48 protein-coding genes, 1 tRNA gene and 1 pseudogene (1 of these 50 running past the window's edge) are annotated in these 57,671 nt (G+C 50.5%); 36 read left to right on the top strand and 14 right to left on the bottom strand.

Annotation, left to right across the window (positions count from 1 at the left end; genetic code table 11):
* Together IAE48_RS07515 and IAE48_RS07510 are read left to right on the top strand one after the other, a co-directional pair.
* A protein-coding gene (locus IAE48_RS07515; protein ID WP_200133964.1) for an ABC transporter substrate-binding protein crosses the window boundary here: on the top strand, positions 1 to 1,177 show its 3' portion. The gene continues 452 nt to the left of window position 1, outside the view; only the last 1,177 of its 1,629 coding nucleotides appear in the window; the start codon falls outside the window, past its left edge; the stop codon is at positions 1,175 to 1,177.
* A gap of 140 nt (positions 1,178 to 1,317) precedes the next feature.
* Positions 1,318 to 1,405, top strand: a tRNA-Ser gene (locus tag IAE48_RS07510).
* Between the two features lie 128 nt (positions 1,406 to 1,533).
* Here IAE48_RS07510 and IAE48_RS24055 read toward each other — a convergent pair.
* The 7 genes from IAE48_RS24055 to IAE48_RS07480 all read right to left on the bottom strand — a co-directional run bounded on the left by IAE48_RS24055 (position 1,534) and on the right by IAE48_RS07480 (position 9,317).
* Positions 1,534 to 2,013: a hypothetical protein gene (locus IAE48_RS24055; RefSeq protein ID WP_054803150.1), complete on the bottom strand. Its 480-nt coding sequence runs from the start codon at positions 2,011 to 2,013 to the stop codon at positions 1,534 to 1,536.
* On the bottom strand, positions 2,006 to 2,872 hold the full coding sequence (locus IAE48_RS07505) for a transcriptional regulator (protein ID WP_200133963.1): 867 nt from the start codon (positions 2,870 to 2,872) through the stop codon (positions 2,006 to 2,008). Before IAE48_RS07505 ends, IAE48_RS24055 begins: the two co-directional genes overlap by 8 nt.
* 291 nt (positions 2,873 to 3,163) lie before the next feature.
* Entirely contained in the window at positions 3,164 to 3,841 is a 678-nt protein-coding gene (locus IAE48_RS07500) for a fimbria/pilus periplasmic chaperone (protein ID WP_200133962.1), read from the bottom strand.
* Complete coding sequence (locus IAE48_RS07495) at positions 3,831 to 5,474, bottom strand: hypothetical protein (protein WP_200133961.1); 1,644 nt, start codon at positions 5,472 to 5,474, stop codon at positions 3,831 to 3,833. The genes IAE48_RS07500 and IAE48_RS07495 overlap by 11 nt, the downstream gene beginning before the upstream one ends.
* Positions 5,464 to 7,995, bottom strand: coding sequence for a CS1-pili formation C-terminal domain-containing protein (locus IAE48_RS07490; RefSeq protein WP_370568975.1), 2,532 nt, complete (start codon positions 7,993 to 7,995; stop codon positions 5,464 to 5,466). The genes IAE48_RS07495 and IAE48_RS07490 overlap by 11 nt, the downstream gene beginning before the upstream one ends.
* A gap of 18 nt (positions 7,996 to 8,013) precedes the next feature.
* The gene (locus IAE48_RS07485; RefSeq protein ID WP_200133960.1) at positions 8,014 to 8,682 is read right to left on the bottom strand and encodes a hypothetical protein; all 669 of its coding nucleotides are present in this window, start codon (positions 8,680 to 8,682) and stop codon (positions 8,014 to 8,016) included.
* A 53-nt stretch (positions 8,683 to 8,735) separates the two neighbouring features.
* Complete coding sequence (locus IAE48_RS07480; RefSeq protein WP_076769653.1) at positions 8,736 to 9,317, bottom strand: common pilus major fimbrillin subunit EcpA; 582 nt, start codon at positions 9,315 to 9,317, stop codon at positions 8,736 to 8,738.
* A gap of 1,085 nt (positions 9,318 to 10,402) precedes the next feature.
* Between IAE48_RS07480 and IAE48_RS07475 the strand changes: the two genes are divergently transcribed.
* The 17 genes from IAE48_RS07475 to IAE48_RS07395 all read left to right on the top strand — a co-directional run bounded on the left by IAE48_RS07475 (position 10,403) and on the right by IAE48_RS07395 (position 29,700).
* Positions 10,403 to 13,141: a filamentous hemagglutinin N-terminal domain-containing protein gene (locus IAE48_RS07475; protein ID WP_200133959.1), complete on the top strand. Its 2,739-nt coding sequence runs from the start codon at positions 10,403 to 10,405 to the stop codon at positions 13,139 to 13,141.
* Positions 13,142 to 13,206: 65 nt separating this feature from the next.
* Positions 13,207 to 14,847, top strand: coding sequence for a ShlB/FhaC/HecB family hemolysin secretion/activation protein (locus IAE48_RS07470; RefSeq protein ID WP_232045010.1), 1,641 nt, complete (start codon positions 13,207 to 13,209; stop codon positions 14,845 to 14,847).
* Positions 14,848 to 14,852: 5 nt separating this feature from the next.
* Entirely contained in the window at positions 14,853 to 15,236 is a 384-nt protein-coding gene (gene acpS / locus IAE48_RS07465; RefSeq protein WP_042713458.1) for a holo-ACP synthase, read from the top strand.
* A gap of 19 nt (positions 15,237 to 15,255) precedes the next feature.
* Positions 15,256 to 16,011 carry an SDR family NAD(P)-dependent oxidoreductase gene (locus IAE48_RS07460; RefSeq protein ID WP_200133958.1) on the top strand — a complete coding sequence of 252 codons (756 nt, stop codon included), beginning with the start codon at positions 15,256 to 15,258 and terminating at the stop codon, positions 16,009 to 16,011.
* A 3-nt stretch (positions 16,012 to 16,014) separates the two neighbouring features.
* On the top strand, positions 16,015 to 16,563 hold the full coding sequence (locus IAE48_RS07455; protein WP_200133957.1) for a 3-hydroxyacyl-ACP dehydratase FabZ family protein: 549 nt from the start codon (positions 16,015 to 16,017) through the stop codon (positions 16,561 to 16,563).
* 14 nt (positions 16,564 to 16,577) lie between these two features.
* Positions 16,578 to 16,859 carry an acyl carrier protein gene (locus IAE48_RS07450; protein WP_200133956.1) on the top strand — a complete coding sequence of 94 codons (282 nt, stop codon included), beginning with the start codon at positions 16,578 to 16,580 and terminating at the stop codon, positions 16,857 to 16,859.
* Between the two features lie 30 nt (positions 16,860 to 16,889).
* A complete protein-coding gene (locus IAE48_RS07445; RefSeq protein WP_200133955.1) occupies positions 16,890 to 18,047 on the top strand; it encodes an aminomethyltransferase family protein in 1,158 nt (385 codons plus the stop codon).
* A 98-nt stretch (positions 18,048 to 18,145) separates the two neighbouring features.
* On the top strand, positions 18,146 to 20,704 hold the full coding sequence (locus IAE48_RS07440) for a beta-ketoacyl-[acyl-carrier-protein] synthase family protein (protein ID WP_200133954.1): 2,559 nt from the start codon (positions 18,146 to 18,148) through the stop codon (positions 20,702 to 20,704).
* 4 nt (positions 20,705 to 20,708) lie between these two features.
* The gene (locus IAE48_RS07435) at positions 20,709 to 21,935 is read left to right on the top strand and encodes a beta-ketoacyl synthase N-terminal-like domain-containing protein (RefSeq protein WP_200133953.1); all 1,227 of its coding nucleotides are present in this window, start codon (positions 20,709 to 20,711) and stop codon (positions 21,933 to 21,935) included.
* Positions 21,932 to 22,924, top strand: coding sequence for an ATP-binding protein (locus IAE48_RS07430; protein WP_232045009.1), 993 nt, complete (start codon positions 21,932 to 21,934; stop codon positions 22,922 to 22,924). The genes IAE48_RS07435 and IAE48_RS07430 overlap by 4 nt, the downstream gene beginning before the upstream one ends.
* Positions 22,921 to 23,628 carry an ABC transporter ATP-binding protein gene (locus IAE48_RS07425; protein WP_200133952.1) on the top strand — a complete coding sequence of 236 codons (708 nt, stop codon included), beginning with the start codon at positions 22,921 to 22,923 and terminating at the stop codon, positions 23,626 to 23,628. Before IAE48_RS07430 ends, IAE48_RS07425 begins: the two co-directional genes overlap by 4 nt.
* A 49-nt stretch (positions 23,629 to 23,677) precedes the next feature.
* Positions 23,678 to 24,268 (top strand): hypothetical protein, encoded by a 591-nt coding sequence (locus IAE48_RS07420; RefSeq protein WP_233631480.1) that lies wholly within the window; start codon positions 23,678 to 23,680, stop codon positions 24,266 to 24,268.
* Positions 24,269 to 24,279: 11 nt separating this feature from the next.
* Positions 24,280 to 25,578, top strand: coding sequence for an ABC transporter permease (locus tag IAE48_RS07415; RefSeq protein WP_200133950.1), 1,299 nt, complete (start codon positions 24,280 to 24,282; stop codon positions 25,576 to 25,578).
* A 49-nt stretch (positions 25,579 to 25,627) separates the two neighbouring features.
* Complete coding sequence (locus IAE48_RS07410; protein WP_233631487.1) at positions 25,628 to 26,359, top strand: outer membrane lipoprotein-sorting protein; 732 nt, start codon at positions 25,628 to 25,630, stop codon at positions 26,357 to 26,359.
* Entirely contained in the window at positions 26,356 to 27,744 is a 1,389-nt protein-coding gene (locus IAE48_RS07405; RefSeq protein WP_370568974.1) for a hypothetical protein, read from the top strand. The genes IAE48_RS07410 and IAE48_RS07405 overlap by 4 nt, the downstream gene beginning before the upstream one ends.
* Before the next feature lie 11 nt (positions 27,745 to 27,755).
* Positions 27,756 to 28,688, top strand: a complete 933-nt coding sequence (locus IAE48_RS07400; RefSeq protein ID WP_200133948.1) for an ACP S-malonyltransferase — start codon at positions 27,756 to 27,758, stop codon at positions 28,686 to 28,688.
* Positions 28,689 to 28,698: 10 nt separating this feature from the next.
* Positions 28,699 to 29,700, top strand: coding sequence for a hypothetical protein (locus IAE48_RS07395; protein WP_200133947.1), 1,002 nt, complete (start codon positions 28,699 to 28,701; stop codon positions 29,698 to 29,700).
* A gap of 48 nt (positions 29,701 to 29,748) precedes the next feature.
* On the opposite strand, the gene IAE48_RS07390 is transcribed toward IAE48_RS07395, so the two are convergent.
* Positions 29,749 to 30,318, bottom strand: a complete 570-nt coding sequence (locus IAE48_RS07390; protein ID WP_200133946.1) for a LuxR C-terminal-related transcriptional regulator — start codon at positions 30,316 to 30,318, stop codon at positions 29,749 to 29,751.
* A gap of 381 nt (positions 30,319 to 30,699) precedes the next feature.
* On the opposite strand from IAE48_RS07390, the gene IAE48_RS07385 reads away from it, so the two are divergent.
* A complete protein-coding gene (locus IAE48_RS07385; protein ID WP_200134051.1) occupies positions 30,700 to 32,082 on the top strand; it encodes a diguanylate cyclase in 1,383 nt (460 codons plus the stop codon).
* Here the strand turns inward: IAE48_RS07385 and IAE48_RS07380 are convergent, their stop codons facing one another.
* Positions 32,083 to 32,964 (bottom strand): AraC family transcriptional regulator, encoded by an 882-nt coding sequence (locus IAE48_RS07380; protein WP_200134050.1) that lies wholly within the window; start codon positions 32,962 to 32,964, stop codon positions 32,083 to 32,085. It lies immediately after the preceding gene.
* A gap of 174 nt (positions 32,965 to 33,138) precedes the next feature.
* On the opposite strand from IAE48_RS07380, the gene IAE48_RS07375 reads away from it, so the two are divergent.
* Together IAE48_RS07375 and agp are read left to right on the top strand one after the other, a co-directional pair.
* Entirely contained in the window at positions 33,139 to 33,855 is a 717-nt protein-coding gene (locus IAE48_RS07375) for an SDR family oxidoreductase (RefSeq protein ID WP_042713490.1), read from the top strand.
* 145 nt (positions 33,856 to 34,000) lie between these two features.
* On the top strand, positions 34,001 to 35,248 hold the full coding sequence (gene agp, locus IAE48_RS07370; protein WP_200133945.1) for a bifunctional glucose-1-phosphatase/inositol phosphatase: 1,248 nt from the start codon (positions 34,001 to 34,003) through the stop codon (positions 35,246 to 35,248).
* A gap of 40 nt (positions 35,249 to 35,288) precedes the next feature.
* Here the strand turns inward: agp and IAE48_RS07365 are convergent, their stop codons facing one another.
* Positions 35,289 to 35,516 (bottom strand): YccJ family protein, encoded by a 228-nt coding sequence (locus tag IAE48_RS07365; RefSeq protein ID WP_023481800.1) that lies wholly within the window; start codon positions 35,514 to 35,516, stop codon positions 35,289 to 35,291.
* Between the two features lie 42 nt (positions 35,517 to 35,558).
* Positions 35,559 to 35,722 (bottom strand): annotated as a pseudogene (locus IAE48_RS24050) (NAD(P)H:quinone oxidoreductase); the annotation flags it as partial.
* A 400-nt stretch (positions 35,723 to 36,122) separates the two neighbouring features.
* Between IAE48_RS24050 and IAE48_RS07360 the strand changes: the two are divergent.
* Together IAE48_RS07360 and rutR are read left to right on the top strand one after the other, a co-directional pair.
* Positions 36,123 to 36,308 carry a general stress protein gene (locus tag IAE48_RS07360; RefSeq protein ID WP_023481335.1) on the top strand — a complete coding sequence of 62 codons (186 nt, stop codon included), beginning with the start codon at positions 36,123 to 36,125 and terminating at the stop codon, positions 36,306 to 36,308.
* A 150-nt stretch (positions 36,309 to 36,458) separates the two neighbouring features.
* Positions 36,459 to 37,118 carry an HTH-type transcriptional regulator RutR gene (gene rutR, locus IAE48_RS07355; RefSeq protein ID WP_370568973.1) on the top strand — a complete coding sequence of 220 codons (660 nt, stop codon included), beginning with the start codon at positions 36,459 to 36,461 and terminating at the stop codon, positions 37,116 to 37,118.
* On the opposite strand, the gene IAE48_RS07350 is transcribed toward rutR, so the two are convergent.
* On the bottom strand, positions 37,115 to 37,510 hold the full coding sequence (locus tag IAE48_RS07350) for a lysozyme inhibitor LprI family protein (protein ID WP_200133943.1): 396 nt from the start codon (positions 37,508 to 37,510) through the stop codon (positions 37,115 to 37,117). The genes rutR and IAE48_RS07350 overlap by 4 nt on opposite strands.
* A 406-nt stretch (positions 37,511 to 37,916) precedes the next feature.
* Between IAE48_RS07350 and IAE48_RS07345 the strand changes: the two genes are divergently transcribed.
* The 6 genes from IAE48_RS07345 (at position 37,917) to IAE48_RS07320 (ending at position 44,694) form a co-directional block, all read left to right on the top strand.
* Complete coding sequence (locus IAE48_RS07345) at positions 37,917 to 38,900, top strand: autoinducer 2 ABC transporter substrate-binding protein (RefSeq protein WP_023481662.1); 984 nt, start codon at positions 37,917 to 37,919, stop codon at positions 38,898 to 38,900.
* A 107-nt stretch (positions 38,901 to 39,007) separates the two neighbouring features.
* Positions 39,008 to 40,507, top strand: a complete 1,500-nt coding sequence (locus IAE48_RS07340; RefSeq protein WP_042713500.1) for a sugar ABC transporter ATP-binding protein — start codon at positions 39,008 to 39,010, stop codon at positions 40,505 to 40,507.
* A complete protein-coding gene (locus tag IAE48_RS07335) occupies positions 40,500 to 41,486 on the top strand; it encodes an ABC transporter permease (RefSeq protein ID WP_200133942.1) in 987 nt (328 codons plus the stop codon). The genes IAE48_RS07340 and IAE48_RS07335 overlap by 8 nt, the downstream gene beginning before the upstream one ends.
* Position 41,487: 1 nt before the next feature.
* Positions 41,488 to 42,441, top strand: coding sequence for an ABC transporter permease (locus IAE48_RS07330; RefSeq protein WP_200133941.1), 954 nt, complete (start codon positions 41,488 to 41,490; stop codon positions 42,439 to 42,441).
* A gap of 16 nt (positions 42,442 to 42,457) precedes the next feature.
* Positions 42,458 to 44,095 (top strand): FGGY-family carbohydrate kinase, encoded by a 1,638-nt coding sequence (locus IAE48_RS07325; protein WP_042713503.1) that lies wholly within the window; start codon positions 42,458 to 42,460, stop codon positions 44,093 to 44,095.
* 50 nt (positions 44,096 to 44,145) lie between these two features.
* A complete protein-coding gene (locus tag IAE48_RS07320) occupies positions 44,146 to 44,694 on the top strand; it encodes an SIS domain-containing protein (RefSeq protein ID WP_370568985.1) in 549 nt (182 codons plus the stop codon).
* A gap of 137 nt (positions 44,695 to 44,831) precedes the next feature.
* On the opposite strand, the gene putA is transcribed toward IAE48_RS07320, so the two are convergent.
* Positions 44,832 to 48,794, bottom strand: coding sequence for a trifunctional transcriptional regulator/proline dehydrogenase/L-glutamate gamma-semialdehyde dehydrogenase (putA, locus tag IAE48_RS07315; protein ID WP_200133939.1), 3,963 nt, complete (start codon positions 48,792 to 48,794; stop codon positions 44,832 to 44,834).
* Between the two features lie 417 nt (positions 48,795 to 49,211).
* On the opposite strand from putA, the gene putP reads away from it, so the two are divergent.
* Complete coding sequence (gene putP / locus IAE48_RS07310; RefSeq protein ID WP_094420265.1) at positions 49,212 to 50,720, top strand: sodium/proline symporter PutP; 1,509 nt, start codon at positions 49,212 to 49,214, stop codon at positions 50,718 to 50,720.
* Positions 50,721 to 50,819: 99 nt separating this feature from the next.
* Entirely contained in the window at positions 50,820 to 51,248 is a 429-nt protein-coding gene (locus IAE48_RS07305) for a DUF3574 domain-containing protein (protein WP_042713518.1), read from the top strand.
* A 39-nt stretch (positions 51,249 to 51,287) separates the two neighbouring features.
* On the opposite strand, the gene IAE48_RS07300 is transcribed toward IAE48_RS07305, so the two are convergent.
* Positions 51,288 to 52,472 carry a NupC/NupG family nucleoside CNT transporter gene (locus IAE48_RS07300; RefSeq protein WP_200133938.1) on the bottom strand — a complete coding sequence of 395 codons (1,185 nt, stop codon included), beginning with the start codon at positions 52,470 to 52,472 and terminating at the stop codon, positions 51,288 to 51,290.
* Between the two features lie 281 nt (positions 52,473 to 52,753).
* Between IAE48_RS07300 and efeU the strand changes: the two genes are divergently transcribed.
* The 4 genes from efeU to phoH all read left to right on the top strand — a co-directional run bounded on the left by efeU (position 52,754) and on the right by phoH (position 57,373).
* Positions 52,754 to 53,587 (top strand): iron uptake transporter permease EfeU, encoded by an 834-nt coding sequence (efeU, locus tag IAE48_RS07295; RefSeq protein ID WP_023481492.1) that lies wholly within the window; start codon positions 52,754 to 52,756, stop codon positions 53,585 to 53,587.
* Positions 53,588 to 53,636: 49 nt separating this feature from the next.
* Positions 53,637 to 54,764, top strand: a complete 1,128-nt coding sequence (efeO, locus tag IAE48_RS07290; RefSeq protein WP_200133937.1) for an iron uptake system protein EfeO — start codon at positions 53,637 to 53,639, stop codon at positions 54,762 to 54,764.
* 2 nt (positions 54,765 to 54,766) lie between these two features.
* A complete protein-coding gene (efeB, locus tag IAE48_RS07285; RefSeq protein ID WP_200133936.1) occupies positions 54,767 to 56,050 on the top strand; it encodes an iron uptake transporter deferrochelatase/peroxidase subunit in 1,284 nt (427 codons plus the stop codon).
* 534 nt (positions 56,051 to 56,584) lie between these two features.
* Complete coding sequence (phoH, locus tag IAE48_RS07280; RefSeq protein WP_023481530.1) at positions 56,585 to 57,373, top strand: phosphate starvation-inducible protein PhoH; 789 nt, start codon at positions 56,585 to 56,587, stop codon at positions 57,371 to 57,373.
* Positions 57,374 to 57,671: the final 298 nt, after the last annotated feature.

Below are 57,671 nucleotides of genomic sequence, written 5' to 3'. Positions count from 1 at the left end.
CGCACAAGGTAAAAAACCAGTTGATTCGCTGGGTGTAAAAGCAGTGGATGACTCGACTCTTGAGGTTACCCTGACTCAACCGACAGCCTCTTTTTTATCTATGTTGGCTCACCCCTCAATGGTTCCGATCGATCCAGTGCTGGTTAACCGCTTCGGTGATAAATGGACAAAACCGGAACATATCGTCACCAGCGGAGCGTATAAAGTGACTGATTGGGTGGTCAACGAGCGCATCGTGGCGGAACGTAACACGCGCTACTGGAACAATAAGGCGACAGTGATCAATAAAGTCACCTATCTACCTATCAGCGCGGAAACTGCAGATGTAAACCGCTTTAAGGCCGGGGAAATTGATATTACCTACACAATTCCTGTGAATCAGTTTGCCCAGCTACGTAAAACATTTGGCGAGCAGGTCAGCGTTGAGCCTCAACTGGCGACCTATTATTACGAGTTCAATACCACTAAACCCCCCTTCAACGATCCACGTCTGCGCCGCGCGCTCAATATGGGGTTAGATAAAGATATTATTGCTGACAAAGTGATGGCGCAGGGTCAAAGGCCGGCATGGGTCATCAGCCAGCCAGAAATCGGCGGAGTGAAGTTATCTCCGCCAGATTATTCCACATGGCCGCGTGAAAAACGCCTTGCAGAGGCGAAGAAATTGTTAAACGAGGCGGGCTTCAATGAAGCGCACCCTCTAAGTTTTAACCTTCTCTACAACACGATGGAGACGCATCAACGGATTGCCATTGCTGCGAGTTCAATGTGGAAAAAAAATCTTGGCGTAGAGGCAAAGCTGCAGAATCAGGAGTGGAAAACAATGCTGGATACGATGCATACCGGCAATTTTGACGCAGTGCGCTATGCATGGATTGCGGATTACGATGATGCGGCGACCTTCCTGAACAACTTCCGTACCGGAAGTAGTGAGAATACCAGTAAGTACAGCAATTCAGCCTATGACGAGGCGCTGGATAATGCAGCGAAGGCGAAAGATGTTGCTGAGCGAGGAAAATATTATCAGCAAGCAGAAGATCTTCTGGCGCGTGATGTACCGGCAATCCCTGTTTATCACTATGTCCGTACGCATTTGGTGAAACCATGGGTGGGCGGTTTCAATCCCGATCCGCTGGGTTACTATCTCACGCAAGATATGTACATCAAAAAACATTAAAACGCTGTCCTTATCCGCTTCTTTATTGAGCACTGTGTTGATGTTTAAAGCGATCAACCTGTTTTTGGTTGTTTTTCACGCAAACGAACATTGTCACGCTTTACATGAGGGGCAGGGATGTTTATAGTGCGCCTCACACCGGAAGTGTGGCCGAGCGGTTGAAGGCACCGGTCTTGAAAACCGGCGACCCGAAAGGGTTCCAGAGTTCGAATCTCTGCGCTTCCGCCATATCTGATAAGGGGTTACCGAAAGGTAACCCCTTGTTTTTTTTGCTTAGCAAGTAACCCCCCTTTTATACGCCGCTAAAAACTATCAAATAGCCAACTTACGTCTCTGCTGCCTTTCATGTACGTTGATCACCTGGTACAGACAAACAATGGGCGTTTACCAACACTGAACAGAAAGCTGCTACTACCTTGCGGTTGAATTGCATAATTCACCCGTCTGTTAGGGTAAACGTAGAATGCCGGCAGGACAGTAGCGATGACATCCTCAGGTAAACTTTCAACATTATCGACCTTATTAATATTGGTTGATAAAAGGTGAAAAGTATTTTTGTTCTCAACCCACGTATAAGCGACATCCCTCCTTATTGTACCCTCCGTATGGTTGGGATCACGGTAACGCCCGCTAACAGAGACGATACCGCTCAGGGTTCGTCTGTTGTACATAAAGTCGAGTGTCAAATTAGCTTGCGCGTCCTTGTTAAACACAACAACAACCGCCGTGCAGGTTTCTGCAGCGCGGAAGTGTGTCGTTACCATAAGGTACAAATAGCCGAATCCGAGACCTGCTAACAGACAAATTATTAATAAGCTAACCCTCTTTTTAGTCATCTCGGTTGATTCCGGTAATATGAAGAGAGATACATCCTGGCGAAGATTCCGTTGTATATTTATTTTTACAAGCTAACGCAGTCAAAGTAGGGGAGGTAACGGAAAGAGGGAAATAGACCCAGGGATAACTTTTGCAACTTAAGCCCGTATCCAGAATTAAGGACTTATATTTTGAATAGGGATTATTGTTATCATGAATGTCATTTATGGTGTGAAGATGACAACCGTTGTCAGTTTCTATAAGCGTATAAGTGTTGAAGAAGGCAGGTTCAACATGTCTGTACCAAATGAAGCTCGTGACAATAAAGCCAGTAATAAAAGAGATAAGAATGAGCAGGAGAGGCAAAAGTAAGTTCTTAATTCTATTCTCATCTTCACCAGGTAATGGTTGGGAAGTCGGTGTTAATACAGGCTCGGGTGAAGCATCCTCATCCTCTGAAACTGCGATCTTTTCAGGCTCATCTGAGCTCGGGACGTCAATAGCAGGAAGCTCAATCGTATTATCTGCCTTTACAATATCCTCTTGTTTAAGGATCCTGACGCCATCATCAATTTGAAAGCCTTTACGAGGGATGGTAGCGATGAGCTTTTGATCTGTATCGCCCACTGCACGCAAGCCGCGGCGGACAATAGAAATGTTCTGATAGAGAGTATTAGCAGGAACCAACATACCTTCCTCTTCCCATACTTTCTTGAAAAAATCTTGCTGTAAGACGATATCGGGAGAGGCTTCAAGTAATAACAGAAGACACCGACTTGCTGGTGTGGTTAAGATCACACTTACTTCAGGGTTTTTAAGGGAGGTCAATTTCTTTAAAACGGGCCTGAATTCAATATATTCGTTTATAATCCAGTGCATATGCCTATCAACGCAGCGAAAGCTGAGTTCCTTATCAACATTCCATATTTAAGACAGCCATTACTCCATCCGGTAATTTCAACATGATGGGGGCGCAATTTCCATGATTTTTTATGACTTAAATGAATATTGATTAGGCGGCTTTAAGATCTCAAATCATCAATTTTCTTATATAAGAGTTTAACGTGACTAATACTGAAGTGAAATCGTAGTTAAACTTACCAGCAATCCGATTATATCGGTATGGTTGTACAGATAATGATTCCATGAAATATAAAAATCAGTTATGCGTTAGGTGCAATCATCATGAATTTTTATAAAAGCATCGTTATAAAGTATGAAAATTTCACCTGCCTTTTTTACATGACCACTGTGGAGTGATTCACCGGGCCGAAGATACCATGTCGTACTGGCATCTTCGTTTGCTCCACATCCGGGTTTTAATAGCGCCTTAAACCATGTATTTCCATTATTCGCAACCTCTCCTTTGGAGTGGTCCAGAGACCATTTGAAATTTATCTTACGAGGTCTCACTACAAGAATGGTGTCCATCACGATGACCGGGACCATACTTATAATGCTGTCATTAGCATTTTTTGATGTTCTGTTCTGAGGTGGTATCTCTTCGAATGCAACGCGGTAGTAACGTTCTTTATCATCTGCAGGGCCATGGTAATAAAACTTGAAAAAATCGCTTTCTCCTGATTGCAGCATCATTTGTCGAGGTGCGAACAATAGCTCCCCGTCAGCAGGTTGAGAATAAACTTCGGATATACCTGGGCTGTCGATTGCCCTGATAGTTATACGATAGAGACGAGCGGATTTATTATTATTCATCACCAATTTTGCGAACATATTGCTTTCAGCATCAATCGAAAAGGTTTGATTGCCAACATATATAGCATTCGCAAAAAAAGGAGCAAGCAAAAAAAGCAAGCAGGTGTAATTTATAACTTTTTTAATTAACATTCCGCCAGGTCGCCTTAATTCTAATTTCTCCCGATGCGCTAACATCCCCGAACCATGTTGATTGATTTAATGTATACAAAGAGCGTTCATCGTTCATAGGAATGGAAAAGCGGACGTTTGATTTGTTCATCAATCCCATAGCCCCATTTGAGCTAAACCAGGGTGTTGTTAACCAAAAGGCATCTGTCATATCACGCCATAGCCCATCGCAGCCGACATCATAGGTTTTATTAACCCCATTTCTGGTTTTATAAGTTAATGACGCTGGAAAAGGAACCTGAGTTAAGCTATCTAAAGATTTAAATATACACCATGAACGCCCGTAAATTTTTTGTGTAGGTCCTGTTACGCTGATTAGTACTTCATCAGCCGAGGTCTTGCCATTTGTCGTTACGATATAATCAAAATCAAGTGAAGGACTATTTCTACCGATTTTCCCTGTACGAGAGGGATTTTGGACATAATCTTTAGAAATTATGCTCACACTAAAATCCCTTGGTTTAATAATAAGCTGGTTGGATGTAGAAAATTCATACCAACCGGATTCAGGTGCAAGGGCATTATGCATTCTGAAATTAAAAAGGTCGTTTGTATTGCTGTCGCTGATACCTAATTTAACCATTTGCTTGAAAAAATTTTGTGAAAGAAAAATATAAACACTTCTTTTTCCTTTGAGTTCATTAAAAGTAAAGTAGTGACTCGTTTTGCTTACTGTTTTCCAGGTGTTGCTATCGAGACTAAATTGCATATCTTCAGCATTTATCACTGATTCGAGAGCGGGTTTGTTTATTGATGGGAAAACTTTTATTGTTGAATTACTCATCCCATTATCACGCAGGGAATAGGTAAGCATTTTACAGGCCAGGCCAGAGGTTTTTCCGATAACCAGGGGGTAACAGCTTGAGTTTCCTTCGCCGAGCGTCGGAACTCCATCGCTATTAATGAAAACTTCCGTAATCCCGTTAGTATTTTCAAACTTGAGATGAGCACCTTTTGTATAAGAGACTTTACGAACGTACCAGTTACCTGAGGTCATATTGCGACAGCGTTGACCAAAATGAGCGCTGTAACTTTCTGCAGTCGTACAAGTATTAATGGTCATGGTGAAGTTACTCCCTACGGAGGCGTTATTAAGATAATGATAGAATTGATCGCTCATCATTCCATGCATCCATTTAGCACCACCTGACGGGACAGAGACACCATAAAATCCTGCTGCATCTGTAGCTTCTGGCAGAATCAAGCTTGTCGCCATATCGCAGCCTTTATACCAATTAATGCAGCGTAACCCAGTAATTAAATGTGATGTCGGCGCGTTTTCAAGCCACATATCGAAACGACGGTTGCTCAATAAAAGCGTATTATAGCCGTTGTCAATATAGCCAAGGCTCTGCTGGTAAATGGTTCCGGAACCATTGTATTTTAGGCCCGTCCAACGGTTAGAGCCTGTCATCCGTGGATCGAGGGCACCAGTAGGAGTAACGAAAAAATTATCGTTGTTATTATTTTCTACGAAAATATATTCACGAGTAGGAGCATCGGAAAAGACGGTTTTGTTCATGGCAGCTTCAACAATATTAACTGTTAAGAGGAGCGAAACAAAAGCTAAAAGCCAATATAAATTAACCTTCATTTATCTCTCCATCAACCATAGCGCTGGCGAACGTTTTTAACCCCTGGCAAATAATATCACCTACCCAAACAGCCCCACGCGCATTACTTATATCCAGATTTGCCTCGCAAAGTTTATTATCATCGTAATTGAAATCAACGGTAGGAAATTTCTTATCAATATCCATCACGAACTCGCCATTGCTATCCGTGCGTGTTCTTCCAATATGGTTGTTGATGTGAGCATTGGCAAGTAATGTTCCGTCCTCAGCGCGTATCCGGCCCGAAACGGTTACCATCTGTTTAATTTCGGGCACCATGGTTACAACGTTGCCCGGATAGAGTGTAAATTGCCCTTTTCTGCCATTTGCGATGTTATAGCTATCGATAGATTTTTTACTATTAAGAATCTCAATTTCATAACGCGAGTAAGGATCCAGAGGAAGATAGTTACGTTTTCCTAATAATGGGAAAAGGCGACCATTGACTCTTGCAGTGAGTTGGCCATCATGTTCAATGTCAGTACGTAATATCACGCCAGCGTTACCCTCTGTGCTGCCGCTCATACCTATCTCACTTCCTTGCCAGCCGAGACTACCATTAGCCGTAAAATTTGTGCTTAAGTATCCATCAAGGCTGCTATTGACACTTAATGTACCGGTTGAAAAGCGACTCTCATATTTTGTCCATGCCGTGGCGCTCAAGTTTTTATTATTACTATTTTTTCTAGAAATGCCTCTGGAAATATCGGCACCGATAGCTTGGATAGTGTCACCCTCGTCGAACTGCTTCTGAGCTGATATGTTTGCCATAGCATAGCCATTCTGCTGCGTTATTCCGGCTCGAAAAGCGCTTCCGAGCGGGAGCAGAAAATCAAAAGCAACATATTTTTGCATACGGGTTGTTTGCCGACTATTGCTGTGCTGATAACGTTGTAATCCTGCTCGTAAACCTAAGGAACCGAACTGCCCGTTATAGAGGGTCTGCGTATAATCAGCCGTATAATAATGACTGTTATGTTGGCGATCTTTGTTATAGCTTACGCTGAAGGAACCTAGTCGGGTCCAAAGCGTATTAAGATTTAATGATGCGCCAATTGCAATATTGGTAGCATCGCTACGCCGAAGGGTATTGCCAATAGACGTTTTTTCCTGGCTTAACCAGACAGAACTAAATTTTCCGGGCAAAGTTGCATTTAGACTGCTAATGGAACTCCATGATCCATCGGTAGCTAACATATTTTGCATGCTGATTTGTAAAGCTTCGGTAATAGGCCATGAGAGCTGAAGCTCTCCGACAGTGACAGAGTCATAGTTATATGCTGAAGCCATCCAGGCTAACGCATTAAGCCCGCCGGAAGTGGACAATCCGACAAGGAGACTATTTTTAGCTTTCTGGATTTCCCTTTCGCCACTCTCCCATCGATCCATATGTATATTACCTCCCCAAAATTGCCAACGGAATGGCATTCCTGCTGATTTACCCCGCGCAAAAAGTTTGTTAACTCGTTGAATATTTTGGCTTATATATTGCCCATTAACGATCACATCGACTTTGATATCGTAAATGCCATAGGGGAGTCCGCTGGTGTCAACTTCATGACTGCCCATGCTGAAGTTCTGCACGCTGAGAAGTTTACCATCCCGAGAAAGGTGAACTTCGCCAGCAGAGGGCAGGAAAACAATGACGGGGATAACGGAGTGCGAATCATTGAAGACCGTTGACTGCGCGTGGTTGCCCCAGGAGAAACCATAAATTTTTCCAGAAGGTAGCGCAGTGACCGACCCAAGAGATTGTAAGTTCCAGGAGTCCAGCATGCCACCGGCGAGCCTGAAGCCTGAAAAGTCACGTTCGTACATGGCACGGTAGATCTGAGCCTGTTGGGAGTTCGATCCCAGGCCATACACAGTGCCATTCATCATTAAATGGTGCTCTTTTAGGGCTGTAACTGAATCAAATGAAAGGTAATTTGAAGTACTACTATCTCCGCCCTTCATTTTATTGTTATAGATGCCAAAGTTATAACCAATTGTACTACTAAGATCATCTGCACTTGATTCACCGATATCCTCCATTTTAGGGCGGAAAAGGGTTTTAAGTGCTTGCTGAGTGACGATTACTTGCAATGTAAGTTGTTGGAAGTTTAGGTATAACCAGGCATTATCGGTAATGGGTATTTTAGACTCTTCATTAAACGGAATATCTTTTAGACTATTAATTTTTGACCGTGTGTGATCATTCAAAGACGCATTGCCATTCTGATCTTCAAGCTCAATTAAGCGTACTTTCACCATATTATCATCGAGCCAAATGGAAGCTGTGCCGATACGCTGATCATCTTGCGTACCAGAAACTCCATTCAGATGGATGAATAAAGGGATACTCATACCATCTTGTAATGCTTTCCTAAAAGCATCAGGAACCATAATGCCGGCAACATGTAAACTCTGAAGAGGAGATGAGTAAACTTCACTCATGCCAGCAAAGAAAATGGCGGTATAAGTTACGCAAGCTTGGAAGGTTTTATTCTCGACAATGCGCACAGACAACATCTCCCAAAACTATTTAACTGAAACGAAATGATTCTCTTGCCAGAAAGCTACACGGCCATTCTTATCTGCAACATTGACTCGGGTGAATGTTCGCGACTTACCAGGCATAAGATAGTAATTTTCTTTGCAAGACTCCCCATCAGTCGGTTTCAAACATGGGCCATAGGCGATAATACGTAATGTCGCATTTCCAGGGTTGGTGATTTTTCCTGTGGAATATTTGTATTCATAATTAGCCTTACGAGGAGCAACAACTAATATTGAACTAATAAGCGCTGATGCTGTGGCAACAGCATGGCGCTTGGCGTTGCTTCTTTTACCTTCGCTTAACGATTGATCGGACCAAAGAATTCGGTAGTAACGTTCTTTTTCGTCAGTGGGTCCATTGTAAAAAAAACGAATGGTCTCATTACTATTAGCGGGTAGCAATAAACTCCCTGGCGTCAAAAGAAGTTCGTTTTTACTCTCCATGGGAATGATTCTACCTCCTTCTAGAGGGTTTGTTATTCTTTCAACTCTGATATTGATAAGACGACCTGTATTTGTAGAGTTCTTTATCTCCTTACTGATAACGGAACTATCGCTATACATAAAAGAAGATATATCTCCAATATCTAATGCATATGCGGGCATCATGACAGTTAAAGATAAATTCAACGCAAAAATAATTTTTTTCATAATTTCTTATCCTAAAAAAAAGGAGCGGTCCCTCGCTCCTTAATTAATTAAAGTTAGCTAGTCCATGTTGCATCAAACTGGACGCTAACATCGCCACTCCAAATACCTTCTGGCAATACACTTAAATCAGTTGCAGGTGTTGTGCCATCAGTAGTTGCACTTGCGATCGAGAATGTAAATGCATCCTGACCAGCAAAACGACCCGCTTGATTATAATTAGAAGCAATATTGCTCAGACCACCACTTTTGCCTGTAAGGGTGTCAACAAGAACTGTATCTGACGTTTTGTCGACCGCATTACCAAAGTAATTAACTCCAACATTCAGCGTTGATCCTGATCCATCAAGCTGTGTTAGCGTGTTACTTACTAATCGTGAGGTTAGTTTAAATGCCGTTGCGCTTGAATCTCCTTCAACTGCAACGTCAAAAAGACCTTTTTGAGTATTGAACCCTTTAACGCCCTCTGCGTACTGGAACGAAAGACTTCCCAGAGGAGTAACCACTAATTTACTAGTGGTATCTTTTTTTGCTGTTGCGGACCATGTCGCCACAGCTTGTGCTGTAGTATCAGCTGCTTGAACTGCACCCATGCTAAAAGAAGACAATAATGCAAGCGCTAAAATTTTACGTTTCATAAATGCACCTTACTCTTGATGGTTTTAACCTTGAAGGTTCCTTGTATTAACAAGGCTTTTTTCAACTCGGATCTCATTAATCGCTAATCCAATTGAGAGAAGCTAAAGGATATAACTTGATTAAGTGTGCTAATAACAAGTCAATATTGTACATTCACGTTTGATAGCGAACATAAGCTTACTCGAATGAACCGCGATCTCACGCAAAGCCACTGCTTCCGACAAAAATAATAACCTTGACGTAAAAAGATTGGATAGCAATAAAGTGTTAATTCGCTAATAAATAATATGTGTTAAATTATTGATCTCTTTTTACATGTGAAAACGCGGTTTCCAGCCCTTCTGATAACATATCAGTAACGTATTTATGTTGTATTGATGAGATCTCTTATTCGTTTTTAAGAAGAACATAAGCATTGCTTAAATGGTAATTTCATTATTTAAGAACGATGTGGTTCGATTTTGTACAATATTTTATGTGCGGCTATTTTTCTCATTTAATAATATGAATATATCCTCACTATTACTTAGGGGAGCTTTTGTGCTCCCATTGACTCTTTGATAAGTGTATTGGCTGAAGAAAGGCAAGTACTACCTGATGCGACCTATGTGAATTTTTAATACAGAGTTATTTTGATGTGCTGAATATTGGTAGTAGTTATATGAAATAATCTTAAATTCATGAGTGGTATAGGTTGTTTTTATAACGGTTTGAATTGAAAGGTAAAATCATAATTCATCTTAATTTTGCTTGGTAAGCACTTGGCTTTTTTTTAAGGACAATTCACTTGTTTTAATGCGCTCTTTAGTAATAATTAAAAAATTCCTATTAGCTCTTCATAGTTAGAAGGGCGTGAAATAAAAGCATGTTTGATTTTAACTAAGTTTAGGGTATGTGTTTTTGGTAAGTGTATTGCCAATCTGTATGCCGAAATTAGGGTTAAGACAAATAGCGGAGCTCCAATGTTAGCGTGGTTTCAACCTGCATAACGAGTTTAGATGCCTACATAAAGTACTTCAAAAGTCGATTTTGTAAGCGGCTAAACTCACCTTAATAAGTTGCATAAATTACAGGTAGGAAATAAATGAAAGGTAAAAGAAAAACAGGGAGTTTGATGAGATTCAATCCAGTAGCGGCTTCTATTCTGCTCTCTCTACCGGTTCTAGCTCAAGCAGGCGATCTAAATATCAAAAATGGCACCATTACCAGTTCAAATGGCGTACCCGTAATCAATATTGCCAATCCCAATGATAATGGCCTCTCTCACAACGTTTATGATGATTTTAATGTTGGTAAGAACGGGGTTATTTTCAATAACAGCTCTTCTGGCACAAATACCGTAATTGGGGGAGTCATAGCGGGTAACAGCAATCTTACCTCTGGTAGCGCCAAAGTCATCCTTAATGAAGTCACTTCGAATAAAACCAGCATGCTTGAAGGCCTGATGGAGGTTGCAGGAGACAAAGCTCATCTGGTCATTGCCAACCCGAATGGTATCTCTACTAGCCTGGGCAGTGGTTTTATCAATACCAGTAAAGCCACTATTACGACCGCTAAACCAGATATTCAAAACGGCGTGTTAAGAGGTTATTCAGTTGGAGGTGGTGTTATTACTGTCAAAGGATTGATGAGCTCTTCGCCAACAGAAATTCTTGCTCGCTCCGTTGCAGTACAAGGGCAAATAGTGACGGATGAACTTACTGTCATCGCAGGTAATAATTATGTTAATAAAAATGCTGAGGTCTTAGGGCATGTAACAGCCAGCGGTATCAGAAATACATATGCGGTTGATGTGTCTGATCTTGGCGGGATGTACGCAAATCATATTAATTTAATCAGTACTGAAAGTGGAGTTGGCGTCAGAAATATAGGGGTTATTGCCGGTGGCGCTGATGATATCCATATTAATGTAAATGGTAAATTTATTAACACTGGCGGTGAGGTTCAATCAGTTGGCTCTACCAACATCACAACTAATGGTGCGCTGGAAAATATCGGTGGAGATATATCCGGTAAGGGCCAGATATTTATTAATACCACAAAGAATTCAATAAATAACACTAGCGCTGGTAGTATCGCTTCAGAGTCCGATATCTATATAGATAGCGGCGAGTTTAATAACAAAAACGGGAAAATTGCTTCTGGCGGGATTTTAGGCGTCAATACTAATGGCAAAACGTTAATTAATAGTGGCAAAGGTAGTTCTGCAGGTCTGGAAGCCGCTGTTGTCGCCCTGAAAACAGGTAAGTTAGATAACCGGACTGGGCAGATCAGGGGAGGTTATGTTGCTTTTGAAACTTCAGAGATAACTAATGTAGGAGGTGAAGTTCAATCTACCGGAAAAATTGATATGATCAGTTCCGGAAATATTGATAACACCAAAGGCCTTATTAGGTCGCAAGCAGGTGGCATTCAGATCGAGACGGCGAAGTATTTTATCAATAAAGATAATATCACTGCTGATGCTACCAGTAACGATTCCTTAGGATTGATTGCAGGTGACGATGGAATTAAGTTAAAAGCTGGCACGATTAATAATTCGACTGGTGGAATCAGTTCATCAGGTACGATCTCTCTGGAAAGTAGTAGTACGATCAACAATCGTAATGGGAAGATAGCCGCTGATAAAGCCGTGTCACTCTCTGCGATTGGCAATATCGACAACTCTAGTGGAAGGCTTCTGTCGAAAGACACCGTTTCGGTCATCGGTTCCACAATGGATAATAGTCTTTATGTCGGTCAAATTATGGGGGATCGTGGAGTTAACATAGATTTAACAGGGTATTTTAACAACCATATTGGTTTAGTAAGTTCACAGTTTGGTAATGTTGATATTAAAGCTAAAAATGTCAAGAACGTAGGTGGGGTGATTCTTGGTAAAGATATTTCAATCCAAACAGAAGCAGATGTTGATAACTATCATGGATTGATGGTTGCAAATAATCTGCTCAAGATTGATGCTAAAACCAGCGTTAATAACACCTATGGTGAAGATTTCGGATCGTGGTATGGTAATTACTTCGGAATACCTGGTCAGATTGGCGGGCTGATTGGGACTAATGGTGTGACAATCAACGCTAAGTCTATTAATAATACGCACAGTCGCATTATTGCTGAACACGGCCCGTTAACTTTGAATGTTGCAGAAACGCTCGATAATTATCGCGGCTTGCTAGTAAGTGGAGGTGATGCAAATATTAAGGCCAAACGTTTAGTTAACAATTATGCCACTCTCCATAGTGCTGGCGATCTAAATATTGATGTTGACTCTCTGTCAAATTACAGTTCAGGAACAATTGAAAACAATGACGCAACTGGAATAATTTCAGCTGACCGCCATCTCTCGCTAGTTGTCGGCAGCGATTTTAACAATTATGGGTGGATTAGTAGTAAGCAGAACTCAGTAGTACGCGTTGCGGGGGCATTGCATAACTACAATACTATTTCGGCTGATAATACACTGGAAGTTGATACAACTGGCACTCTTACTAATGAAAAGGATATTGCTGCAGGTACGGTGCTTTATGTTGAATCAGATGGTAATGTTGTTAATAGCAGTAAGGGCAACCTGGTTGGTAGTTCAGCATTCATCAAATCGGCACTTGATGTGACTAACTATGGTAATGTGGTTGCCTGGGATTATCTCGATGTCAACGCTGGTCGTACGATTTACAATTACAAAAATATCTATACTGAAGGCAACGCAGTAATTACTTCGAAATTAATCCACAACTCTGGTGCTAATGCTGTTTTAGGTGGTGAAAGGGGACTTGTACTTAACACCGCACAGTTAACCGGCACAGGCACTATCGTTGGTTTATGATTTAAAAACATTATAAAAGCAGCAGCGCCGCTGCTGCTTTTAATTCAATCCGAGTGACCTAAATAGTGCAACTCTATAAAATACATTTTCTTATTTGTTTCTTTTGCTTTCATGTAACCGCAGCCGACAATCTTGACCAGTTTGCGAGGGAACAGCAGCGCAACGACGCAAATCTATTGCGTGAGAACAAAATTGAGAAGAAAGATGTTTTCTCTGATAAAAGAGAGTTGATTATTAATAATATCAAGATTCCTGAGGAGAAAGTATGCTATCCCATAACCAGGTTTACTCTTAGTAATGATTTTATAAACGATAAAAATATTAAGGGTATTAAAAATAAATTCACTGGGGAGTGTCTCGGTGTCAATGGTATTCGCAGTCTGGCTAAAATTATTCAAGACTACTTTATTAATGCCGGCTTTGTAACAACGCGCATTGACATTCCCAGTCAAGATTTAACTACAGGCACGCTTGTTATAACGGTCACACCGGGTCGGATAGAGCGCATTTTAATTGAAAGTGGTGACGTTAACACTCACATCCTGCCTTTTAAAGAGGGCGATATTCTTAATCTAAGGGATATAGAGCAGGGGCTTGAGAATTTGCAAAGAACGCCCGCAGTTGATGTTAAGATAAATGTCGCACCCGGAAATCAAAACGGTTATAGCAATATCATTATAAATACCCACCGTACAAAAAAATGGAGTGCAAAAGCAAACTATAGTAATTGGGGCGATAAAAGCACTGGGCAACATATAACGAGTGGTGCATTTTATCTCTTCAATATCGCTGGAATAAGCGACATGGGTTATCTTTCCGGTGCGAGTAGTACAACTGGAGGCTACAAAAATATAACCGCTTTGTACTCTTTCCCATATGGTTTTTGGGACTATGAATTTATCTATAGCACTAGCGTCTCAAATCAAAATATACCCATTGTTGGCTGGGATTATGATTATATTGGCAGGAATAAATATTACAGTTTTAAAACTTCGCGCCTGCTTTTTCGCGATATGTCAAAAAAACTTTCTGCAAGCCTGGAAATTTTCAAGAGAAAAGCTGATTATGAGTTTGGCGGTGTCAAACTGGCAATGCAGAAACGCGATATGAGCAACGTAAAACTGGCCTTCAATTATATTCAGGGGTTTGATGGTGCTTCATTAGATTCAACAATAAGTTGGCAGCGGTTTACTAAATGGCTAGCCGGAAAAGAAACGCCAGATATGTCATCTGGCGACGTGGACCGCGCCAGTCATATCTTTAATTTAAATGTGAAATATTTAAAGGCACTGGAGTTGTCATCTCTGCCTGCCTGGTATGAGATGTCCATCGGTGCGCAATACAGCCCCGCAGCACTAACGATTCAGGATCAGTTTAATATTGGTAATCGTTGGAGTGTTCGAGGGTTTGAAAACAGTTCTGGTGTTGATGCAATAAATGGTTTCTACATACAAAATACTCTTAATGTTAACACTGGCTTTAACGGGGTCACCCCTTTCTTCGGGGCTGATTATGGGCAAGTAGGTGGGAGCAAGTCTACGCTGCAAATGTATGGTGGCAACAAACTCGTGGGGGTTACGGGAGGAGTCAAAGGGAATGTCCAGTCTTTAGGATATGAACTATCTTTGTCGCTTCCTTTGCTCTCTCCCTCAAAGATGATCGTCGATGATTTTACGGCGAAATTTAACATCAGTTATCAGCTTTAATAACTATGGCTAAAAAGCGCTTTTACCTTGGTACGGACATTGTTGAAGTAAGCAAGATTACACGAGCAATAAATAATGGTGGGGATGTTTTTCTCCATCGTGTCTTTACTCTTTCAGAGAGAGATAAATTTATCGCAGAGTGTCTGGATTATGAGAGAGCATCAGGTTTTTGGGCTGCAAAAGAGTCTCTTGTGAAAGCGTTAGGTTTGGGGTTCCGTGAGGGGATAACTTTTCAGGATATGGAGGTCCAGCATGACTGTTTCGGATGTCCCTATTTTTCTCTTTCCGGTCGGATAGCTCAGATAATTAAAGAGAGAGATATCGAACATATCTCACTGAGCATATCCCATTGTCGAACACACGCTATTGCAGTGACAATTATCTCCTGAGCGAGGATAAAGGAATAGAATGTATACATATAAGGATTTGAATACGAAAAACGTGCTTGTCTCAGGCGCAAGCGGCGATATAGGACTAGCGGTATGCGAGAAATACCTGGATCAGGGCTGTAACGTCTATGCAATATTCAAAAGCAATGCCGAACCTCTTCGTTTATTAAGCGAGCGTCACGGCAATGGCCACCGTTTAACAATTTTGCAGTGCGATCTTGCTAATCCCGCGAGTGTGAGTGATCTGGTTATCCATCTTAGTTCAGCTATCGAGCGGCTTGACGTTCTCGTTAACAATGCGGGTATCGTTAAAGATAATCTTTTTTCCTCAATGAGTTTCGAGGATTTCAATACCGTGATTGAAACCAACGTGTTAAGCACCTTTCATCTTACGAAAGATGTGTTGAAGCTCTTACGGAGCGCGGAAGGCGCGACGATTATTAATGTAGCGTCTATCGCAGGAATTATTTCCAGTGTTGGGCAAGCAAATTATAGCGCTTCTAAGGGGGCTTTACTCGGTTTTACCCGGACTCTGGCTGCTGAACTTGCTCCACGTGGAATCCGTGTCAACGCCGTGGCGCCGGGTATGATTGCCTCAAAGATGGTTAAAAAAGTTTCAAGGACCGTCGTTCGTGATGTGACCAACTCTATTCCCCTCAAGCGGCTAGGAGACTGTAATGAAGTCGCGAATACCATCGTTTGGTTATCTTCCTCAGCATCCAGCTATATCGTCGGGCAGACCATCGTTATTGATGGTGGGCTGGTCATGCGGTGATTTATGTCAAAATACGCTATTCCCCCAAAGCTCTTTCTTGAGATGGGCGCCTGGCGCCAGCCTCTTATAATGGTCGATCGTATAGAAGAGTATAAATATGGTGAAAATGGTTATATCCGGGTAATCAAACATGTTACCTATAACGACCCTTATCTGACCGGGCATTTTCCCGAAAATCCTATTATGCCGGGTGTGATTGTTGCGGAGATATTTGGTCAGGCGAGTGAGTATTTCTCTTTTATTAGCGATGTTTGCGACGCCTGTGCCGAACGTTTTGGTATGTCACTAACCACTTTACGCGATATTCATAATGTTATTCACAGGCCGGAATTAATCGCAATTATTCGCGAGCGCCGGGCGCAAGTCCGTGGCGTTCTGGCATCTCAGAACTTGAAATTCAAGGATATTGCTTATCCGGGAGATACCATCGAAGTGATAAGCAGGCCTTCTTTTACTGACCCCGCTGGTTTCAAACACTACTCCGTTACGGCAAATGTCGGTAAGAAAAAGATAAGCGATGGCACCATCATCAATTTTCGTGAAACTAAATAACAGGGATGAAAAGCATGACAATAATGCAAAGTAAAATCGAAGAGCGTAAAGAGGTTCTGTTTACCATCAAAACAGAGATCGTCCAGCGTTTAAACATCTCTCGCGAGCCGTCACAAATTGACGACGATACCCCCTTATTTGGCAATGGGCTGAAATTAGATTCCGTTGACGCCACCGAGATTATCGTAATGCTGGATAAGACTTTTGATATTGAAGTAAGTGAAAGCGATAACCCTTCTTATATGCGCAGCATTAACAGCCTTGCTTCTTTTGTGATAACGAAACGTCAGGCTTAATTTCGCTTAACTACTTTAATAAGGACTTCTATGAAATCGCTGCATGACTTGCATCTGGCCGGCAAGGCTAAAATGGGTATTTTCAATAATCATCTACTCCCAGCTGCTTATCACGAGCCTGCTATCGAATATAAAGCGGTAAGAGAGAATGCCCTGCTGGTTGATTACTCTCACATGTCTATAGTAAGCGTTATGGGGGATGATGCATGGGCTTTAGTCAATCATCTTGCTTCGGCTGATGTTTCCATTATTCGCGATGAGCAGGGGCTTTATTCCTTGGTGCTTAATGAGGATGGCACCATTAGAGGTGATGCCTATATTTTATGTACGCCGGACGGTTACTATATTTTGTCAGAAAACATTTCCGCGTCCGATATAATCAACTCTCTTAATAACCTTCTCCAGCATCCTGAAGAGCTGGAGATCGCAGAGCTACCTGCTATTAAATCGATGACGGAGGAGGCGTGGGGGGCGCTTATGGTTGAGGGCCCTTACTCCTGGGAGTTACTCGCGGAAGTTTATGGCTTCGATATTATCGGCTTACCCTATCATGAATATATTAATCAGGACGGAGAACTGATCCTCTTTCGCTGCGGCAAACACGGGGAGTTTGCTTATCTGCTAATTGGCCCACAGCCAACGCTCGTTGATACATGGTCAATGCTTGTTGAAAAAGGTGAAAAATATCAATTAAAAACCGGCGGTCTTGATTACCAACGCACCGTGCGCATCGAGAATATGTGCTGGGATGAAAGTATCTATGCCGATTTCAGCCGTCACCCGGTTGAGCTGCAAATGCAGTGGGCAGTGCAATACGATAAAGAGGGATTTATCGGTAAAGACGCGGCTATTGAGCGTTCCCTCGCGCCTGCAAAACGTAAAATTATCGGTATTTCTCCACTGACGGATAGCGCCGTTATTGCTTCCAATGACAAAGTGCTGGTCGATGATCGGCAGGTTGGCGTCATCATTAAATCCGCCTGGTCTCCTGCACTGGGCGCACCCATTGCCCTCGCGCTGCTCGATCATGATTACGCCTGGTCAGATATTTCAGGCTTCACTATCGAAACCGCGACCGCGAAGATCCCGGCGAAAACACAAAATCTTCCCTTCCTTTATAACTTGAGTTTGTTAGTCAGCCCGACGGAGCACAGTTATATCGACGCTATGAAAGCACGACACGCGTAATCATCCATAACGCCAGCTTTATGCAAATGCGCCGACTGGCGTTGTTATCCGCCTCGATCCGGGCGGTCTGTTTATCATTACCGCTGCAGGGAAGAATAATGAAGAGTAGTAGAAAAAGAGTCGTTATAACCGGGATGGGCATACTCTCGTCTCTGGCTGAAAATCTTGAGGATTTTAAATCCGCACTTCTTAATAAGAGATGTGGCGTAACGGATAGCCAACGTTTTGCTAAATGGTTCGAAAATGCCCGTGCCGCGGAGGTGTTGCACGACATTCAGTTCCCTGAGTTAGCTGATGAGATTGTGCAGTCATTGGATAACGCTGCGCTCTGGGCTTATAAAGTGGGTAAGGATGCGTTAAACCAGGCGGGGCTTCTCACAAACTCTCCTGTACTGGAAGAGACGGGGTTAATTGTTGGCGTCTCCTCTGCGGGTACCGAAGCCTTTCTGCCACTCTTTGAACAGCGCATCGAAGACTTTTCCCTGCGTAAGGCTGTTTATGCCGGCGGATTCGCCTCATGCTGTTCAAGTGTATCAACGCTGCTTGGTCTGAAAGGCGGGGTTGAACTGGTAGCGACCGCCTGTACGGCCAGCCCAAACGCCATTGGCATGGCGTTCGACTATCTGCAAAACGGCAAAAGCAAAACCATGCTTGCCGTGGGAACGGAACCGATCTATTTGCCGACCTTTGCCGGTTTCTACGCCCTTAACGTTATGCATCCGGATGCCTGTACCCCTTTCTCTGGCCAGCCCGGCATGTCAATCGGTGAAGGTGCAGGGGCGCTGGTACTGGAAGAGTATGAGCATGCCATAGCACGCGGGGCCACTATCTATGGCGAAATCATCTCCTATGCCACATCCTGCGACGCTTACCACGAGACCGGACCCGATCCGCGTGCTAATGGGGCGGTGCAGGTGATGCTCAAGGCGATGGAGAACGCGGGCGTCACCCCTGACCAGATTGACTACGTCAATGCGCACGGCACCGGAACGGAAGCCAACGACCGGATAGAGACCATGGCGATGAATAAAGTCTTCGCCCACCGCAAGGATTTGCTTGTCAGCTCAACAAAGTCCTATTTTGGTCACAACATCGGCGCAGCCGGCATCGTTGAGTTAATCGCCTGTCTGGTCACGCTACCTGACAATATCGTTTTGCCTACGCTCAACTTCTCTGTCCCGCGTCCCAATTGCGATCTGGATTACGTGGCAAATGAGTTCAGAGAGAAACAAGTTAATCTCTTTTTGAAAAACAACTATGCCTTTGGCGGTAATAACTGCTGCATGGTTATCAGCACCCGACCCGGAACCGTACCTGTAACACACTATTCCCCGAAACGCGTTGCAATAACCGGCGCTGGCGCCGTAACGGCTATTGGTCACACGGTAGGCGACATCTTGCATAACATCTGGCAGCGCAGCGCTACCGGAACCCTGGGCAGCGTGATGTTCCCGCAGGATACCCTCACCGAGGCGCGTGAGCTGTTAGCGGTTCTGGAGAAAACCAACCAACTGAGCGACATCTTAGGCAGTGAGCACGCCGTGCGGGCGGGAAGGCTGCCGGAAGAGGAGACGTGTTTTAAAACTTTTCAGGTGAACAATCTGGAACCCCGCAAATATCTGCGCCGCTTTGATTCACGTAAAGCCACTCGCGGGGGAACATTTGCACTGGTCGCGCTCTCAGAGGCGTTAAACAGCGCTAAGCGCAAAATTAAGCGCGACGGTGAAAACCTTGGCATGGTGATGGGCATGTCACGCGGTCCGCAGGAGACAACCTATAAATATTTGCAAAGCCTGAAACCCGATCCGCGCAAAGTTCGCACTTCGGAATTTCCCGGCTCGCTAATGAACGCTATTGCCACTTTTTGCGGTATTTCTGAAGGGATCAAAGGCTATACCACGACGCTTGCAACCGGTGAAAACGCTGCGCTCGGCGCACTGACCTATGGTTACGAACTTGTGCGGCAGAATCTGCAGCCGCAGGTCATTGTCGGCGGCGCAGATGAGTATTTTCCCTCCATGGCGCTCTATATGGATGCCGTTACGCAGAAAATCGCCATGATCGCCGATGCGGCCGATTATCAAATTTATAGCGAGAAGGCAAAAGGGTATGTACCGGGCGAAGGCGCCTGCATGCTGTTGCTTGAGGATCCGCAGGCTGCTCGCGAGCGCGGAGTTGAGGTACTGGCCGAAATCATTGGCTACGGCAAATCCTGTGATAACAGCTGGTTTGATCCTGCCCAGTCAGGCGATAAATCGGCTGCCCTGGTGCTGGCTATTCAACGTGCGCTTGCCGATGCCGGGTTGGGTGCCCACGAGATCGATCTGGTGTGCGGCAGCAGCCATGGCGGGCCAGCGCATTCGCAGGTTGAGATCGACGCCTTACACGCGGTTTTCCATCAGTCGCACCCGCAGGTGCCGGTTGTTAACTACAACGCTTACTTCGGTTTTGTCGCATCGGCGGCTGGTCTGTTGAACCTGCTGGTGCTTACCGAGTGCATGAAAACGCAAACTGTACCGGCGATTACTGGCACCGACTCCTTCTTTGATAAGCGAATGAATTTTGTGCGCCAACCACTCAAGCTTGCTGTTCGCCATGCGCTGCTGGTCGGCGCCACTGAGGGCGGCAACTACTACGCGATGGTTATAAAAGGATAACGCCGTGGAAAATGCAGCTTTGATTTCCGGCTACAGCCTTGCATTACCTTATGCAAATCATCCTGAGCAGCTGATGAACAATCTGCGGCAGGGTATGTGCGTTAACACCGCGCCCTGGTTTGCCAGCGAAGAGGAAGCTATCAAATGTGGGTTTAAGCGTAATGTCAGCGTGGCCAGGCTTAATGCGACAAAGGAGTCTGATCTTGACCTGATCTACCGCTTAATCGAAGAGGCAATGGCGCAGGCAGGTTTGACCTCTGCCGCGTTGGCAGGGGAGTCTGCGCGGGTCTATCTGACCGGTCTCGGACCGCGCATCGATGCGATGGATTACAAATCCTTTTACGACAAAAACGATATTGAAGACGTTGCGCTCTCTGCCTCGATAAAAAATCTGCATGTCAGAAATATGTCCCAGGATTATCTGGCTTTTAAACTGGCAGAAAAATACCGCCTGCAAATCCTGCCTGCTGCGATGCATTGCACCAGTAATTCCGCGTTGACGGCCATCCATTTGGGTTGTCAGGCAATTGAGCGCGGCGGCCTTGATCTGGTTTGTATTATTAATTGTTCAAAAATTAACACTCAGGATATCTGGTTCCTCGAAAATCAGTCGATGCTGGCAAGCAAGGTCGTACAGCCGTTTGGTAAAAACAGCCAGGCAGTCTTATTTGCAGAAGGTTGTTCGGTGATGTTACTGGAGCGCGATGGATATCGTGGCAGTCAGGAGAGGAACACCACTGTCCGCCTGAAATCAAATTACATCCAGACCAGTGCTGGGCGTAGCCACGATACCGGCTGGCTCAGCTCTAATCTCTTAAAAGTGATGCGCAGCGTACTGAGTGAAGCCGCGGTGACGCCAGAACAGCTCTGCGCCATTATTCCGCACGGCAATGGCTCTTCAACCAGCGACAAATCGGAAGCAAAAGCGATTTCAATGCTGGTGGGCGAGCAGAAGATACCGCTACTGGCCTATAAAGGCATGATGGGTTATACCGCGACCGGCTCCGGCCTTATCGATCTCATTATTGGTGCAGAGGCGTTGCGAAAGGGAGAGTTAATTCCGGCAGTGGCGAACGATGAAATAAGTGATGAAATATCTCATCAGCTATTGGTTAATCAGCCGATCATGCCCCATCAAAAGCTACACCTGTTAAAAACCGGTCTCGGCGTGGATGGCTCAATTATCGGCGTCGTCATCTCTCTCTTCGCGAAAGAGGAGACCAGTCGATGAACGATGCAATGTATCTTAATGCCTTTGCGATGACTGAGCCGGAAGATGATTTTTATATTTACTCCCCTGGATGGCTAAATGTCTGGGAATCGCATCTCTATAACCAGGCGCTGAAAGCAACGGCTAAACGTGGCTGGGGCTTTAAGCGCTTCGGAACCAGCAAAGCGGTCTATGCGGGAGAGATGGTGCGTAAACCGGACTATATCCACTATATCGAGGCGCTTGAGCAGGCAGCGGAAAGGGCATTACAGAGCCTGGGCGCAAAAGAACGGATGCTGTTATTAAAATCGCGCACCGCATTTATCTACGTTGATGCGTGGGGCGAGAGTGCCATTTTTGAAAATATCAGCAGCGCATTGCACACCTCAACTATCGATACTTTGCCGAAAAATCTCCTGAAGAAATTCGCCATCAAAGATGTCAGCTGCAAAATGCGCGGCGAGAAATTATCACTTATCGCCGCGATGCGCAGCGCGCAGGATTATCTTTGCTGGAATACATTTGATTTTGTGGTGGTGTGCGCCGCCTGGCGCGCGATACCGCTGCTGCTCTTCTCCGAAGCGGCATTAGCGGGCGAGGCCGGGAACAGAAGGGCGCAGCAAGTAAGCGGTATTCACTTAAGCGTTGAACGTGCCGGCTGCTTTATTTTTAGCCGCCGCGCAGGTGGCATCAGTGTTCGCTGCGGAAATTACCATAGCTGGCAGGATGGCGCGCAAACTCAGCGTGAACGCTATAAGAATGCGAGCGATATCGTCCTGTTTGCGCATACCGGACCGACCACACACCCCATTGAGCCTGAACAGGCGGTGAACATGCTCGATCTCAGCGCCATTTTTGGTTCCAGCGGCTGTTTAACCCCCGCCCTGAGCTGGGAGTACCTGCAACAGCACGTTCCTCGCGGGACAAAAATACGCACTATCGTAAAAGACAGTTTCGGCGGTAGCACCTGGTTCGACAGCTGGATCGACATGGAAAAGGAAGGCGCATGAAAAACAGCGTAAACGCTCTACCAGCCATTGTTCTCAGCGATATCTCAAAACAGTTCGGCACAGGTGAAAGCCAGGTTAGCGCATTAAAAGGGGTGAACCTTGAGATTGCGAAAGGGGAGTTTATCGCGCTGTGCGGACCCTCCGGCAGCGGCAAAAGTACGCTGCTTAATATCCTTTCCGGAATTGATCGGCCGAGCACCGGACAGGTTATTTTTTTAAATCATCTGCTCAACGCTCTTCCCGAAAAGGAGATGGCCGCGATTCGTGGTCAACATCTCGGCTTTATCTTCCAGTTCTTCAATCTGATCCCGGTGCTGAACGTGCTGGATAATATTTTTTATCCGCTGGTTCTCAACGGCTATTGCGATAAAAAAGAGGCGAAAGCGCGTGCATTACATGCGCTCGATAGCGTCGGCCTCGCGCAGCTTGCCCGGCGAAAACCGGGCCAATTATCCGGTGGTCAGCAGCAACGTGTGGCGATTGCCCGCGCGCTTGCGCATCAGCCTGGCGTTGTTGTCGCCGATGAACCGACGGGCAATCTGGATTTAGCCACCGGCCAGGCGATCATGGATTTGCTGTTAAAAATTAATCAGCAAACACAAACCACCTTTATCGTTTCCACGCATTCCACCCAGCTCAAGGATCGGGCAAAGCGGGTTATTGAAATCACGGATGGAGAATTAACTTATGATTCGGCCCGGTAAACGGTATCCACTTCGGAGTGTAATCACTGGTTTATCGCTGGTGGTCAATATGGCCTTTGCCGCGCCAGCGTCTGAAGTTGAGAAAATAATAGCGCAGGGTTTTCCAGCACAACAAAACGCGCTGATCGAAACCACCTCCGCATTATGGAATGAGTATCGCCGTGAACACCATGTCGCCTCGCTGATCTTTTACGCCTACGGTCTGTTACAACAGGCCAAACATTATGCGGCGATAAATGACTTTATCCACGCCGCAGAGTATGCAAAAACTGGTTTTTTCTATCTCGATGAGGCGGTTGAGTCAAACGACGATAATCTGCGATTACACTATTTACGTGCGCGTATTGATGCTTACTTACCTGCAAAAAGCGGTCGGTGCATCATCGCTCTGCATGATACCGAACGGCTGATAAACGCAACGGACTTATTCTATGAGAATATGCTCATCCCCATTCGTTATATGCGCTACCGCGCACTCATTGATTGCGGGCTGTCGCACGACGCCGGGCAACTGTTAAACGAATTAAGGCAAGCGGGAACGCGCGCGGAGAAATATACCCTTCTGCCGCCTGGCACCGCACCAGAGTGGGATCTGCAAGAGATGACGCAGATAGTTATGCCACTATTAAAAGAGAAGTAAGGGAATGCACCATGTTATTCGTTAATCTGGCGATGAGCGCTATCCTGCTTTTTATTCTTTTCTGTTTATTATTTCGATTCAGAGATGCGCAGTTTGCTTTATTGAATATTTTTCGCCATCGGCGGCGCACTTTATCCACACTGGCCGCAATAATGCTTGGCGGTGTCGCCATTTTTCTGTATGGCGGTTTTATTCAATACTCCTTCTGGATTTTGAAAGAGCAAACCATTCGTACCAATATTGGACATGTGCAAATTTATAATCCGGCCTATTTTGAGGGGGCAAAGAAAAATCAGAGCTTAATTGAAGATTATGCGGCGTTGAAGCAGACCATTCTTGCACAGCCGGATTTATCGGCTGATATTTCAACGATTTCAGGTCAGCTTGAGTTTACTGGCGTGGCCTCACACTATGAAAACGAAACCACCACTTATTTTTCCGGCCTCGGCGTCGAACCCTTAGCCGCATTAAAACTTGGCTCATTCGATAAGCTGATTGTTGGAAGCGACTTATCACGCGTAAAAACGGAGGAAGTGACCACAGGAAGCGGGCTGGCCAAATCACTTAACGCTAAGTATGGAAACTGGCTAGATATTATGGTGGTCAATGCCCAGGGGGGCCAGGGCGCTATCTCGTTAAAGGTACGCGGAATTTTTACCTCCGGCATTAAAGACTACGATGATACGGCAATGAAGATGCCGTTAACGACTGCGCAGCGTCTGATGGGAACTGAGGGTGTCAGCAAAGTGTTGATTCTGCTTAATACGGAAAACGTCTCAGGCTTTGCGGCTAAACTTCGACACTTTATTGCCCAACATCACTTACCGTTAATCGTAAAAGAGTGGAATAGTGTCTCGCCGTTTTACCAGCAGGTTGAAGATCTTCTCTCCGGGATTTACTTCTTTATAAAACTTCTTGTCGCGGTGATCGTTATTTTTATGATCGGCAACTCGCTCACCATGAATATCATTGAGCGTACCCGCGAAATTACCACCCTGCGCGCTATCGGACTTCGGCCATGGCATGTCACACGGCTATTTATTCTGGAAGGGATCTTTATTGGCATTATCGGTGCGGCAGGCAGTCTGGCAATAGGTTTCGCTCTTGCCTGGCTTATTAATTTTAAAGGCATTGTGATGCCGCCCTCGCCGGGACAGTCACAGGGTTACACCGCATTTATTAAAACCACGGATATAGATACGGTCTGGTTTACCTTTTTCTTACCGATTATTACCGCGGCTTTCGCTTCGCTGCGTCCTTCATTACGCGCAGCAAAACTGAATCTGGCCGATGCTTTTAAATTTTCATAAAACAGGACAGCTTATGAATATTTTCTCTCTATGTTTTATCGCGCTGGCGATGATCCCTGCGGTCTGTAATGCGACGCCAGCGCAGGATATTATCCGCCGCGCAGATGAAATACGCTCTCCGAATCAACCGTTTCGCTATACCGTCACGGTGCGTGAATATAAAGAAAAAACTGGTGAGGCGGTCAATACACAGATTTTCGATGTTTCGATGCGCTTTATGAAGCCCGAAAATGGCCAGCCTGCGGATGCAAGATCCCTTGTGCGCTTTATCTATCCTGCCAGAGATAAAGGCAAAATTATGCTCTCGGATTGGTATGACTTATGGTTCTACTCGCCGGAGTTACGTCGTCCAATGCCTGTTTCGCCTGAGCAGCGCTTAGTCGGACAGATCGCGAATAGCGATGTCATTGTTACCAATTTCGATTACGCCTATAACGCTCAACTCACTGGCGAAGTAGCCTGTGGAGAGAGCCTCTGTTATCGACTCTCCCTTGAACGGAAAACCCCTGCGGCAACCTATCCCAAAATTGTCTATCTGGTCGAGAAAGGGAGTTTTCGCCCTTATAGCGCCTCCTTTTATTCACAGGATGAGAAATTACTTAAGGAGGTGAGTTATCTGGATTACCAGCGCGTGCTCGGAGAAGCACGGCCAATGAAAATCGTGGTGCATGATGCACGCCACCAGAAGGGATTTACCGTTATGGAATACAGCGACGTCAGACTCGAATCTTTGCCCGAATTTTACTTTACCAGGGAAGCTATTCAGCGGGGTGTGAAGTGAAATCGCTCATTAATACTCTGCTTATTCCTCTCTCATTGCTTGCCTCTTTCTCGCAGGCGTCCTGCCTCTCCGGTGATGAGGTGGCCGCAAATAGCGAAACCGCGCTGATGCTGCAAACCTCCTATATGACGCGAACAGCTTCGCCGTGGAGAACCGCCGGAGAAAGTGCTTATACCCCGACAAATGCTTTTCAGGATGCCGGGATAAAATTCAGCAGCAAATGTGCGGTCATTGAAAATCGTCTGGATATCGATTTTTCCCTCTACGGTCTCGCTTATTACGCATGGCATCTGCCCGGCTCGTTTGAAGAGGATCAGCAGCGCTCGCGCGTGCTGCTAAACAGGTTACAACTTAGCTACACCCTTTCAGACCAGCTTCGCCTGGAGGCCGGGAAGTTAACGGCAACGCCGGGGCTCTTTTTTCTTAAATCGCCCGCTGCGCTGATGAGCAACTATTATGCGGGCTTTAAAAGCACGCGCATTTACGATCCCGCCATGCGGTCAAGCTATAGCGAATCATCATGGGGGGCGCGATTAGTCGATAACCATCGCGACTACAGTCTCGCCTTTACGGTTGCGCCGCAGCTGGCAACCATTAACCAGCGGTATGAAACATCCAGCCACTGGTCAGCAAACCGGCGCGGCAATGCGCAGGCGCGGTATCTCTTAAGTTATACCGACTACCGTCTGGTAAACCATACGCCTGCTCTGAGCCTGCTGCTGGGTGATAAACGATCTCTTGCGCTCTCGGACAGCTTCAGCTACACGCCAGCGCTCACTTTTAACGGCGAAGTGGCGTTGCACAACGCTCAGCAATGGCGCCTTTTTTCGCCTGAACGTGGCGCAGAGGTCGTGGATTATCAGTTTCCCTCTTCGCTTTATCGCGCAGACCGCAAACCGGGAGTAGAAGTGGCGTTAGGTGCGCAGTACACCACCCGCGACTTCGCTGTGCTGGGGCTTGAATACTACTTCCAGAGTGAAGGCTATTCAGACAGTGAATGGCAACAGCAGGCGCAACTTTCACGTTACCTGAACAGAGCATCGCAGTCGGCGTTATTAGATCAGATCTTTGACGCTTACAAATATCTGATGGGCGCCGAAATCGGTAATGTCGCCAACAAAGGGCAACTGCAGGGAAAACACTATTTGAGCGCCTATGGCAGTTTTCGCAGTGAGAAGGGGGCAACGCTTCAGCCCTATATCACGATGAATATGCGTGATAACAGCGCTCTGTTAGGCCTACACCTTTCGACGCCCTTAGCCTCCTTTGACGACAGCCTGAATGTCTATGCCGGCGGCTGGGCCGGGCTCGGCAAACAGGATACGGAATTCGCTTTTTTTGGCAAAACCGTCGGCTTTTATCTGGGGCTTAACTATCTCTTATAAGGACATGACAGATGAGTGAACAAAAAACAGAAAAAGCGGTTGTATTACTGTTCGCCGGACAGGGGAACCCGACCATCGGCATGGGGGCCGACTTATGGGATCTCACTGTGGCAACCAAACACATTTGGGATTGTGCCAGCGATGTTTCGGGGATTGATATTCGGCGCCTCTGCCTGAAAGGCCCGATGAACCGGTTGATTCAGACGACAGTGCAGCAACTGGCGGTGACGGCCATTAATGTCACGCTTTATACCCTCTGCCAGCAAAAAATGGATCCCTGTGCGATTGTCGGTTCCTGCGGGCACAGCGTCGGCGAATATAGCGCCCTGTATGCCGCAGGTGCGCTCTCTCTGGAGACGCTGTTTGAGGCGATCCACTTTCGCGCGAAGGTTATGCATGAGATCAGCCGTCTGCACAAAGGCGAGATGGCGGCGGTGAAAGGTATCGATGCTCTGCGCCTGCGCGAACTGATCGACCATGCCGGGTTACTTGTCGATATTAGCTGTGATAACAGCCCTAAGCAGCAGGTCATTGGCGGGGCGAGCGCGCCGCTACGTGATTTTTCTCGTCTGTTGCTGGAGAAGGGATTAGAACCGGTCAAACTCGGCGTTAGCGGCGCGTGGCATACACGTTTGATGACCGAGGGCGTTGCCTTGATGCGGGACTATCTTGCCGGAGTGGACGTTACGCCACCGCGCCATGCGGTGGTCATGAATGTTTCCGGCAAGGCGGAGTATCACCCTGAGCAGATCAAAGAAAATCTCGCGCGCCATTTGACTCACACCGTTAAATGGCGTGACTCAATCGATGGGTGGCTTATTCATCAGCCGGACGTGCAGTTTGTCGAGATCAGCAATAAAGCCTACCTTGCACCGATGCTCACTGACTTTATCGGGTTTACGCCCGCGATGTCCCGGCACTGCAAAACGCTTTTATCAGCGTGAGGGCACCATCGTGATACCTGATTACCTGACTTTTATCCGCCACCAGGACAGAAAAATCCTGCTGCTGCTCTGCGTCATTATCTATTTGCTGCTGGGGCTATATTGGAAAAACGCGGCGTTTAACCTGACATCACAGGACGCAATGATCACCAGCGCGATCCTCGCGCTGGTGATGTTTCATTTTATCTGGGAGCTAAAAGCCTACTGGGCGTATAAATGTGTGATTAAAAATATCGATCTCTCATTCTTTATTGGCAAAAAAGCGGGTCGGCTGGAAAGGGCGCTGTCGCGACCGGCAATCGCCAGCCTGCTGAGCGGAACGCTCTTTTGGCTTACCACCCAGGCGGCGCTGTTATTTTTTACACCACAGCGGGTGCTGCCATTTCTGACTGCGCTGTCGCCGCTCTTTCTCTTAGGTATGTTTCGTTGTATCAGAAGCAGTTACATCAAGCTGATCGGCCAGGAGGCGAATGAAACAGTGCGGTTTAAGCATCTTCACCGTTATGTTGCCCGCTACCTGTTGATCAGCCTCGGCGTAAGCCTGTTAACCATTGTGCCGCTTAAAAACCAGCCTGAGTTCTCCCTCGAACAGGGGTTGTTCTTTCCGCCGCTGATGGTCGCGATGCTGCTGCTCTGCGCAATTGTGCTGGCGATGAATCTGCTTTTTGTCCGGCTATCGAGGCGCTATATCTTTCTTGGGCGCCTCTTTATGCGTGAAATTGATTTCTACTTCGCCAGCTCGCTGCCCCGGTTCATTAATACCGGTACGCCTTTCTGGCTGCAGCTTTTGAGTTTACTGGTAATTGAAGCGCTCTGGATCGCCGTGATCAGCTTATTATTTGATTTTTCGGGCGTGGCAATTTTCTTCGAAGCCTATTTTCTGCTGTGTCTGCTGCCGTGCCTCGCGTTTAGCTTCCTGCATATTTACAGGCTGTGGCATAACGATTTTTTGATGGCGTGTGATATGTGTTTTCGCTGGGATGAGATAAACAAACAGTCGCAGCTCTGGTAGTAGATGTCCGTCTGGAGTGGTTATACGCTGCAGACGGACATTCCCCGTTTAAGGAGAGAGAGTAGGGGATGACAGGTGGGTATGCTCCAGCAAATTATCTTTGATTAGCAGGAGATCGCTGATCTTTTTCCCGCCCATCTTTTTGCATGCTTTATTTCGGTAGGCATAAACCCGCTTCGGTGAAATAGAGAGGAGCTTGGCAATAAGATGGATATTTTTCCCCTTCAGCGATTCATTTAACACAATCCTTTCAATATCGCTGAGGACGTTTTCTTTATGGGTGGCCTCTTTCCTGAGTCTGGCGAGTTTTTTAATCGCGTGGCTAATCTCATTTAGCGAGTCCTGGGCTTTAAGCACAATATCTGCTTCGTCGATCAAAATATTTCGCGTTGTGCCGGAAATAACGAGAAGCTTGCATACTTTATTGAGCGGGGAGATGGCTTTAGCGTAAGCCATATTCTTTTTATCGAGATGGAGAATAACAACGTCGTCCAGAGTTAGTTCGGTGAGTAATTGCGGGTTGAACTGTTGCGCTTCAATTGTCCAGCCTCTTGCATTAGCCAATGAAATCATTCCGTTCTGAAAATATACATCATCGCTTATTGTATAGATCTTCATATGATTAATTACCATATAGAATAATGCCTGGGAGAGTGTTTCGGATTGTAAATTGCTCTTGCGCGAAGCCGTAATTAAATAGTCTTAAATAAGATCTTAACGCTCAGGCCACATTATTATTGCTGGTTGTGATAGCAGTTGTACGGGCTATACTCTATTTCGGTACGTTTCTACTATTGCCTTCTCACATGGTTAAAATGAATTCTAACGTGCTGTTTTACCATGTGATTTATAAATCGTGAGCGAGGATCGCCCGGACGCTAACCGAAGGAATATTTGGGCGGTGCCTCGATTATTTTGGCCCTGTCGATCTGCGTCGATAGACGTTTGTTTGCAACATCCTGAACGTAAGATGTGTTAACTACCGTAAGGGTCTGAATGATGGAAACTTATCTTAAATCGATGAAGGGTGAATGGCTTACCCTATTAGAAAAGACCGATCACAACATTCGCCGTCTCACCGCTGCGGTGGCTCATACCCACGCTCACGACCTTAGTGAAACCTTCTACCGCATCGTATTAACCGATCCCCATGCCCGTGAATTTCTCTCTAATGCTCAGGTTGAAATACATCTTAAATCGGCGCTGGAGCGCTGGATAAAGGAAGTTTTAGCCTGCACGCCGGATGATATCGAGCGCCTGATTCAGCAGCAGCACACGGTTGCCGAAGTGCATGCGCGCATCGGTATCTCCGTCGAACTGGTCGAGATGGGCTTTCGCGTACTGAAGAAGCTCTTCTATCCGGTGATTATTGAAAGTGAGTTTAGCGCAGAAGAGAAATTGCAGGTTTATCACCATGCGATCAACAGCATCGACCTTGCAATGGAAGTGATGTCGCGTGCCTTCTCGTTCAGCGAGCACAACTCAGCCAAAGAGGATGAAAATTATCGTATCTTCTCGCTAATGGAGAATGCAGAAGAGGAGAAAGAGCGGCAAACCGCGGCGCTTCTCAGCTGGGAAATCGACCTGATATATAAAATCATTATGGATGCCGATTTAGGCAATACGCTGGCCGTCAGCCAGTCCGATTTTGGTTTGTGGTTTAACCACAAAGGACGCCACTATTTTAGTGGGATCGCGGAGGTAGGTCATATATCCCGTCTGCTGCAAGAGCTTGATGAAATATTTCGTTCTACCCGCGCAACACCCCGCGCATTAAGCAATCGCGCGCTGCGCGTTGGCTTTCTTATTTCCGTAAGAAAAAATGTGGTGCAGATAATCACATTGCTGCGGGAACTATTTGAAGAGGTTTCCCGCCACGAAGTGGGCATGGATGTTTTAACGAAGTTACTCAACCGTCGCTTTATGCCAACCATTTTCAAACGTGAAATATCCCATGCGCAAAGGGCCTCAACGCCGCTGTCAGTGTTAATTATTGATGTCGACAAATTTAAGCAAATAAACGATAGCTGGGGACATCCCATGGGGGATGAGATCCTGCGTAAAGTCTCAAATGCTTTTTATGACAACGTGCGCAGCAGTGATTATGTCTTTCGCTACGGCGGCGATGAATTTGTCATCCTGTTAACTGAAGCGACGGAGTTTGACACGCATCGAATTGGCGAACGTATCCGCTCTCGCGTCGAAAAGACCATCATTAAAACGCCTGAAGGTGAGCGGGTACCGATTTCTCTCTCTATCGGTGCCGCCATGTTTGATGGTCACCCCGACTACGAGCGCTTTATTCAGCGCGCTGATGAAGCGCTCTATATTGCGAAAGCGCGCGGCCGCAACTGTGTCCATATCTGGCAAGCCGCAGAGTAATCACACCGGAGGAAAGAGCGCGAAGGAGGCTCGCATCTCATTTGCCTCTTCCCGCGGGCTGCGGCCAAACAGGCGGCGAAACTCGCGGTTAAACTGTGATGGGCTCTCATAGCCAACGTGAAAAGCGGCACCCGCAGCGGTTGCGTTATCGCGAATCATCAATAAGCGTGCCTGGTTAAGCCGCACAGACTTGATGTACTGCAGCGGTGAGGTGCTGGTGACGGATTTAAAGTGTTTATGAAACGCAGGCACGCTAAGACCGGCATCCTTCGCCAGTGTCGGAATATGTAGCGGCTCGGTAAAGTGTGTATGGATACGCTGCAACACTTTAGCAATCGCTGCAAATTGCCCCTGATTAACCAGCGCCGCACGCAGCGCATCGCCACGTTCGCCCATTAGCACCCGGTAATATAACTCCCGCACTAACTGCGGCCCCAGAACCTGCGCCTCCTGCTTTGACGAGAGCGCTTTCAGTAATCGCAATGCCGTATCGGCAAGATCGGCTTCGAGCGGCGTGGACATAATGCCTTCCGGCGCCGCCTCTGCGCGACCGGGCGGCAGATCCAGCGATAGCATCAGTTCAGAGAGCACCGTCATATCGAGATCCACCGTCAGCGCCAGTAGCGGCTTCTCAGGGCTGGCGTCCGTTTCCGTCGAGAAGGGGAGCGGCACCGATAACACCAGATAGTGCTGTTTATCGTAGTAATAAACGCGATTCGCCAGATAACCCCGTTTCTGCCCCTGGCAGACGATAACAATAGAGGGTTTGTAAACCACCGGCGTGCGCGCCAGCGGGCGGTCTGAGCGCATAAAGCAGACGCTCTCCAGCGCCGAGCGTGTAGAGCCTTCGTGCGGTGCAAGCGCCCGCAGTAACGCGACCATCTCCTCCATTATTACTCCTCGTATCTATTGATATTTGAGCAACCATTCTGCCGATTCACGCGCAACAAGTGAACAATGCGAAGAGAAACAGGCAATCATGGGATAAGAATGCGCCTGTTTTGTGAGTCGCGCGCTGGTTAACCTGCTTGCGTCACTTAATACGGGAGAAGAGAGATGAGTAATCGCAAAATTATTCTGCTCACTGGCGCAAGCAGTGGGATCGGTGAAGCCACCGCACGTCGCCTGGTGCAGGCGGGTCATCATCTGGTCATTGGCGCGCGCCGCATTGAGCGTTTGCAGGCCCTGCGTGATGAACTGGGTAACATAGACTGTTTAGCCATTGACGTAACTCAGGCGGAGGATCTGGCGAAGATGGCGCAATTCGCGCTGCAGCAGCATGGCCGCATCGATGTTCTGATCAATAACGCTGGTGTCATGCCGCTCTCACCGCTGGCGGCGTTGAAAATGGAGGAGTGGCGTCAGACTATCGACGTCAACGTTCACGGCGTGCTGAACGGCATTGCGGCAGTGCTGCCGACCATGCAGCAGCAGCGGGCAGGGCAGATCATCAACGTTGCCTCTATTGGCGCGCATGCGGTCTTTCCGCTCTCCGCCGTGTATTGCGCCAGCAAGTTTGCCGTTCGCGCGATCTCCGACGGGCTGCGCCAGGAGAGCGACTATATTCGCGTCACGGTAGTCAGCCCGGGTGTGGTCGCCTCTGAACTGGCCGATCACATTACCGATGCCAGTGCGAAAGCATCGATGGAGGGTTTTCGCCGTATCGCATTACCCGCAGAGGCGATTGCCGATGCCATCGCGTGGTCCATTGAGCAGCCGGACAGCGTCGATGTCAGCGAGATCATTGTGCGTCATACGCAAAGCCCTTACTGAGTTTCGCATCATTGCAAGGAGTCGCTCGCGGCTCCTTTTTTTGTGATCCAGGGCGGCTGACGTGATTAAAGCGGGATTATCTGCGTCCACTCGCTGTGCGGTTGTGTCACACTTGCCTCATCGGGTTGAGATACAAGGACAAAGGATGAAAGGTTTATTCTGGTCAGCCGCCATCGCCGCGGCCCTGGCATTACCCAGCGCGATGGCGCAACAAACGACACCTCAGGGCTACAGCCTGCAACAGGTGGTGATTGTCAGCCGCCACGGTATTCGCGCGCCGCTGGCAAACAACGGCAGTGCGCTGGTGCAGGCCACCGCCAAACCGTGGCCAACCTGGAAAGTGGCGGGCGGGGAGCTGACGGATCGTGGTGCGCTGGTGGAGATCTTTTTTGCTCACCAGATGCGTAAGTGGATGACCCACGAAAAAGTGCTCTCTACCGAACAGTGCCCGACAAAGAAACAGTTTTTCGTCTGGGCAAACAGCCTGCCGCGCACCCATGACACCGCGCAATTCTTCGTCAGTAACACCTTTATTGCCTGCGATGTGCCGATCTTCCATCAGCGCAAAATGGGCGAAATGGATCCGCTGTTTAATCCGGTTATCACCGAGAACAACGAGGCGTTTCGCCAGCAAGCCATTGCGGCGATGGAGGCCAGCCGCCAGCGTGTCGATCTGACTGAGAGCTATAAACTGCTGGAGCAGATTGTCGATTATTCAGCCTCGCCGGCTTGCAAAGCGCAAAGCGGCAAGCCCTGTACCCTGAGTGATGAAAAGGACACGTTCCGTGCCGATTACCGGCTGGAGCCCTCCGTCAGCGGGCCATTAAAAACGGCAAATGCGCTGGTGGATGCATTTACCCTGCAATATTACGAAGGCTTCCCGCAGGATGAAGTTGCCTTTGGTGGGATAAAAAGCGACAAGCAGTGGCAACTGCTGGAGAAGCTGAAAAACAGCTATCAGTCCATTCTTTTTACCACGCCAGAGGTGGCGCGCAATGTGGCCAAACCGTTGCTTGATTACCTCGACCAACAACTGGTGGAGAAGCCCGCCGCTGCGCCGAAAGTAACGCTGCTGGTTGGTCATGACTCCAATATCGCCTCGCTGCTGGCGGCGCTGGATGCTAAACCGTGGCAGTTGCCCGGTCAGTTCGAGCAGACGCCCATCAGCGGCAAAGTGGTCTTCCAGCGCTGGCATGATGGTAAGAGCAACCGCGATCTGATGAAGATTGAGTATCTCTACTTCACCGCCGAGCAGATGCGTAATGTGGCAAAAATGGGGTTTGATTCGCCGGTGCAACGTTACACGCTGGAGCTAACGGGCTGCCCGACTGACAGTAACGGATTCTGTCCGATGGAAAAATTCAGTGAAGTGATGCGTAAAGTCGCGAAGTAAAAAGCAGATACGCTCCCCCAACAATGGGGGAGCCGAAGCGCTACACGTTCTGGCGCTCTATGGTCTGTTCACCCCAGAAGAGGGAGTCTTTATCAGTCTTTTCAAAGGCGCGCATCAACACTTCATCGCTGCCTTCTTCCCAAATCTTCTCGGCGAGAACCTCGTCGTAATCAGCCAGTTCGAAGATCGCCTCGGCGATTTCTGGCGATGTATTACGCAGACTGGCCCATTCACCTACGCGATGAGCTTTTGCTTCCTGAGTTGGCATAAGCGCCTCCTGTTAAAGTTAGCCGTTCAGTTTGACTGCCAGGCCGGCAATCGTTGTCGCGCCATAAGGCCTGCCGCCGCGAATACGCGAAATATCAGAGCGCTGTTTCGCGACGTAGCCGATGGGAACAATCATCATCCCATGATGAGCAAGCGTAGTTCAGACTGAGGAAATTGTATGTTCCTGACTGCGCCAGTGCCGGTATTGGCTGTTGCTCCTGCTACGTTGATTGCGCAGCGATACGCTGCGTCCCCTATTAAGGGTATGACGTGATGGCGAGAGTGCAAATCGACACGCGCCATGGCTGATAATTAAGACTATTTCCCCGCGTAAATGCACAGTTACGTTTTGACACATTTTTCGCGTCATTAATTTCCCCATACATAAGAATTATTTATTGGTTTCGCTTAAGTCATTTCTGCCACTCGGCCCCGAAGCTGTTGCAAAATGTTAATGGAGAAGCGCTGATGAGCCGCATTCCACTAAGCTTATTCTCACGCGGCGCAGTTAAAGGGTTAGCTTTAACGTCGTGAGGTGAAAGAGTCCTCTTTTACTGAATGCAGAAAGATGTCTGATATTTCACTAACACCGACTGGAGGTGAAGAGATGGCAAATCATCGTGGTGGTTCAGGTAACTTCGCTGAAGACCGTGAAAGAGCATCAGCAGCAGGTCGCAAAGGCGGCCAGCAGAGCGGGGGGAACTTTAAAAACGATCCTCAGCGCGCCTCAGAAGCAGGTAAAAAAGGGGGCAAAAACAGTCACGGTAGCCGGAGCAACAACGGCAACAGCTAGCGAGACCTGTCGGTAAATTTTACAGGTTACCGAAATGCCCGCCGCCGGGGAGACCCGGCGGTTTTTTTTGGCCTGCGATCGTCCATACCATCTTCAATCTTCTACCGGATAAAGCTGCGCAGAGGGTCGAGCCAGACGACGACCTTTGCTATGCTGCAGCCTGGTCAGGGTCATGGAGTGGGTATGGCAAAGGAAATAGGTAAACGTACGCGGGCTGTCAGCGAGAAAAGGCAGGCTATTCTCAGCGCCGCGCTGGAGGTTTTCTCCCGTCTCGGCATTCACGGTGCGCGCGTGGAGCAGGTAGCCGAGCAGGCTGGGGTCTCGAAAACCAATCTCCTCTACTATTTCCCGTCAAAAGAGGCGCTATATATCGCCGTGCTGCGTCAACTGCTCGATGTCTGGCTGGCCCCGCTCCGTGCGTTTCGTTCCGACTTACAGCCGCTTGCGGCGATCAAAGAGTACATTCGCCTGAAGCTGGAGGTCTCGCGCGATCATCCGCAGGCATCCCGTCTTTTCTGCCATGAAATGTTGCAGGGCGCGCCGCTGCTGAAAGCGGAGCTGACCGGCGGTTTGAAAACGCTGGTGGAGGAGAAGTCAGCGATTATTGCCGGCTGGATCGCCAGCGGTAAGCTCGCCGCCGTCGATCCGCACCATCTGATCTTTATGATCTGGGCCGCCACGCAGCACTACGCTGATTTCGCTACCCAGGTGGAAGCGGTCACTGGCGCGACCCTGCAGGATGACGCCTTCTTTCAGCGCACCGTCGACAATGTTCAGCGCATGATTATTGAAGGCATCCGCGTCCGTTAATTGGCGGGCGGGAGCGGGCAGCTCATATCGCCCTCTTCACACTGCAACAGCGAGGCGAGCCACGCTTCGCGTTCACTGGTTTTATCCGCCAGGCACTGGTTCAATACCATCGGTTGGCCGCTGCTGCCTTCGGTGCCGGAGCCCACAAACGCGCAGTCATTGTCACGTACGGCTATCCAGCTTTTCTCCGCTTTTTTCAACATCTCAGCCTGCTGGGGCGAAGAACGCTTTAGCGCCTCCTGATAAGTCTGGTTGAGCTTCTTATCTGCGGCTTCATATTGCGCAGCGGTACACATATTGAGCGCCGTCTGAGTGGAGGCGTCATCGCACTCATCAGCGTAGAGCGGCTGGCTGAGCAGCAACGCGGTCAGCATCAACAAAGATCGTTTCATTCTATTCCCTCCCTGATCACATTCATTCAGCGAATTTATTAACATAGCCCTTAAAAAATGTCACTTCGCCATTACCCATCCTGATGAACGGATTGCTCTATTCGTTTCAGCTCACAAAACTGATATTTTTCTGCTGGCGAAACGGGGCAGAAGCAGGCGCAAAAAAACCTCTTAAAGAGGCTTTAGTTAACTACGTGTTAATTTTAAGTTAAAATTATATCGTTATTTAACAACTAACACGCGTAATCGTGAGTAGATATTTCTTCTTTTAACTTTAATTTAACTAATTATTTTCTTTAAATTAACATTTTTGGGCATGCATCACATTTATCGCATTTTCGCTGTTTTACCTCTTCCCTTCATTGTTAATCTCTCTCCGCGACTTTCCCTTAAGAAAGGTACAACCATGAAATTCAAACTCGCCCTGATTAGCGCAGCGATGATTTCTGCCAGCATGCTCTCGGGGCAGGCTTTTGCCGCTCAGAAGTATGAGATTGCCGTTGTAGCCAAAGTAACCGGGATCCCGTGGTTTAACCGCATGGAGACCGGCGTCAACGAAGCGGCAAAAAAACTGGATGTTAATGCTTACCAGACCGGGCCTTCCACACCCGATCCGGCGCAGCAGGTGAAAGTGATCGAAGATCTGATCGCGAAAAACGTTAACGCCATTATCGTGGTGCCAAACGACGCGAAGGTGCTGGAGCCGGTGCTGAAAAAAGCGCGCGACAAAGGCATTGTAGTACTGACTCATGAATCCCCGGACCAGCAGATCGGGCAGTGGGATATTGAAACCATCGACAGCGAAAAATATGCGCAGGCTAACGTCGATGAGCTGGCAAAAGATATGGGCGGTAAGGGCGGTTACGCCATTTACGTCGGCTCGCTGACCGTGCCGCTGCACAACGCCTGGGCTGATTACGCCATCAAATACCAGAAAGAGAAGTACCCGGATATGTTTGAAGTCACCTCGCGTTTGCCGGTGGCAGAGAGCATTGATAAATCCTATGCCACCACCCTTGACCTGATGAAAACCTACCCGGATCTGAAAGGGGTAATTGGTTTCGGATCGCTTGGGCCGATTGGCGCAGGGCAGGCCGTTCAGAAGAAACGCGCGAAGGATAAACTGGCGGTTGTTGGCATCGCGATGCCAGCGCAGGCTGCACCTTATCTGATGCGCGGCGACATCAAAAAAGCACTGCTGTGGGACCCGCGTGATGCCGGTTACGCACTGGTGACCGTCGCCGACCAGCTGCTGCAAGGAAAAGAAGTGACGTCCGATCTCTCCATCGAGGGGCTGGGCAAAGCCGATGTTGATATGAATAAGAAAGTGATCCGCTTTAATAAGATCCTCGAAGTGACAAAAGAAAACGCTAAAACACTCGGTTTCTGAGCCTCACAGGCCACACCAGGGAACCGGAACGCCGGCCTTTCAGGCCGGCTCTTCCGCCGCAGATTTCATCCTCGCGTCCTTCACGGGCGCTGGCAGAGGTATTGTCGATGACCGACCCCACCGCATTTATCACTCTTGAGAATATCAGCAAGCAATTCCCGGGCGTGCTGGCGCTGGATAAGGTGAATTTAACCCTCAAAAAAGGCGAAGTTCACTGCCTGGCAGGGCAAAACGGCTGCGGGAAAAGCACCATTATCAAAGTGATTTCCGGCGTCTATCACCCGGAAAAAGGCGGCAGCATTGAGCTGGATGGCAAGCTCTTTCATCAGCTGTCGCCGCAACTCTCCGCCCATTACGGCATTCAGGTGATCTACCAGGATCTCTCGTTATTCCCCAATTTCAGCGTGGCGGAAAATATCGCCCTGCATCGCTATCTGCCCGGTGGCGACATCTGGGTGCGCCGCGGCGCGATGCGCAAGCAGGCACTGGCCGCGATGGCGCGCATCGGCGTGCGCCTCGATCCGGATAAAAAGGTCGAAAAACTCTCCATCGCCGACCGCCAGTTGGTGGCGATCTGCCGCGCGATTGCCGCCGAAGCCCGGCTGGTGATCATGGATGAGCCGACCGCATCTTTAACCCGTCAGGAAGTGAATGGGCTGCTGCGCGTGGTCAATGAACTGAAAGCCGCCGGTATCTGCGTCGTGTTTGTCAGCCACCGCCTCGATGAGGTGATGGAAGTGGCGGATCGCATCAGCGTGATGCGCGACGGCAAGCTGGTCGGCACCTGGCCCGCCAGCGAGCTCGATAGCCACGAACTGGCCTATCTGATGACCGGGCAGCGTTTCCACTACAGCCCGCTGCCGGAAAAACCTCCGGTCGACCAGCCACCGATGCTGGAGCTGCGTCACTTAAGCCGTAAAGGAAAATACCGCGATATCAATCTGTCATTGCGCAGCGGCGAGATCGTCTCGATTGTCGGGCTGCTGGGCTCCGGGCGCACCGAGCTCTGCATGAGCCTGTTTGGCATGACCCGGCCTGAAGATGGTGAGATCCGCATCAATGATAAGCCGGTAAAAATGCGCAATAACCACGACGCCATTCGCCACGGCATCGGCTATGTCTCGGAAGATCGCTTAACCCAGGGGCTGATTATGGAGCAGTCGATCTATGACAACACCATTGTCACCGTCTTCGACAAGCTCCACACCCGCAGCGGCTTGCTCGATCACGCCAAAGCCGGGCAGCTGGTAAAGGATCTTATCGGTAACCTGAATATCAAAGTCTCCGACCCGCAGCTGCCGGTGAAAACCCTCTCCGGCGGCAATGCCCAGCGTATTGCTATCGCGAAATGGGTCGCCACGCAGCCGCGGATCCTGATCCTCGACTCGCCAACGGTTGGTGTTGATATTGCCAACAAAGAGGGCATCTATCAGATCGCCCGCCAGCTGGCAGAGCAGGGAATGGCAGTATTGATGATTTGTGACGAAATCCCGGAAGCCTATTACAACAGCCACCGCGTGCTGGTGATGCGCCGGGGTGAACTGGTCGCGGAGTTCAATCCGCACCGCTGTAGCGAAGAGGAGATCGCGGAGGTGGTCAATGCGTAACTCGCTCGCCCGCTTGATTGGGCAACATGAGTTCTGGCTTGGCGTACTGGTGGTTGCGCTGGCGGTCGGTCTGACGATCCGTACCGATGAGTTTTTCACCCTCGGCAATTTAACGGATGTCGCGACCAGTTATGCGATCCTTGGCATTCTGGCCTGCGGGCTGTTTGTGGTGCTGATCTCTGGCGGTATCGACATCTCCTTCCCGGCGATGACGGCGATTGCGCAATATGCGATGGCCAGTTGGGTGATTGCCCACGGCGGCAACTTTGTGCTCGCACTGGCGTTAGCGATGGCGGTCGGTTTGCTGCTCGGCTTGATCAACGGCTTCCTCGTCTACTGGCTGCGCGTACCGGCCATCATTATCACCATTGCCACCCTGAACCTCTTTTACGGCCTGCTGGTCTACGCCACCAAAGGCACCTGGCTGTATGGCTTCCCGGACTGGTTTATGAACGGCATTAGCTGGTTCACCTTTACCGGCGCGGATGGCTATGACTACGGCCTGACCCTGCCGCTTATCTGCCTTGGCGCGACGATTATTTTTACCGCCGTGCTGATGAACTACACCCGTCTGGGACGGCAGATCTACGCCATGGGCGGCAACCGCGATGCGGCGTCGCGTCTTGGGCTGAACCTGTTGAAGCTGCACTTCTATGTCTACGGCTATATGGGCATTCTGGCGGGCGTTGCGGCGGTGGTGCAGGCGCAGATCACCCAGTCGGTGGCACCCAACTCGCTGTTTGGTTATGAGTTGACGGTGCTGGCGGCAGTAGTGCTGGGCGGAACCAGCATGTCCGGCGGGCGCGGCACCTCAATTGGTACGCTGCTGGGGGTGATTCTGCTCGCCTTCCTGCAGAACGGCTTAACGCTGCTTGGCGTCTCCTCTTACTGGCACACGGTCTTTAGCGGCGCGATCATTCTGGTCAGTATCAGCGCCACCGCGTGGCATGAAAAACGCAAACTCGCAAGGGAGCTATAAGATGAAATCCATCGTCCGAATTCTGCCCGGTGATGCCATCATCCGCTTGCAGTGCGTGATTATTGTCGTCGTCGCGCTGATCTTCTCTTTCCTGCTCGGCGGGCGCTTTTTCAGCGTCGCTAACTTCCAGTCCATCGGAGCGCAGTTGCCGATCCTCGGCATGCTGGCGCTCGGCATGGGGATAACCATGCTCACCGGCGGTATCAACCTGTCGATCATTGCCGGAGCCAACGCCTGTTCACTGGTGATGGCGGCGGTGATTGTGATGCACCCGGATAATCCGCTCTTTCTGGCATTAGCCCTGTTTGCCGGGCTGCTGACGGCGGTAGCGATTGGCGTGCTGAACGGCACCCTGGTCGCCTGGGTAGGCGTCTCGCCGATCCTCGCTACCCTCGGCACCATGACGCTTATCTCCGGGCTCAATATCTTGCTCTCTAACGGCACGGTGATCTCCGGCTTCCCGGCGGCGATCCAGTACCTCGGGAATGCCACGATTGTTGGTATTCCGGTGGCACTGCTGCTCTTTTTAGTGGTGGCCTTATTGCTTTGGGTGCTGCTGGAGCACACCACGCTCGGGCGCAGCCTCTACCTGGTGGGCTCCAACGAGCAGGCAACGCGCTACAGCGGTGTCAACACCGTGCGTGTGCAGATTGCGGTGTATGTTATCTCCGCGCTGCTCGGCTGGGTTGCCGCTATTCTGATGATGGCGAAATTTAACTCCGCGAAAGCGGGGTATGGCGAATCCTATCTTCTGGTAACCATTCTGGCCTCGGTGCTCGGCGGCATTAACCCGGACGGCGGCTTTGGTCGCGTGCTCGGGCTGGTGCTGGCGCTGGTGGTGCTGCAGATGCTGGAAAGTGGCTTTAATTTATTAGGTATCAGCAGTTATCTGACGATGGCGCTCTGGGGCGCAGTGCTGATCCTCTTTATCGCATTACAGAATCGTAAAGCCTGATTTCGGGAGAAAAAAAATGGCGAGCTACTTTATTGGTGTGGATGTAGGGACCGGCAGCGCCCGCGCGGGCATCTTTGACCTGACGGGCCGGATGGTCAGCCAGGCCAGCAGGAGCATTGAGATCTATCGCCCGCAGGCCGATTTCGTCGAGCAATCCTCCGACAACATCTGGCAGGCGGTCTGTAACGCCGTGCGCGATGCCATCAATCAGGCCGATATCAACCCGATTCAGGTCAAAGGGCTGGGCTTCGACGCCACCTGTTCGCTGGTAGTGCTGGATAAACAGGGCAACCCGCTGACCATCAGCCCCTCCGGGCGCAGCGAACAGAACATTATCGTGTGGATGGATCACCGCGCCATTGCGCAGGCGGATCGCATCAACGCCACCCATCATCGGGTGCTGGATTATGTCGGCGGCATTATCTCCCCGGAGATGCAGACGCCAAAATTGCTGTGGCTGAAACAGCACATGCCGAACACTTGGGCGAACGCGGGCTTCTTCTTCGATCTCCCCGATTTTCTGACCTGGCGCGCCACTGGCGATGACACCCGTTCGCTCTGCTCGACGGTGTGTAAATGGACCTATATGGGCCATGAAGATAAGTGGGATACCAGCTACTTCCGCCAGATTGGCCTTGAAGATCTGCTCGAACATGATGCGGAGAAAATTGGCCGCTACGTGAAAACGATGGGTGAACCGCTTGGGCGCGGACTGTCGCAGCGCGCTGCTACCGAGATGGGGCTGATGCCGGGCACGGCGGTTAGCGTATCGATTATCGACGCTCACGCCGGTACGCTGGGCACGCTTGGTGCCAGCGGTCCGTCGGGTGAGATGGCGGATTTTGACCGCCGCGTTGCGTTGATTGGCGGCACCTCCACCGGGCATATGGCGATTTCACCGCAGGCGCGCTTTATCGGCGGCGTCTGGGGGCCTTACTACTCGGCGGTGTTGCCGGGCTACTGGCTGAACGAGGGCGGGCAGTCGGCAACCGGGGCGCTGATCGACCACGTTATTCAGTCTCACCCCTGTTACGATACGCTGCTCGCGCAGGCTAAAACCCAGGGGCAGACCATTTATGAAGTGCTCAATGCGCTGCTGCGTAAAATGGCGGGCGAGCCGGAGAATATCGCCTTTCTGACCCGCGATATTCATATCCTGCCGTACTTCCACGGCAACCGCTCGCCGCGCGCTAACCCGACGCTGACCGGCGTGATTAGCGGGCTGAAACTGTCGCGCACGCCGGAAGATATGGCGCTGCACTACCTGGCGACTATTCAGGCTATCGCCCTCGGTACGCGGCATATTATCGAAACCATGAATCAAAGCGGTTACAGCATTGATACGGTAATGGCGAGCGGCGGCGGCACCAAAAATCCGATCTTTGTACAGGAGCACGCCAATGCCACCGGCTGCGCGATGCTGCTGCCGGAGGAGAGCGAAGCGATGCTGCTCGGCGGGGCGATGATGGGCACCATTGCGGCCGGTGTGTTTGACAGCTTCCCGGAAGCGATGTCGGCGATGAGCCGCATTGGTAAAACCGTGACGCCGCAGACTAACCGCATCAAGCTTTACTACGATCGTAAATACACCGTCTTCCATGAGATGTACGCGGATCATATGAAGTACCGCGCATTGATGCAGGAGGAGGCATGAGCGAAAGCTGGCTGCAGGCGTGCGACGCCTGGCGCATCTACAGCGAAGAGATGGCGGCGCTGAGCCGCCATCTTGATCCCGCGACCTGGACGGCGTTGATGGCTGAACTGCGCGGCTGCAAGGGAAAGGTTGTGGTTACCGGTGTGGGCACCTCCGGTATTGCGGCGCGTAAAATCGCCCATATGCTGGCCTGTGTCGAGCGCCCGGCTATCTATCTGAACGCCACCGATGCCGCGCACGGCGATCTCGGTTTTGTCGGGCCAGACGATCTGGTGATTATGCTCTCGCGCGGCGGCAACTCGGAGGAGTTAACGCGGTTGCTGCCGGGCCTGGCGATGAAAGATACGCCGATCCTCTGCGTGACGGAAAACCCCTCCTCGGCGATAGCGCTGGCATCAAGGCTGGTGATCTCCACCGGCGTGCAGCGCGAGATCGATCCGCTCAATATGTTGGCCACCACCTCCATTGTGCTGGTGCTGGCGATTTTTGATGCCGCCTGCGCCTGCCTGATGAGCGAAAGCGGGTACTCGAAAGAGACATTGCTCGCCGTGCACCCCGGCGGAGATGTCGGTTTAACGCTACGAAAAAAAGCGCCGTAAGGCGCTTTTTTATTACAACGATTCTGCCATTTCTGACGCTCTGCCGGATGGTGGCTAACGCCTTATCCGGCCTACAAATGCGGTTCAAATCCACACCGTAGGCCCGATAAGCGCAGCGCCATCGGGCATTCATCAACTTAACCAATCGTCATCAGGCTAGCGTTGCCACCGGCCGCTGCGGTGTTGACGCTGAGCGAGCGCTCCAGCCACAGGCGTTCGAGCAGGATATTGGTTTCACCCCGCGCAAAGCCCTGAACGGAGACAATCGCGCCATCGCGTGCCGCAACGCTTTCGCACAGATGCACCAGCTGATCGGAGTCGCCGTGGAAGATCACCGCGTCAAACGGCTGCGCCATCAGGCTTTCCGCTTTGGCGAATGTGATCCGCTGGCTGACGGTTTCCGGCAGTTGCTTAGCCAGATCGCGATGCAGCGTGTCATCCTGCCACAGCGCCTGGCTTCCCGAGGCCAGCACGGCGGCAAGCTGCACCAGCGCATCCTGCTCGTTATCGGCCACGCACAATACGCGATCGCGCGGTGCCAGCGTCCAGCTGTTGCGCTCCCCGGTTGGGCCTGGCAGCAGGCGCTGCGTACCCGCCTGCGCCAGTTCGCTGAACTGCTCGCACACCTTGTGTAATTCCGGGCGCTGCGTAGCGGCCCACGCGGTCAGTGCTGCCAGCGGCTGGGTCAGCACGGTTTTCACCTGCGCATCCAGCGGGCGCTCGGCGTCGTGACGGGTAAGCGTCTTCAGCACCGCATTCTCCGGGCGGCTGCTCAGCAGGCGATAGAGATAGAGCGGCCCACCGGCTTTTGGCCCGGTGCCCGACAACCCTTCGCCGCCAAATGGCTGCACGCCAACCACTGCGCCGACCATGTTACGGTTCACGTAGAGGTTACCCACGTGAGCATTGCCGGTGACCTGCGCGATGGTTTCATCAATACGCGTGTGAACACCCAGCGTCAGACCGTAGCCGGATGCATTAATCTGCTCCAGCAGCTGATCGAGCTGGTTACGTGAATAACGCACCACGTGTAGCACTGGGCCGAAGATCTCTTTTTTCAGCTCGTCAAAGCTTTCCAGTTCGATCAGCGTTGGCGGCACAAACGTGCCGGTGCGCCACTCGCGGGCATCTTCGCTATTTTCACGCACTGCCTGGTAGACGGTGCGGCCTTTCGCCTGCATCGCCTGAATATGTTTTTCAATATTGGCTTTGGCTTCAGCATCAATTACCGGCCCAATATCGGTGGAGAGGCGTCCCGGATTACCCATCCGGCACTCTGCCATCGCGCCACGCAGCATGGTCAGCGTATGGTCAGCAATATCCTCCTGCAGACAGAGCACGCGCAGCGCCGAGCAGCGCTGGCCAGCGCTATCAAATGCCGAGGCGACCACATCAATCACCACCTGTTCCGTCAGCGCCGAGGAGTCGACAATCATCGCGTTCATACCGCCCGTTTCGGCGATAAGCGGCGTCGGGCGACCCTGGGCATCCAGCCGGGTGGCGATGTTGCGTTGCAGGAGCGTGGCGACATCGGTCGAGCCGGTAAACATCACCCCACGCACGCGGGCATCGCCGGTCAGCTGTGCGCCCACCGTCTCACCGCGGCCTGGCAGCAGTTGCAGCACGCCTGCCGGTACGCCCGCTTCAAGCAGGATCCTCACACCCTGAGCGGCAATCAGCGGGGTTTGCTCCGCCGGTTTTGCCAGCACGCTGTTACCGGCCGCCAGCGCGGCGGCAATCTGCCCGGTAAAGATCGCCAGCGGGAAGTTCCACGGGCTGATACAGACCACCGGCCCAAGCGGGCGATGGGTCTCATTATCGAAATCGCTGCTGACCTGGCCTGCGTAGTAGTGCAGGAAATCGACCGCTTCACGCACTTCCGCAATCGCGTTGCTGAAGGTTTTGCCCGCTTCGCGCACCAGAATACCAATCAGCGTTTGCAGGTTGTCTTCCATCAGCACCGCGGCGCGCTGCAGGATGGCACCGCGCTCCTGCGGAGGCGTAGCAAACCAGATCGGCGCATGGTTCACCGCGTGCTCCAGCGCCTGGTTCACCTGCGCTTCGCTTGCTTCCACCACGTAACCGACAACATCTTTCGGCTCTGCCGGGTTGATCACCGCAATCGCTTCGCCCTCCATTACCGCCTCTTCGAGCATCGGGTGGGCATACCACTTCTGCGCCGCGCTGTTGAGCAGGGCTGAAGATAGAGAGGCCAGGCGGTGTTCGTTCGCCAGATCGAGACCAGCCGAGTTGATGCGGCCTTCGCCATAGAGCGCGCGTGGCAGGGCGATTTTCGGATGCGGCAGGCCAACCTGGCCCTCCTGGGCGGCGAGTTTTTCCACTTCCGTAACCGGGTCGGCGACCAGCGCATCGAGCGGCAGGGTGTTATCCGCAATGCGGTTAACAAACGAGGTGTTAGCACCGTTTTCCAGCAGACGGCGCACCAGGTAGGCCAGCAGGGTTTCATGGGTACCGACCGGGGCGTAAATACGGCACGGGCGGTTAAGCTTACCATCGGCGACTTTACCGACCACCTGCTCATAGAGCGGTTCGCCCATACCGTGCAGGCACTGGAACTCATACTGGCCCGGATAGTAGTTCTGCCCGGCCAGCTGGTAGATCGCCGCCAGCGTGTGGGCGTTGTGGGTCGCAAACTGCGGATAGATCAGGTTCGGCACCGCCAGCAGTTTTTTCGCGCAGGCAAGATAAGAGACATCGGTATAGACCTTACGGGTGTAGACCGGGTAGCCCTCAAGGCCTTCCATCTGCGCACGCTTAATTTCGCTGTCCCAGTAGGCACCTTTCACCAGGCGGATCATCAGGCGGCGACGGCTGCGGGTTGCCAGTTCAATCAGGTAATCAATCACAAACGGGCAGCGCTTCTGATAAGCCTGAATTACAAAGCCGATGCCATTCCAGCCCGCCAGCTCTGGCTCGAAGCAGAGTTTTTCCAGCAGATCGAGGGAGATCTCCAGCCGGTCAGCCTCTTCAGCATCGATATTGATACCGATATCGTACTGACGCGCCAGCAGGGTCAAGGATTTCAGACGTGGATAGAGTTCGTCCATCACGCGGTCGTACTGCGCGCGGCTGTAGCGCGGATGCAGAGCGGAGAGCTTGATGGAGATGCCCGGCCCTTCATAGATGCCGCGACCGTTCGAGGCTTTACCAATGGCGTGGATCGCCTGCTGGTAAGAGACCATATAGGCCTGCGCATCGGCGGCGGTCAGCGCCGCTTCGCCGAGCATATCGTAGGAGTAACGGAACCCTTTCTCTTCAAGCTTACGGGCGTTGGCCAGCGCTTCAGCGATGGTCTCGCCGGTAACAAACTGCTCGCCCATCAGCCGCATCGCCATATCGACCCCTTTACGGATCAGCGGCTCGCCGCTCTTGCCGATAATGCGGTTCAGCGAACTGGAGAGATTGGCTTCGTTATGAGTAGAGACCAGGCGGCCGGTAAACAGCAGCCCCCAGGTAGCGGCGTTCACAAACAGTGAGGCGCTGCGGCCAATATGGGACTGCCAGTTACCGTTACTGATTTTGTCGCGGATCAGCGCATCGCGCGTCGCTTTATCAGGAATACGCAGCAGCGCTTCGGCGAGGCACATCAGCGCTACGCCCTCCTGCGAGGAGAGGGAGAACTCCTGCAACAGGCTCTGCACCATGCCCGCGCGGCCGGTCGCGGTTTTTTGATTACGCAATTTTTCTGCCAGCTGGTAGGCCAGCTTATGGGCACTCTCGGCCACCGGCTGCGGCAGGCGCGCCTGCTCAAGCAGCATCGGCACGGCATCGGTTTCTGCCCAGCGCCAGGCGCTGGTGATCGCGGCGCGGGAGACCGACTGCGGCAGGATCTGCTCGGCAAAGTCGAGGAACGGCTGCGGGCTTTCGTCAATTACCGCGCTGGTCTCCTCTTCCTGCACGCTATGCGCCTGGGCGCCAGCAAGCTCAGGTAATCCTTCGCTGCTCTCCAGCTTTTCGAGGAAATTAAAAATCGCTTGTTTAATTAACCAGTGCGGCGTGCGGTCAATAGTCGCTGCGGCAGCTTTAATCCTTTCGCGCGTGGCGTCGTCAAGCTTAACCCCCATGGTGGTGGTGCCCATGCGTTGCTCCTGTTTATTTGGTTTTTTGCACATTAGGCTGAAATATCCACCATGTTGCAACTTTGTGCAACCTTGTTAATTGTGAGCTGGCTGGCAAGGTTAGAAATGAATGAATTGTTAATTAACTAAGCAGGTAACAGGAACGATGTAATCTGCTGCGAAGCCAGGATTTATGCGGTTGCTAACACTTTTCAAAGGTGCAACCTTTAAAAATGTGATGGAGTGCAACCTATAACAAAATCCTATTCGCGATGGGATATCTTCGATGTAAATGGTGTGTTAAATCAATTGTGAATAACGGAGGGTTCCGGCAGGATACGGGCGCTTCTAATAATACATACGCACCGTCGCTACGTTCCGGCGATGGATAAAAGCGGCAAAGTGACTTTGTCGACGAAGATCCTGGAGACTATTTTGATGGCAATAAGCACACCGATGATGGTGACCTTTCTTATTTATATCTTTGGCATGATCCTGATCGGTTTTATTGCCTGGCGATCAACAAAAAACTTTGATGACTATATTCTCGGCGGTCGAAGTCTCGGCCCATTAGTGACGGCGTTATCGGCCGGTGCCTCTGATATGAGCGGCTGGCTGCTGATGGGGCTGCCGGGAGCGATCTTTATCTCCGGCATCTCTGAAAGCTGGATTGCGATTGGCCTCACAGTTGGTGCCTGGGTCAACTGGAAGCTGGTGGCGGGGCGCCTGCGCGTTCACACCGAAGCGAACAATAACGCCCTGACGCTGCCGGATTACTTCACCGGGCGGTTTGAAGATAACAGCCGTCTGCTGCGCATTATCTCGGCGGTGGTGATTCTGGTCTTCTTCACCATCTACTGTGCTTCCGGCATTGTGGCGGGTGCGCGTCTGTTCGAAAGCACCTTCGGCATGAGCTACGAAACGGCGCTGTGGGCCGGTGCGGCGGCAACGATTATTTATACCTTTATCGGCGGTTTCCTTGCGATTAGCTGGACCGACACCGTGCAGGCCAGCCTGATGATCTTCGCCCTGATCCTCACCCCGGTGATTGTGATTATCTCCGTCGGCGGTTTTGGCGATTCGCTGGAAGTGATCAAGCAGAAGAGCATTGAAAACGTCGATATGCTCAAAGGCCTCAACTTTGTCGCCATCGTCTCGCTGATGGGCTGGGGGCTGGGCTACTTCGGTCAGCCGCACATTCTGGCGCGCTTTATGGCGGCCGATTCCCACCACACTATTGTGCATGCACGTCGCATCAGCATGACCTGGATGATCCTCTGCCTCGCGGGCGCGGTGGCGGTCGGTTTCTTCGGTATTGCCTACTTTGATACCAACCCGTCGCTGGCAGGCGCGGTAAACCAGAATGCCGAGCGCGTCTTTATTGAGCTGGCGCAGCTGCTGTTTAACCCATGGATTGCCGGGATCCTGCTCTCGGCGATCCTCGCGGCGGTGATGTCGACCCTGAGCTGCCAGCTGCTGGTCTGCTCCAGCGCGATTACGGAAGATTTCTACAAAGCGTTCCTGCGTAAAGACGCTAGCCAGAAAGAGCTGGTGTGGGTTGGCCGTGCGATGGTGCTGGTGGTCGCGCTGGTGGCGATTGCGCTGGCGGCAAACCCGGAAAACCGCGTGCTTGGCCTGGTAAGCTATGCGTGGGCCGGTTTCGGTGCGGCGTTTGGCCCGGTGGTGCTGCTCTCGGTGATGTGGTCACGCATGACGCGTAACGGCGCGCTGGCGGGGATGATTATCGGCGCGGTCACCGTTATCGTCTGGAAACACTTCGGCTGGCTGGGCCTGTATGAAATCATCCCGGGTTTCATCTTCGGCAGCCTCGGCATTGTGGTCTTCAGCCTGATCGGTAAAGCGCCGTCTGCCGCCATGCAGCAGCGCTTCGCCGAGGCGGATGCCCACTACCACTCTGCGCCGCCGGTTCGCGCGCAGGCGAAGTAAATATTGCTATGAATAAAACCCGCTGCGGCGGGTTTTTTTGTTGCTAAATCATGAGGATTACGTTGATATCTTCCAACAACTAACCGTGAGGGCAGGGGAATGAAAACAATAAAAGTGGCTATGGCATTGATGGTGGCAGGTCTGCTGGCGGGCTGTAATGCACCGGCGCAAAAGCCGCAACCAATGGCGCAACAGTGCGCACCGGCGGATCGCATGCAGCAAACGACGCTCTATTTCGGCCTTAATCGCCCGGCAGGTAAAGCGATTACCGCCGAGGAGTGGCAGCAGTTTGTCGATGGCGACGTGACGCCGCGTTTTCGTGAGGGGTTAACGGTGTTTGATGCGCGCGGCCAGTGGCTTGGCAACAATGGCAAAGTGGCGCGGGAGCCGAGTAAAGCGCTGATGCTGATCCACGCTGTGGATGCGCAAAGCGATAAAAAGATTGATGAGCTGCGCGGAGTCTATAAATCACGTTTCGCCCAGGAGTCGGTGATGCGCGTCGATCAACCGGTCTGCGTACAGTTCTGACACACTCCCTCTCCCGCAACGGGAGAGGGACATCACACCTTAGAGCACCACGCCGGCAAACGCCGCGGAGAGCAGGCTCACCAGCGTCGCGCCATACACCAGACGCAGGCCGAAACGCGAAACCGCATTACCCTGCTGCTCATTCAGCCCCTTGATGGCACCCGCGACGATGCCGATGGAGGCAAAGTTGGCGAAAGAGACCAGGAAGACCGAAAGAATGCCCAGCCCGCGCGGGCTCATCTGCGCCGCGACCTTTTGCAGTTCAATCATCGCCACAAACTCATTCGCCACCAGCTTGGTTGCCATAATGCTGCCAGCCGGGAGCGCATCACTTAGCGGGATGCCGATCAGCCACGCCAGCGGATAGAAGACGTAGCCAAGCAACTGCTGGAAGCTGATGCCAAACAGCGTTGAGAAGAGGGCGTTAACGGCGCTGATCAGCGCAATAAAGCCAATCAGCATCGCCAGAATAATCATCGCCACTTTAAAACCGGCAAGGATGTATTCACCGAGCATTTCGAAGAAGCTTTGCGATTCATGCAGCTTCTCCAGCTTGATCTCCGCTTCCTCCTGCCCGCGCGACGGGTTGATCACCGACAGGATGATAAAGGTGCTGAACATATTGAGCAGCAGCGCCGCGACCACATATTTCGCATCGAGCATCGTCATATAGGCACCGACAATCGACAGCGATACTGTCGACATTGCCGTCGCCGCCATGGTGAACATCCGGCGTGAAGAGAGATCCGCCAGAATGCCTTTATAAGCAATAAAGTTCTCCGACTGGCCGAGGATCAGCGAACTGACGGCGTTGAAGGACTCCAGCTTACCCATGCCGTTAAGTTTCGAGAGCAGTGTCCCAATCAGGCGAATAAAGATCGGCAGAATACGCCAGTGCTGCAAAATGCCAATCAGCGCCGAGATAAAGACGATAGGGCAGAGGACGCCGAGGAAGATAAACGCCAGCCCTTTTTCGCTCATGCCGCCAAAGACAAATCCGGTTCCTTCGGCGGCGAATTTCAGCAGCACCTCAAAGAAGCCGGAGACATATTTAATCAGCGTTAACCCGCTCTGGGCATGTAAAAAGAACCAGGCCAGCGCCAGTTCGATCACAATCAGTTGCAGGATGAAACGAAACGGAATGCGCTTGCGGTCAAAACTCACCAGCCAGGCCAGCGCGAGGATCACCACCAGCGCCAGCAGAAAATGTAAAAAATTGAGCATAGTTGGGTGTAGCCAGGTAAACGAAACGGGCGTTTATTTAGCCACAGGCGTGAGGGACGGTAAACAGAAAGATAATGCTTCGTTAGCTAACTTTTTTCTGCTTTTCAACGGCTTCTGCATAAGGTTATGGGGAGAGTCGTTAGCCTGCTAGCTGGTTACATCCGGTTATCATTCTCAACATATTTTTCGCTTGAGTTTCTTCTTAGCGTAATGATAATCACTATCAATGCAATTTACCTTTCTTTGCAACCATTGACGGTGCATAACACAAAGGCGGTTCTATGTTTGTCCCATTCCTTATTATGTTGCGTGAAGGCCTGGAAGCGGCGCTGATTGTAAGCCTGATTGCCAGTTATCTAAAACGCACCCAACGCGGACGCTGGATCAGCGTAATGTGGGTCGGCGTGTTTCTCGCCGCCGCGCTCTGTCTGGGGCTTGGCATCGCCATTAATGAAACCACCGGCGAGTTCCCGCAAAGAGAGCAGGAGCTATTTGAGGGAATCGTCGCGGCGATTGCGGTAGTGATCCTCACATGGATGGTGTTCTGGATGCGCCGCGTGTCGCGCAACGTCAAAGTGCAGCTGGAGCAGGCCGTCGATACCGCGCTGGCGCGCAGCAATAACCACGGCTGGGCACTGATCCTGATGGTCTTCTTCGCCGTCGCCCGTGAAGGGCTGGAGTCAGTCTTCTTCCTGCTGGCGGCGTTTCAACAAGATGTCGGCATCTGGCCGCCGCTCGGTGCCGTGCTTGGCCTTGCCACCGCCGTAGTGCTCGGTTTTCTGCTCTACTGGGGCGGCGTGCGCCTCAATCTCGGCGCGTTTTTCAAATGGACCAGCCTGTTTATTCTTTTCGTTGCCGCCGGGCTTGCCGCGGGCGCGATCCGCGCTTTCCACGAAGCGGGCTTGTGGAACCACTTCCAGGATGTGGCCTTTGATTTAAGTAACGTGCTGACCACCCATTCGCTGACCGGCACGCTGCTGGAGGGCATTTTTGGTTACCAGGAGACGCCAAGCGTCAGCGAAGTGGCAGTCTATTTCCTCTATTTGATCCCGGCGCTGGTGCTGTTTGTTATGCCGCCGCGTGCCGGTGCGCAGCCCTCCCGCGCTGCGCCGTAAGCCTCTATAACGATTCTTAGTTACAACACACTTATTAAAGGGAAGGGTCATGGCAATTCTTTTTCGACGTAGCGCAGTACAACTCGGGGTCGCCGCGCTGATGGCGTGCGCGTTCGGGGCACAGGCAGCGGATGTGCCGCAGGTTAAAGTGACGGTGACGGATAAGCAGTGCGAACCGATGAACCTGACGGTCAACGCCGGCAAAACGCAGTTTGTAATCCTCAACCACAGCCAGAAAGCGCTGGAGTGGGAGATCCTTAAAGGCGTGATGGTAGTTGAAGAGCGCGAAAACATCGCGCCGGGCTTCAGTCAGAAGCTTACCGCCAACCTCCAGCCGGGCGAATATGAGATGACCTGCGGCCTGTTAACCAACCCGAAAGGGAAATTAGTGGTCAAAGGTGAAGCGACGGCTGACGCGGCGAAAGGCGATGCACTGCTGAGCCTTGGCGAAGCGATCACCGCCTATAAAGCCTATGTCGTTGGCGAAACCGCGCAGCTGGTCTCCGGCACTAAAGCCTTTACTGATGCGGTGAAAGCGGGCGATATCGAAAAAGCGAAAGCGCTCTACGCGCCGACGCGCCAGCACTACGAGCGCATTGAGCCAATTGCTGAGCTCTTCTCCGATCTTGATGGCAGCATTGACGCCCGTGAAGATGATTACGAGCAGAAGGCCGCCGACCCGAAATTCACCGGTTTCCACCGCCTTGAGAAGGCGCTGTTTGGCGACAACAACGTCAAAGGCATGGCGAGCTATGCCGATAAGCTCAATCACGATGTGCTTGAACTGCAAACCCGCATTAACGAGCTGGCTTTCCCGCCGTCAAAAGTAGTGGGCGGCGCAGCCGGGCTGATTGAAGAGGTGGCAGCGAGCAAAATCAGTGGCGAAGAGGATCGTTACAGCCATACCGACCTGTGGGATTTCCAGGCCAATATCGAAGGCGCACAGAAGATTGTCGATCTGTTGCGTCCGCAGCTGCAAAAAGAGAACAGCGCGCTGCTTGCAAAAGTGGATGCCAACTTCAAGAAAGTGAATACCATTTTAGCGAAGTACCGCACCAAAACGGGCTTTGAGACCTATGACAAGCTGACCGATGCCGATCGTAATGCGCTGAAGGGGCCAATCACTACCCTGGCGGAAGATCTGGCGCAGCTGCGCGGCGTACTTGGACTGGATTAATAATGAAGCAGCATGATGAAAACGACGTCAGCGAACCTTCGCGGCGTCGGTTGTTAAAAGGGATGGGCGCGCTGGGTGGCGCGCTTGCTCTCGCCGGCGGTTGTCCGGTCGCCCATGCGGCAAAACCGCAAAGTGCGCCGGGAACATTGTCGCCCGATTCACGTATGGAAAAGCAGCCGTTTTACGGCGATCACCAGGCAGGCATCTTAACGCCGCAGCAGGCCTCGATGATGCTGGTGGCGTTTGATGTGCTGGCGGCGGATAAAGCCGATCTTATCCGCCTGTTTCGCCTGCTCACCGATCGTATTGCCTTCCTGACGGCGGGCGGCCCGGCGCCACAGACACCAAACCCTCGTCTGCCGCCGATGGATTCCGGCATTCTCGGGCCTTTTATCGCGCCGGATAACCTGACGATGACGGTCTCTGTCGGATCTGCGCTGTTTGATGAACGCTTCGGTCTCTCAGCGCATCAACCGAAGAAGCTGCAGAAGATGATGCGTTTCCCTAACGACTCGCTCGATGCCGCGCTTTGTCATGGCGATCTGCTACTGCAAATCTGCGCGAATACGCAGGACACGGTGATCCACGCCTTGCGCGATGTGATCAAGCACACGCCGGATCTGCTTAGCGTGCGCTGGAAGCGGGAAGGGTTTATCTCCGACCATGCCGCGCGCAGCCGCGGAAAAGAGACGCCGGTTAACCTGCTCGGCTTTAAAGATGGCACCGCGAACCCCGATAGCAGCAATGCGCCGCTGATGGATGAGATTGTCTGGGTGACCGGCGATCAGGGCGAGCCAGCATGGGCGGTAGGCGGCAGCTATCAGGCGGTGCGCATTATCCAGTTCCACGTTGAGTTCTGGGATCGCACGCCGCTGAAAGAGCAGCAGACCATTTTCGGGCGCGATAAACAGAGCGGCGCGCCGCTCGGCATGCAGCATGAGCACGATGTGCCCGATTACGCCAGCGATCCCGAGGGCAAGGTTATCGCCCTCGACAGCCATATCCGCCTGGCGAACCCGCGGACGAAAGAGACGCAGGCGAACCTGATGATGCGCCGGGGCTACAGCTACTCCCTCGGCGTCACCAACGCTGGCCAGCTCGATATGGGCCTGCTGTTTGTCTGTTACCAGCACGATCTGGAGAAAGGCTTCCTGACCGTGCAAAAAAGGCTTAATGGCGAAGCGCTAGAGGAGTATATCCGACCCATTGGCGGCGGTTTCTTCTTCGCGTTACCCGGCGTGAAGTCAACCCAGGGCTATCTTGCCCAGTCTCTTCTCGAAGCGTGAAGATCCTATCCTGCCCGTCCGGGCAGGATATTCTGTTATCTGTAGCAATTTGACATACTTTTTCTGCCATCCACGCATAATTTTAATGTATTAGAAAGTATCTGTTATATTTCTGTAATATTCATCGAAGAGACTCTGTGAAACGACGCAGGGTGTGTAGCTGTTAATGTTTGGTAAAAACATTGTTGCATTGATGCTACGCTTTAGATGAGCAGTTCATTCGGTTATCCCTGCGGTGATGAAGTCTTCTGGAGATCGCGGATGGTAAAGTGCTGTAGTGGACAGACAAAACGACCTCGCAAAACCCGGCCCGGGGAGCACACCTCCGGCAACGACTTTTTCACCCCTGATTTCTCCTCCTCCTGTTTTTTAACTCCTTCTGACGATGTGGCAGACGGTTTTGCTGTTCGTTGCGCCACATCATTTTCAAAGGCAAGCCATGGCTTACAAGGAAGCCAACCCTCAGACGTTCGTGCGCATAATCGCGTCGATTTCGATGCGTGTGATGTAAACCAACAACTCAAGGTGCTATCCATGGGAAGACAGAAAGCAGTGATCAAAGCTCGTCGTGAAGCGAAACGCGTGCTGAGACGTGATTCACGTAGCCATAAACAGCGTGAAGAAGAGTCGGTCACCTCGCTTGTGCAGATGAGTGGTGTAGAAGCAATTGGCATGGCGCGGGATTGCCGTGATAACTCTCCGATTGCTGCCCGCAATGAGGCTCAGGCGCATTATTTACATGCGATTGAGACTAAGCAGTTGATTTTCGCCACTGGCGAAGCGGGTTGTGGGAAAACGTGGATTAGCGCGGCGAAAGCTGCAGAGGCTCTGATCCATAAGGATGTGGAGCGGATTATCGTGACCCGGCCGGTCCTGCAAGCTGATGAAGATCTCGGCTTCTTACCCGGCGATATCTCGGAGAAGTTCGCACCCTATTTCCGGCCCGTCTATGACGTGCTGTTGAAACGTCTTGGTGCGTCCTTTATGCAATACTGCCTGCGCCCGGAAATTGGCAAGGTAGAGATCGCGCCGTTCGCCTATATGCGCGGACGTACGTTTGAAAATGCGGTGGTCATTCTTGACGAGGCCCAGAACGTCACCGCTGCGCAAATGAAGATGTTTTTGACGCGCCTCGGGGAAAACGTGACCGTGATTGTCAACGGCGATATCACCCAGTGCGATCTGCCCTCCGGTGTTAAATCGGGGCTGAGCGATGCACTGGCACGTTTTGAAGAGGACGAGATGATTGGTGTGGTGCGCTTTAATAAAGACGACTGCGTACGCTCCGCCCTCTGCCAGCGCACGTTGAAAGCCTACGATTAAGCGGTGCGCAAGATACAGTTAGCGTTAAAACCCGGGAAACCGGGTTTTATTTTTTGTGGGGCAGGGAAGTTGGCCGAGACGCGTAGGCCTGATAAGGCGTAGCCGCCATCAGGCACTGGCTCCGCTGCCGACGCGTGCACCGGGGGGATTGACTCGCTTCGCTCGCCCTGCGGGCAGCCCACTCGCTGTGCTCGTGGTCTGTCCAACGGGTTTCACCCGTTGTCGAACCCCGGTCGGGGATTCTTATCCCCCTGTTCGGGGAATATAAAAGAAAAAAGCCCGTACTTTCGTACAGGCT

This window comes from Kosakonia sp. S57 (genome assembly GCF_016516575.1).
Taxonomy (GTDB): Bacteria; Pseudomonadota; Gammaproteobacteria; order Enterobacterales; family Enterobacteriaceae; genus Kosakonia; species Kosakonia cowanii.
The sequence above is the reverse complement of the archived record's forward strand: the minus strand, read 5'-3'. Positions and strand labels throughout refer to the sequence as shown.

Coding starts and splice junctions, on each gene's coding strand:
- putA (WP_200133939.1), bottom strand. CDS start 48,794: ATGGGCACCACCACCATGGGGGTTAAGCTTGACGACGCCACGCGCGAA.
- putP (WP_094420265.1), top strand. CDS start 49,212: ATGGCAATAAGCACACCGATGATGGTGACCTTTCTTATTTATATCTTT.
- IAE48_RS07505 (WP_200133963.1), bottom strand. CDS start 2,872: ATGCACTGGATTATAAACGAATATATTGAATTCAGGCCCGTTTTAAAG.
- IAE48_RS07385 (WP_200134051.1), top strand. CDS start 30,700: ATGGAAACTTATCTTAAATCGATGAAGGGTGAATGGCTTACCCTATTA.
- IAE48_RS07335 (WP_200133942.1), top strand. CDS start 40,500: ATGCGTAACTCGCTCGCCCGCTTGATTGGGCAACATGAGTTCTGGCTT.
- IAE48_RS07500 (WP_200133962.1), bottom strand. CDS start 3,841: ATGTTAATTAAAAAAGTTATAAATTACACCTGCTTGCTTTTTTTGCTT.
- IAE48_RS07380 (WP_200134050.1), bottom strand. CDS start 32,964: ATGGTCGCGTTACTGCGGGCGCTTGCACCGCACGAAGGCTCTACACGC.
- IAE48_RS24055 (WP_054803150.1), bottom strand. CDS start 2,013: ATGACTAAAAAGAGGGTTAGCTTATTAATAATTTGTCTGTTAGCAGGT.
- phoH (WP_023481530.1), top strand. CDS start 56,585: ATGGGAAGACAGAAAGCAGTGATCAAAGCTCGTCGTGAAGCGAAACGC.
- IAE48_RS07300 (WP_200133938.1), bottom strand. CDS start 52,472: ATGCTCAATTTTTTACATTTTCTGCTGGCGCTGGTGGTGATCCTCGCG.
- IAE48_RS07460 (WP_200133958.1), top strand. CDS start 15,256: ATGTATACATATAAGGATTTGAATACGAAAAACGTGCTTGTCTCAGGC.
- IAE48_RS07325 (WP_042713503.1), top strand. CDS start 42,458: ATGGCGAGCTACTTTATTGGTGTGGATGTAGGGACCGGCAGCGCCCGC.
- efeB (WP_200133936.1), top strand. CDS start 54,767: ATGAAGCAGCATGATGAAAACGACGTCAGCGAACCTTCGCGGCGTCGG.
- IAE48_RS07425 (WP_200133952.1), top strand. CDS start 22,921: ATGAAAAACAGCGTAAACGCTCTACCAGCCATTGTTCTCAGCGATATC.
- IAE48_RS07420 (WP_233631480.1), top strand. CDS start 23,678: ATGGCCTTTGCCGCGCCAGCGTCTGAAGTTGAGAAAATAATAGCGCAG.
- IAE48_RS07320 (WP_370568985.1), top strand. CDS start 44,146: ATGGCGGCGCTGAGCCGCCATCTTGATCCCGCGACCTGGACGGCGTTG.
- IAE48_RS07360 (WP_023481335.1), top strand. CDS start 36,123: ATGGCAAATCATCGTGGTGGTTCAGGTAACTTCGCTGAAGACCGTGAA.
- IAE48_RS07475 (WP_200133959.1), top strand. CDS start 10,403: ATGAAAGGTAAAAGAAAAACAGGGAGTTTGATGAGATTCAATCCAGTA.
- IAE48_RS07410 (WP_233631487.1), top strand. CDS start 25,628: ATGATCCCTGCGGTCTGTAATGCGACGCCAGCGCAGGATATTATCCGC.
- IAE48_RS07375 (WP_042713490.1), top strand. CDS start 33,139: ATGAGTAATCGCAAAATTATTCTGCTCACTGGCGCAAGCAGTGGGATC.
- IAE48_RS07305 (WP_042713518.1), top strand. CDS start 50,820: ATGAAAACAATAAAAGTGGCTATGGCATTGATGGTGGCAGGTCTGCTG.
- efeU (WP_023481492.1), top strand. CDS start 52,754: ATGTTTGTCCCATTCCTTATTATGTTGCGTGAAGGCCTGGAAGCGGCG.
- IAE48_RS07350 (WP_200133943.1), bottom strand. CDS start 37,510: ATGAAACGATCTTTGTTGATGCTGACCGCGTTGCTGCTCAGCCAGCCG.
- IAE48_RS07400 (WP_200133948.1), top strand. CDS start 27,756: ATGAGTGAACAAAAAACAGAAAAAGCGGTTGTATTACTGTTCGCCGGA.
- IAE48_RS07430 (WP_232045009.1), top strand. CDS start 21,932: ATGAACGATGCAATGTATCTTAATGCCTTTGCGATGACTGAGCCGGAA.
- IAE48_RS07365 (WP_023481800.1), bottom strand. CDS start 35,516: ATGCCAACTCAGGAAGCAAAAGCTCATCGCGTAGGTGAATGGGCCAGT.
- efeO (WP_200133937.1), top strand. CDS start 53,637: ATGGCAATTCTTTTTCGACGTAGCGCAGTACAACTCGGGGTCGCCGCG.
- IAE48_RS07330 (WP_200133941.1), top strand. CDS start 41,488: ATGAAATCCATCGTCCGAATTCTGCCCGGTGATGCCATCATCCGCTTG.
- IAE48_RS07480 (WP_076769653.1), bottom strand. CDS start 9,317: ATGAAACGTAAAATTTTAGCGCTTGCATTATTGTCTTCTTTTAGCATG.
- IAE48_RS07450 (WP_200133956.1), top strand. CDS start 16,578: ATGACAATAATGCAAAGTAAAATCGAAGAGCGTAAAGAGGTTCTGTTT.
- rutR (WP_370568973.1), top strand. CDS start 36,459: ATGCTGCAGCCTGGTCAGGGTCATGGAGTGGGTATGGCAAAGGAAATA.
- acpS (WP_042713458.1), top strand. CDS start 14,853: ATGGCTAAAAAGCGCTTTTACCTTGGTACGGACATTGTTGAAGTAAGC.
- IAE48_RS07345 (WP_023481662.1), top strand. CDS start 37,917: ATGAAATTCAAACTCGCCCTGATTAGCGCAGCGATGATTTCTGCCAGC.
- IAE48_RS07340 (WP_042713500.1), top strand. CDS start 39,008: ATGACCGACCCCACCGCATTTATCACTCTTGAGAATATCAGCAAGCAA.
- IAE48_RS07485 (WP_200133960.1), bottom strand. CDS start 8,682: ATGAAAAAAATTATTTTTGCGTTGAATTTATCTTTAACTGTCATGATG.
- IAE48_RS07390 (WP_200133946.1), bottom strand. CDS start 30,318: ATGAAGATCTATACAATAAGCGATGATGTATATTTTCAGAACGGAATG.
- IAE48_RS07445 (WP_200133955.1), top strand. CDS start 16,890: ATGAAATCGCTGCATGACTTGCATCTGGCCGGCAAGGCTAAAATGGGT.
- IAE48_RS07455 (WP_200133957.1), top strand. CDS start 16,015: ATGTCAAAATACGCTATTCCCCCAAAGCTCTTTCTTGAGATGGGCGCC.
- agp (WP_200133945.1), top strand. CDS start 34,001: ATGAAAGGTTTATTCTGGTCAGCCGCCATCGCCGCGGCCCTGGCATTA.
- IAE48_RS07415 (WP_200133950.1), top strand. CDS start 24,280: ATGTTATTCGTTAATCTGGCGATGAGCGCTATCCTGCTTTTTATTCTT.
- IAE48_RS07495 (WP_200133961.1), bottom strand. CDS start 5,474: ATGAAGGTTAATTTATATTGGCTTTTAGCTTTTGTTTCGCTCCTCTTA.
- IAE48_RS07440 (WP_200133954.1), top strand. CDS start 18,146: ATGAAGAGTAGTAGAAAAAGAGTCGTTATAACCGGGATGGGCATACTC.